Below are 57,671 nucleotides of genomic sequence, written 5' to 3' on the forward strand. Positions count from 1 at the left end.
TATTGCGTCAGTTGCAAGAATCAATGGAGGAGTTAAAAAGTCAGCTTAAAAAAGATTAAAAACAACATTAAATTCAGCAGAGGTTGATTTTAAAGGGGTGGAGTATTTCTAATTTTACCTGTAAACTTTATTTTTTAGTTAAAATTTAACACCCTTAGCACTAACAACATCGTAAGTATTCTTATATTTTTACTACCAAAAGAAAAAAATAAACTATGAAAATTATTAAAATAACAGCATCCTTGTTTTTTGCACTTTTAACAACCAGTTGCAATTCTAAAAACAAACAAACGGCAGAAAATACGTCAGAGAAGGCCACCACCCAGCAAGACTTGTCAAACTATGAAACTGCTTATTTCGCTAGCGGCTGTTTTTGGTGTGTAGAAGCTGTTTTTGAAAGTGTAAAAGGCGTTCAAGAAGTAATTTCAGGTTATGCCGGTGGTAAGGAAAAAAACCCAACCTACGAGCAAGTGAGTTACGGCAGAACCACACATGCCGAGGCTGTAAAAGTATATTACGATCCTAAGGTAATTTCTTTTGAAACTTTAGTAAAGGTATATTTTGGCTCGCATGACCCCACTACTGTAAACGGTCAAGGCCCCGATATGGGCAAACAGTATCGTTCAATTGCCTTTTATAAAAACGATACAGAAAAGAAAATTATTGAAAACTATATGGCTAAGCTAAAAGCAGATAAGGTTTATAGTAAGCCCTTAGCGACCGAAGTGACTCAGTATAGTATTTTTTATGACGCGGAAGGGTACCACCAAGATTATGAAAAAAACAATCCGAATAACGGGTACATTAGAAATGTTTCTGTCCCTAGACTAAAGCGTTTTCAAAGTAAATATCCTGAATTATTAAAGGAGGGTTCTCATTAATTTATCGAAAACCACCGCACTATATTTAGCATTAATATTCCTTTTTTTAGCCATTTAAAATTCTTTAAATAAAATAGCGCTAAAATTTATAATTTGCGCCATTAGTAAGGGATTAGGAACGAAGCTTTGAATTTTTACCGGGGAATAAGAAACATCAATCTTAGGTTTATCCGCTTCCATAGCTTTGGCAGATAACATGGCGTAGGGAACTGCATCAGTGCTATTTTTGGGATCAAGGTTCGTTTTATTTCCTTATATCCTTTTCTATTATGGCTCCATGCAACACATTTAATGTGTTACAAAACTTTAAAAATTTGTGGATAGTCTTTTTAATAAGGTAAGGCTAAAAAGGGGTGTTGGAAAATAGTTTAAATTCGCAACTTAAATTGTTTAAATTGAAACAAATTACCCTAAAAAATAAGCATACTGAATTAACCGTATTAGATTACGGGGCTATAATTCAAAAGTTAGTCGTCCACGACAAAAATGGTCATCCAACAAATGTAGTTCTTGGGTATGAAAATCCCGAACAATACCTTCAGAACCCGAATTATTTAGGGGCATGTATTGGGCGTTATGCCGGCAGAATAAGCAAGGGTGAATTCTCACTTGAAGGCAAAAATTACAAGTTATTTAGTAAAAATGGAATTCACCTTCACGGAGGAAAAACTGGTTTTGACCAAAAGCAATTTACCATTGAAGAAGTACATCAAGAGGAAGAACCTTTTGTAAAACTATCGTATTTGAGTACGGATATGGAAGAAGGCTATCCAGGTAATTTAAAACTCTATGTTACCTATAAACTTATAGCCAATGAAGTACATATGATTCATGAAGCCTATACAGATAAAACCACAGTTGTTAATGTAACCAATCACTCCTATTTTAAATTAGATGCTGTAGATAATGTAAACCATTACGAGCTCTATATTAATAGCATTGGATTCATTGACATGGATGCTAAATTACTACCCACAGGTAATTTATTAGCTGTTCAAAATACCAAATTCGATTTTTTGAAAGCCAAAAAAATAAACGGTGTGGCCCTAGATTCTCCTTTTGCCATAAACCCCATAAAGCCAGTAATCGCAAGTGCTTTTTCTGAAATTTCTGGAATTTTTATGGAAGTAGAAACCAATCAAAAATGTGTGGTTGTTTATACGCCATCCAGCACTGCTGCTATTTGTTTTGAAACTCAAAATTATCCTGATGCGCCCAATCATTCAAATTTTCCATCTAGTGTTTTAAAACCCAATGAAACGTATAAAAACGAATCTATTTTTAGATTTTCTGTACGTGCATCGTAGCGTGTCGAATTATCTATATTAGCTCTATTTTTATAGGCTTGCTAAAAGGATCTACTACTAACGTTTTTAAATAAAAAGCCGTCTAAAACAATTGTTGTTGACGGCTATTATAAATGAATTTAAATTCAATATTGTTACTCTTCTAATAACAAATTGAGCTTTACCGTAATGTTATCTCTGGTCGCTTTACTGTAAGGGCAAATTTCATGGGCTGCATTCACTAATTTCTCACCCATATCTTTATCTACAGTTGGTAAATAAGAGTCTAGGGTAGCTTTAATGATAAAGCCACCATCTTCATCTTTTTGAAAGGCAACCACCGCAGTTACACTGAAATCGCCTAAATCCTCTACCTTATGATCCTTGGCTACGGCTTGAACGGCACCAGCAAAACAGGTGGCATAAGCAGCGGCAAAAAGTTGTTCTGGATTGGTATATTTTTCTTCTGTAGTATCCTTACCATTAGGCATTTTAACATCAAAATCTATTAATCCGCCTTCACTAGTTACGTGACCGCTTCTGCCGCCTTTATTTGTTGCGCTTGATTTAAATATTGTCTTCATTTGTTGTACATTTAAAATTACGTCATAATATAGGCATAGATATTTAGCTTAGAAAAAATGAATTATTAAATTTGTGTGAATATTTATAAATCTTATAGAAATTAGAATAAAATAGTGATCATCACTATGCAGCTAATGACAAGGACACCGTTGAAATAAGCTGTGGCATGTACTTATTAAAATACCTGTTTTAATTAACACGAATCTTTTGAAAAAAAAACATCCTATATCGGCATTAGAGGAGAAAGATGGAGTAAAGGCTCCTGAAATTTTTAGTGCCAATTCTATCTCAAAAATTAAAAGTTCTAGAAAGGCACAACCCAGTGCAGCCGAATTAATTGAAGGAATCACAAAAGGAAATAAAACGGCTTTAAGCAGAGCAATTACTTTAATAGAAAGTAAAAATCAAACACACCACCAAAAGGCAAATACCATCATTGACGCCTGTTTACAAATCAAAAAAAACACCTTGCGTATTGGTATTACTGGTGTTCCAGGCGTAGGTAAAAGTACATTTATTGAAGTTTTTGGGATGTATTTAAGCTCATTGGGAAAAAAAGTAGCTGTTTTAGCGGTCGATCCTACGAGTACTTTAAGTAAAGGAAGTATTCTAGGAGATAAAACTAGAATGGAGGCTTTAGTCAAGAATGAAACTGCTTTTATAAGGCCCTCTCCTTCTGGTGAGTCTTTAGGCGGTGTGGCTCGTAAAACGAGAGAAAGTATCGTGTTATGTGAAGCTGCAGGATTTGATATCATCTTAATTGAAACCGTCGGCGTTGGGCAAAGTGAAACCGCAGTTCATAGCATGGTTGACTTTTTTTTATTGCTCAAATTAGCTGGTGCAGGTGATGAATTGCAGGGAATCAAAAGGGGAATTATGGAAATGGCAGACCTCATTGCCATAAACAAGGCTGATGGAGAGAATAAACAAGCTGCAAATATAGCCAAGGTAGAATTTAATAGGGCTTTACACTTATATCCCCCGAAAGACAATGGATGGACACCCCAAGTACTACAATGTTCTGCCTTAGAAAATACTGGGATTGAGGAAATTTGGCAAACAATTCAAGGCTACTTAAATGAAACTAAAGCCTTTTTCAACGAAAAACGCAAGCAACAAAATAAATACTGGCTGCTACAAACGATTGATGACCAGCTAAAAACAAATTTTTACCGCAACGAAAAAGTAACTTCGGAACTTAGTCTATTAACAGAAAAAGTAATGAATAATAAAATTTCTCCTTTTATTGCAGCGGAGCAATTATTGCGTATGCATCAAAAATGAACAAATTTTTAATAGCGAATTACTTGGATTTACCCAGGTATAATTTTCCTCAATTTGATTCGGAAACATCAAATCGAAAATCTTTCAAATTGTATTTAACTAAGTGCTAAAATATCCCAATACAATTTTTTAAATCGATCCTAAGCTGCTACTTATGAGTTTTATGGGGTACTTTCGAAGGCTTCTGGAACGAATTAAATACATAGCTAAAACCATAACATTCAGTTGTCAGCTTCCAGCACTTCGAAGTAAAAATAAAGTATGCCTTTGAAAAATAAGTAAAAGAATAGGGTTTCACTAAAATACCATAAATTTGCAATTGTAAAATTATTTATATGGAAGTTTTAACCGACCAAATGCTCTCGATTGTTGTTCCCTTATACAATGAAGAAGACAATGTGGTATTGCTCACACAAAAGATACATGAAAGCCTAGTCGGGTATAGTTATCAAATTATTTATATCGATGATTTTTCAACAGATGGCACTCGAAAAATGATAAAGAAAATGAACGATACGAAGGTTCATTTAATCGCTTTAAAGAAAAATTATGGACAGAGTTTAGCCCTTGCTGCAGGAATAGATTATGCTGAAGGAGAATATATTATCACCATGGATGGAGATTTACAGAACGATCCCAGTGATATTCCACAAATGTTAGCCTACGCCGTGAGAGGTGAATATGATTTAATTACAGGCATCCGTCAAAAAAGGAAAGACTCTTTAGTAAAGAAAATACCGTCTAAAATTGCTAACTTTTTGGTTAGGCGTGTCACTAAACTAGATATTAAGGATAATGGTTGTGCCTTAAAAGTATTTACAAAAGACATTGCTAAAGATCTTAATTTATATGGGGAAATGCACCGTTTTATTACGTTGTTGGCCTTTTTAGAGGGGGCGCAGATTAAACAAGTTCCTGTTAAACATCATGCACGTCATGCCGGCGTCTCAAAATACGGATTAGAACGTGTTTTTAAGGTAGTGGCTGATATGATGTTGTTATTATTTATTCGCAAATATATTCAACGCCCCATTCACCTATTCGGAATTTTTGGCGTACTCCTAATTATGTTAGGGATAGTCATAAATATGTATTTATTAGTAGTGAAATTAATGGGAGAGGATATTGGAAATAGACCATTATTAATATTTGGATTGATGTTTATTTTGGCAGGAATTCAGTTATTTACTATCGGAATTGTAATGGAGTTATTAATTAGAACCTATTATGAATCACAACAAAAAAGACCTTACAGAATAAAAAATATAAGTATCGGTGACCAAACCAAATAAAAAGCTAATTACGGCCCTAAAATTTATCATTAGTGGGCTTTTAATCTATTTTATTTTCACGAAAATTTCTTTAGAGGAGGTGTTACAAACCTTAAAAAAAACTCAGCCTTTATTCCTTTTTTTAGCGCTCGTTTTTTTTATAGCATCAAAAGTTGTAGCGTCCTTTAGAGTTAATTTGTATTTTGGTCAATTGCATATTTTTTTAACACAGTGGAGTAATCTAAAGCTCTATGTGTTGGGTATGTTTTACAACCTTTTTTTACCTGGAGGAATTGGTGGTGATGCTTACAAGGGCTATGTGATAAAAAAGGAATTTGATGTCCCTACAAAAAAAATAGTTTCTGCTTTGGTTTTAGACCGTTTAAGCGGACTATTACTTCTTTTCATTTATGCCTGTATTCTCGTTAGTTTTTTGAACTTGAAAATTGTATTTCCTATTGCATACCTTGCCGCTACCTTAATCATCCTAAGCATTATTTTATTTTGGGCAATACACCAAAAATTCTTTAGGTATGTGGTACCCATTTTTTGGAAAACCTTTGGGTATTCTGCTCTGGTTCAGTTATTCCAATTAGCTAGCGCCTATTTTATTTTAAAGGCCCTTCAAATTGAATTTGATACCAGCGCATATTTGTTTATTTTTTTAGTTTCCTCTATTGTTTCGGTAATTCCCTTAACAATTGGTGGTATTGGCAGTAGAGAACTTACTTTTTTTTATGGTGCCACATTGTTGCATTTAGACGAAAACACTTCGATAGGGGTAAGTATGGTTTTCTTTTTAATTACGGCTCTAGTTTCTTTTGTAGGGGTGTTCTATCACTTTAAAAAGCCTAAATTAGAGTTAAAACAATGAAGAACTGCATCTTCTGGCTTTTTTGAAGGAAAAGAAAGTACAAGTTTAGAGATTCGTTAAAAAGGGTAATGTTCGTTGGTTCTAAAGAAAAGGTCTCCTAAGCTTATCAATCTCATTTAAAAATATGTACCAAATGCTTATTCCTTAGTGTTTTTTTTCTGGTAGCGGGGTTTAAAAATTTGGCTTGTAAACGAGTTATTCTAAAATCGATAACCGTGTATTGTTTATTCCAATCGAAGCCATGATCTTTTAGGATTTGTAATTCTTCATCCGAAGCGTAGACCCAAAGCGCATCGATGTCTACCAAATCTTCTACAGCAATACGATTAACTGGTTGTTGATTATAAAAATCTAAAGCCCAGGTGTGTTCTTCTGATAATTTGTAGATTAAATCTTTAGGGATATTTTGGTCTTTGACTACTTGAGCCATTGAAGATCCAGCTTGGTAGCTTAGCAAATTCGGATAAAAATGAAAATTCAATACAAAATTTAGCAAAATTGATGTTATTGCGGCAGTAGTAATAATACGTACGCTATAAGGCCCAGGTTTTAAGATGTAGTAAATGATAATTGCTCCTGCGATAGCAAATAAAAAGTAGGATAGCATCGATTGTATTTCAAAAACATAAAAGCAGAGTAGGAGAGCGGCTATAAACACAAATCCTAATATAAAATACTGAATACTTAATAAAACTTTAATAGCCTTCTTTTTTACAAAAATATTTAAGCTATACAAATACGATGCCGTCAAAATAGAAAATAACGGCATTACAATATTCAAATAATGCGGTAATTTAAACTGTGCAAAACTGATAAGAATAAAAATTAATGTAATACCTCCAAGGGTTAAAAATTCGTACTTCGGATTGTATTTGAATCTTAAATTAAAAAACGTTTTAAAACGTGCATAATACGCAGCTATTCCAATCAAAGTCCAGGGTATAAAAGTCCATAAAAAAGTATGAAAAAAGAATACATAATCACTACTATTCTTTCCAACACCCTCGCCACTCATACGCTCAAAACTTTGTTCCCAAAGAATAAACAAAATACCACTCCGGTCTTGACGACCGCGAATAATTTTTTCTGGATGCAAATCAAACTGAAGGTAATATGCGTATAGTATTGGTGTAATGGTTACAGCAAAAACAAGTATAGCCACGAATACACGCCAGTTTAAAAAGCGCATCCATTTGCGCGTATACGCTAAATGACATAAGATGGGCAAGCCAATAACCACAAGGGCTATTTGACCTTTTGTAGAAAAAGCAATTCCTGCACCAAAAGCGCCTAAAATGATATGTTTTAAAGAGTTTTTATTACTATAGGCTGCCAAATGCCATAGCGAAAAAATAGTAAAACCTGTTAAAACTGCGTCGGTTCTTACATCAATTACTGATAAGACTATAGTTTGTGAAGTCAAAAAGATTAAAGCAGCAATTTTTCCAACGTAATTGTTATACAATAACTTTCCTAACCCGAAACAGCTATAGGCACCTATAACGGTGGCTAAAATTGCTGGTATTCTGTATGCCCAATCGTATAAACCAAATATTTTAAAAGATAAAGCTGAAAGCCAATAATGCATGTGGGGCTTATCTAAATATTCCTCTGGCCCTTTGAACAAGTTTATAAAATCATTTTCCTGTACCATTCGCATGGCCATCACAGCAAATTGGGCAGAATCGTTTTCAAATAAGGTAGAAAATAGTCCTGCACAATAAATAATAAGAACTAAAAAAAGTAAAAACCAATATCTGGCATTTGATATCATAGCCTAAATTTAAGCGTTGCAAATATAAATAACTTTGCAAATAACCAACTAAAAATCAAGCCAATAAATGCCCCTGTTATGCTATCTAAGGGAAAATGTACACCAATATAAATTCGACTATAGGCGACCAAACAAGCCCATGTTAGCAACAAAAAACCAATATACTTATATTTTTCTTTCAGCAAATAGGTGAATAAAAAAGCTACAGCAAAAGCATTTGAGGCATGTGCCGAAAAATATCCAAATTTTCCACCACAAGAACTTTTAACCAAACGCATTAGTCCGTTTACTTCTTCATCATAACAAGGCCGTAAACGCTGTACACCATATTTAAAGAAGTTAGCTAACTGGTCAGTTACCGTAATTAATAAGGCTATTGTAAGTAGTAAAAGAAGTAATTTTTTTAGTCCGTATTCTTTATAAAAAACTATGGCCAAAAGCAAATAAATAGGAACGGCACTAAATTTATGAGTAATAAATAACCAAAAACCATCCCATGATGAAGTTCCTAAATTATTCAGGAAAAGAAAAAGTTCTTTATCATATTGGATTAATTCTTCGAGCATAGTTTATTCTTCGTATCGAGATACTTCTCGGTCGTAAAAAACAGTAGCTTGTTCAATAAGATTTTCTGCTTCTGCTTCGAGTTCTTTTTCGTCTTCCTGAGAAAAATCTTCTAACCATTCTACATCATCATTCTCTAAATTAATAATAAAACGAGGATATTCTGTATGTACCACAAATATGGCTGTAGGATAATCAGTGTTATCGCCTAATAAAAATTTTGGAAAGTCCATAAACTACTATTTTTAATGATAAAAATACAATTAATTGTACTGTTAAACTGCTTTATGCTTTAGCATTCGCAATTAATTTAAGGGTTAAAGTATTGAATCTAATATACAAAAGAATGGCGGATGTGGTTAAACCCGCTAACAACCCAATCCAAATACCCGTACTTTTTAAATCGGTATACAAACACAAGTAAAAACTGGTCGGGAAGCCTACCAACCAATACGCTATAAAAGTAATGACCGTGGGTATTTTCACATCTTGAAGTCCACGAAGGGCTCCTAGAATAACTACTTGTAAGCCATCAGATATTTGAAAAACAGCAGAAACAATAAGTAATTGCGCTGCTATTAAAATTACCTCGGTATTATCAACTTGGTTTGCCACATCGTTCACATCTAAATAAATAGATGGCAACCAATGATTAAAAATTAAAAAGATGGCGGCAAAAACAATTTCTAATAAAAAAGTAAGCAAGAAAATTGAATAGGCAATACGTCGTAATTCTTTAAAATTGAGTAAGCCTTTTTGATTTCCTACTCGAATCATGGCGGCGACACCTAAGCCCATACCCACCATAAAGGTCATACTCGACAAGTTCAACGCAATTTGGTTTGCTGCCTGATGGTTTTTTCCTAAAACACCACTTAGCCACACGGCTGAAGTAAAAATAGCAACTTCAAAAAACATTTGTAATGCAGAAGGAAATCCCAAATTGAAGATTTTACTCATCACTTTTTTCTCTAAGACTCTAAAATTAAAACCTGTGACGTAGGGATGAAATTTCTTTTTATTACGCAACAATACCCATAAATAAATAACCATGACCACTCTTGAAACTAAAGTGCCAATAGCTGCACCAACGATACCCATTTCAGGAAAACCCCAATTCCCAAAAATTAATACATAGTTTAAGAAAATATTGACCACATTTGCGATAACTGTGGCATACATGGGGTATTTTGTTTGTGATAAACCTTCAGAAAATTGTTTAAATGCTTGAAATATAATTAAAGGAACTAAAGAAAATGCTACCAAATCTAAGTAGGGCATAGCTAACTCAACCACTTCAATCGGCTGTTTCATTAAGTACATTAAAGGCTTAGCTACTAAAATGAGACCGAATAAACTTAGTCCTAAAAAAGTGCATAGGACTAAACCGTGTTTAAAAGCGCTTTTACCTGTCGACACTTGACCTGCAGCATCAGCTTCGGCTACCAAAGGCGTAATAGCGGTAGAAAAACCAATACCTAAAGACATGGCTATAAACACAAAACTATTTCCTAAAGATACTGCTGCCAGTTCAGCGGTACCCAACTGACCCACCATAATATTATCAGCAAATTGAACAAAAGTATGACCCAACATTCCTAATATTACCGGGAATGATAGGCTGAGATTGTATTTAAATTCTTTTGTGTATTGTGAAAACAAAGTGGAAAATTTTGTGCAAATATAAGTTGTTCTTATGGGTAAAAAACAAGTTTTAAAAGATAGTTTTAGGCAAAGAATTATCTGCGTTTCGCTTCATTCCAAAAAACATCCATTTCAGCTAAGGTCATGTCTTTTAGTTCTTTTCCTAAGCCTTTTGCTTTTTGTTCTAAGTATTGAAATCGTCCAATAAATTTTTTATTGGTGCGCTCTAAGGCATTTTCTGGATTTATTTTTAAAAATCGCGCATAATTTACAAGAGAGAAGAGCACATCACCAAATTCAGCTTCCATAGCATCATGATCATCCTTAGCAATTTCTGTTTTAAACTCTTGTAATTCTTCCTGTACTTTCTCCCAAACCTGCTCCGGTTCTTCCCAATCAAAACCTACAGCGGTAACTTTTTCTTGTATTCTGCTAGCTTTTACGAGTGCCGGTAATCCTTTAGGAACGCCTTCTAAGACACTTTTTTTGCCTTCCTTAAGTTTCAATTGTTCCCAATTTCGCTTTACTTCGTCTTCGTCTTTTACCTTTACATCGCTATAAATGTGCGGATGTCTATGAATTAATTTTTCGCAAATTTCATTCGCCACATCAGCAATATCAAAATCATTGGTTTCACTGCCAATTTTGGCATAAAAAACGAGGTGTAATAGTAGGTCTCCCAATTCTTTTTTTACTTCCTCTAAATTATGATCTAAAATAGCATCACCTAACTCGTAGGTTTCCTCAATGGTTAAAGAACGAAGGGTTTGCATCGTTTGTTTTTTATCCCAAGGGCATTGTGTTCGTAGCTCATCCATAATAGTGAGTAAACGGTCGAATGCTTTTAATTGGTCAGCTCTTGAATTCATTATTGTTGGGTTTCTGGATTTTGGATTGAAAAATCTTAGGCCTCAAATTGTTTAAGCCACCAATATCAAAATTTTTATACTACTTATGTGTTGGTTTATAAACTCAAAACTCTAGTCTTTGCTTCTTCAAATTCTTTCATCATAGTTTTCACAATCTCACCCGCAGGTTTTATGTCGTGAATAAGCGCGGCAACCTGACCTATTTCAAGCTCACCTTCCTCTAGATCGCCTTCAAACATACCTTTTTTTGCTCTTGCTCTACCCAAGAGTGCTTTTAAAGCTTCGGCGTTTGTACCTTCCATGTATAGCTTTTGAATATCGCTATAAAACTTATTCTTTAATAGTCTTACTGGTGCTAATTCTTTAAGCGTTAAATGCGTATCGCCTTCTCCAGCTTCAACCACTTTTTGCTTAAAGGATGGGTGAGACGATGCTTCGTGGCTCGCCACAAATCTGCTCCCCACTTGAACGGCATCAGCTCCTAAAACCATAGCCGCTAACATAGCACTACCACTTGAAATTCCTCCTGCTGCGATAATCGGAATGCTAATTTTTTCTTTTACTAAGGGAATTAAAGTCAAGGTAGTAGTTTCATCACGACCATTGTGTCCGCCAGCTTCAAAACCTTCGGCGACTATGGCATCAACTCCGGCTTCTTGTGCTTTTAGTGCAAATTTTACACTACTTACCACATGGACCACTTGTATTCCTTTTTCCTTTAAAAAGGTAGTCCATGTTTTTGGATTTCCGGCAGAGGTGAATACTATTTTCACCCCTTCCGCCACAACTATATCCATAAGTTGTTCCAAATCGGGGTACAACATGGGTATATTTACTGCAAAAGGTTTTTGTGTTGCTTTTTTGCATTTTTGAATGTGTTCTTGCAGTACGTTTGGATACATGGATCCTGCGCCTATAATACCCAACCCACCTGCATTGGAAACTGCAGCGGCCAATCGCCAACCGCTAGCCCAAATCATACCTCCTTGGATAATTGGATAATCAATCTTAAAAAGTTCTGTTATCTTATTCTTCATTCTTATGAAATTACACCAGATCCTATTAATTCATCATTGCAATACCAAGCAACAAATTGGCCTTCGGTGATCGCCGATTGTTTTTGTTCAAAATCAACATAAAGTCCACCGTTGATTTTATATAAAGTCGCCTTTTGAAGTTCCTGACGGTAGCGGATCCGGGCTTGTACTTCCATTCGTTCATCTTCTTTTAATGCTAAATCTGTACGCACCCAATGCAATTCTTCATCGCTTACAAAAAGGGTATGTCGGTACAATCCAGGGTGGTTTTTACCTTGTCCCGTATAAATTATATTTTCATCAACATCGGTTTCTATAACAAACAAGGGCTCTTTAGTACCTCCCACCGCTAAACCCTTACGCTGTCCCTTGGTAAAATAATGTGCACCTTGATGTTCTCCGACAACTTTTCCATCATGAAGATGGTACTTTGGTTTTTGAGAACGGTAAGCTAATTCTTCATTTTTAGTTAAAAAATCGATCTTTTCGGTGTTGTAAATAGGAGTGTGCGATGGTATTTCTATAATGGTTCCTTTTTTAGGTTTTAATTTTTGTTGTAGAAACTCTGGCAAGCGCACTTTTCCTATAAAGCAAAGCCCCTGAGAGTCTTTTTTTTCAGCTGTAATTAAGTCGTTTGCTGCGGCTATTTTCCGTACCTCAGGTTTTAATAATTCGCCAATTGGAAAAAGAGTTTTAGAAAGTTGCTCTTGGGATAACTGACATAAAAAGTACGACTGATCTTTATTTGGGTCTTTCCCAGAAAGCAATTGATAGGTTTTAGATCCGTCATTATTCGTAATAGTGCCTTTTCTACAATAATGACCTGTAGCCACATAATCAGCCCCTAATTGCAGGGCTATTTTCATAAAAACATCAAACTTAATTTCACGATTGCAAAGCACATCAGGATTAGGTGTGCGTCCTTTTTCATATTCGTTAAACATATAATCAACAATGCGTTCTTTATAATCAACACTCAAGTCCACGGTTTGAAAAGGAATGCCTAGTTTTTCAGCTACAATCATCGCATCATTACTGTCCTCTAACCATGGACATTCATTAGAAATCGTCACCGTATCGTCATGCCAATTTTTCATAAAAAGACCAATTACATCATAACCTTGTTCTTTTAAAAGATAGGCTGCAACACTTGAATCTACACCTCCTGAAAGGCCAATTACTACTTTTTTCATGGGTCTATAAAATAAGGGAACAAAAATACAAAAAATGCTTTTAAGAGGTATAGTCGATTACTAAAATGTAATTTGACAGTTGCAACTATTAATTTTTTGTTAAATGAGCTAAAAAAAAGCAACCAAAAGTAAATAACACATCTACTTATTAGTTAACAACTAATACTAAAAAATACATTTTGATGAAACACTTCATAAACTTAAAATCGTTTATTTTACTTTTTCTTGGCGCCATCTCTTTGGTGTCTTGTGATTTAAGTAATGATGAAAATAATACTATAAATACATCTATTGTAGATGTTATAAAGGCCAATCCAAATTTAAGTAGTTTAGTGGCCGCATTAGAAGAAAACCCAGAAAGTAATTTACTTAATTCGCTATCAAGTTTCGGAAGCTATACGGTATTAGCTCCAAACAATGCCGCATTCGATGAATTCTTAAATGGTGCAGCACTGTCGGATATTCCAGCTGCGGATTTAGAGGCCTTACTTTTAAATCATATAATTCTCACGCAAGCAAATGCCGCTACCTTTGTGAGTGCCAATGAAAATGGCGTATTTTATGCAAAAACAGCAGGTTCAATTTTGATAGGCGACGAAAGGTCATATCTCAATATTTTCTTCGATGTTGTGGATGATGTACTTAGCTTTAATGGAGAAGCAAATGTTATTCAGGCAAATCTTGTGGCCGACAATGGGTATGTTCATATTGTAGATAAGGTTATTAAAATACCTTCGATTGTTGATTTTGTTGTGGCGGATTCAAGATTTTCATCTTTACTCGGTGCCTTAACTGCTCCTGGTCAGCCAGATTTTCCGACCATATTGAGTACGCCTAATGGTACAGCGCCTGCACCTTTTACGGTTTTTGCGCCTGTTAATGAGGCTTTCACTGCGCTTGAAACGGTACCGACTGGAGAAGAGTTAACTAAAGTATTACAACATCACGTCATTGCAGAAGAAAATATTTTTATCAATCAAATTAGCACAGGATTAGAATCTCCTGCCACTTTAGAAGGGGATATTCTAACCTTTAGGATTCAGAATGGTTTTGGTTTTATTGAAGACGGAAGTGGAAATACGGATGCAAAATTCATTTCAGAAAACTTGGATATACAAGCAAAAAATGGAATTATACATGCTATTGACAAAGTGCTTATTCCAAATTTGGATAATTAAATAATATTAAAAGTTTTGTTTAAGCTGCCAAAAGGCAGCTTTTTTTGTAATCAGCGGCTACTTAGTATTGTATTTCGTTAAACTTATATTAAAAAAGGTTAAACAAAAGCAACCTTTTAAGTTTTTATGCATCTTTGTAATGTTGACTGTTTTTAATTAAACATTAAACAAAAGCAAAATAATAATTTAAAATCCCTAACAATGAAAAATTTAATTTGGTTAAAAAAAACAGTATTAATTTTGGTTTTAGCGTCTTTCACGGTAGCCTGTAGTGATGACGACGAAGTATCAGCTCAAGGAACTACCATCACTGATTTAGCAATTGCTAGTCCAGCTTTATCAAATTTAGTAGCAGCACTTACGGCTGCTGATGGTGATTTACCAGCGGTACTAAAAGGTGCAGGACCATACACTGTATTAGCGCCAACCAATGCAGCTTTTGAAACTTTTTTAGATGGTAGAGCTTTAGAAGATATTCCTTCTGAAGTTTTAACCCAAGTGTTATTAAACCATGTATTAAACGGAAAGGTAGAAGCGGCAGATTTAACAGGCTTAAATGCTGATGGTATTTTTTATGCTTCTACATTAGCAACAGGAGCCAAAGCAAATACTCAAATGAGTATCTATTTCGAAACTGAAGGTGGTGTTGAATTTAATGGATATTCAAATGTAGTTGATCCTAATATACAAGCTAGTAACGGTGTTATACATGTTGTGGATGCCGTAATCGATTTACCAACGGTTGTAGACTTTGCTTTAGCCGATGATCGTTTTTCTACTTTAGTCAGCGCATTAACTGCTGACGATTCTTTTGGATATGTAGCTGCTTTACAAACTGCCAATGGAACTAACCCAGCTCCTTTTACCGTTTTTGCGCCAACTAATGATGCTTTTGCAGCACTTTTAGTTGATTTAGAAGTAACTGGCCTTATCTCCATTCCAATTCCTACCTTACAAACTGTTTTAGAATTGCACGTAGTTCCTGGAACAAACGTACTTTCCTCTGAATTAGCTGGTTTAGACGGACAAGCAGTACCAAGCCTTGGTGGTAGTAATATTACGATTCAAGCGTCTCCTGCAGGGATTATTGGTCCTGGGAACGATACTACCTTAAATCCTATTGTAATTGCAGATGTTCAAGCATCAAACGGTGTTATTCATGCATTAAGTAGAGTGATAAGATAATACTTATGTTTCGTATAGAAAGCCCTTCTGAGTTGAATTTTAGAAGGGCTTTTTTTATGCATAAAAACAAAAATTAGCTTAAAATTTTCTCATTTTGTTAAATTATTATTAAAAAAGATTAAACAAACGCAACCTTTAAGTGATTAGCGTATCTTAAAAGTGATTAACATTTAAATGAAAAAGTTAAACAGTTTAAACCTAAAAACACGCAGTATTATGAAAAAACTATTAAAATTTAAAAGTCTATTACTAAGTATTGTTTTGCTCACATTCGTCTATTCATGTGATGACGATGATAATCAGCAACCTGAAATGAAGTCTAACATCGTGCAAACTGCTCAAGCAACTGACGCCCTTAGTAGTTTAGTTGCCGCTTTACAAAAAGCCGATGAGGGAACTAATAATAATTTAGTGAGCACCTTAAGTAGTGATTCTCAATTTACTGTTTTTGCTCCAACCAATGATGCCTTTACCGCCTTATTTGCAGAATTAGACGGATTTGATTCTTTAGATGATTTTGATTTGATGGAAGAAAAGAATCTTTTAGCAGAAATTCTTAAATACCATGTAGTTGCGGGTGCAGGTGTTAAAGCTGCAGACTTAGTTGATGGGCAATCTATTAAAACCGTTCAAGAAGAAAATGTAGTTATTCGTTTAGATGGCGATAAAGTTTTTGTACAGGATGCGACCAGTGCTGATGCTGAAGTCGTGATTGCTGATGTAGAAGCTAGTAACGGTGTTGTTCATGTGGTAAATAAAGTATTGGTACCCCAGGCTGTTTTAGATGCTTTGGAAAGTATTGCTATTGCCCAAAGAAATCTTGTTGATGTTGTAGTAAATACTGAGGTTTTATCTTTTTTAGAAGCTGCGGTTATTAAAACCGACTTAGTAGCTACATTAAGTAGTGCTGGTCCATTTACGGTATTTGCACCAACCGATGATGCTATTGCTGCTTTATTTGAGACTTTAGGTGATGACTATACTAGCTTAGATGATTTCGATACAGCAGACGAAATTGCATTACTAAAAAATATTATTTTATACCACGTAATCCCCAACGCTCAAATTGCTGCAGGTGATTTAGCTGCTGGTTCTGTGGGTACTGCTTTTGCAGAAAATAACATAGAAGTACTAGCTTCTGGAGGTTCTTTTGTAATTGGTGATGCGTCTACAGTGGATGCCAATATTACAGGAACTGATATTTTTGCAAGTAATGGTGTTGCACATACGATCGATAAAGTGTTATTACCACAAGTGGCTATTGACGTAGTGAATAGAATTACAAACGGTACCTTAGTAGATATCGTTGTTGCTACACCAGCCCTTTCGCTATTGGAGCAAGCGGTGCTTAAAGCTGATTTAGTGGGTACCTTAAACGGGGCTGGACCATTTACTGTTTTTGCACCAACGGATGATGCATTTGTTGCTTTATTAGCTGTGTTAGGAGACGATTTTACTAGTCTTGATGATTTTAATACGCCTGCAGAAATAGCTTTGTTGAGAAACATTTTATTGTACCACGTGATCCCATCTGAAGTAAAAGCCGGCGATTTAGCTGCCGGAATGGTAGGGACTGCTTTTGCTGGAAATAGCGTAGAGGTTATTGCTTCAGGAAATACTTTCGTGATTGGTGATGCTTCCTCATCAAATGCAAACATCACAGGTACGGATATTTTAGCGAGCAATGGTGTGGCACATACCATTGATAAAGTTTTATTACCACAAGCTGCACTAGATTTTGTAACAAGGTTGACCAATGGAACTTTAGTGGATATCGTTGTGGCTACCACACCACTTTCTATATTAGAAGCCGCTGTTATTAAAACTGGTTTGGTTGAGACCCTAAATGGAGCTGGGCCATTCACTGTATTTGCTCCTACAAATGATGCTTTTGTTGCTTTATTAAATGCTTTAGGTGATGACTATAACAGCCTTGATGATTTTAATACTACTGCTGAAATCGATTTATTGAGAAACATCTTATTATACCATGTGATTCCAAACGCCGAGGTAGCTGCTGGAGATTTAGAAGCGGGTATGGTAGGTACTGCTTTTGCAGGTAATAGTTTAGAGGTGATTGCTTCTGGAGGTTCTTTTGTAATTGGTGATGCTTCTGCTACAAACGCTACAATAACAGGTACAGATATTTTTGCAACTAACGGTGTTGCACACACTATCAATAAGGTCTTATTACCAGCAGCTGCAGTTGAATTTGCTACAAGAATTAGCAACGGAAGCTTAGTTGATATTGTGGTAGGAACTCCTTCTCTTTCAATTTTAGAGGAAGCTGTAATTTTAACTGGCTTAGTAGATACTTTAAATGGAGCTGGTCCTTTCACCGTATTTGCACCAACAAATGATGCCTTTGAAGCATTATATAGAATATTAGGACAAGATTTCGTAAATAGAGGTATGGCTGCCTTTGATACTCCCGAAAGAATAAATGCTCTTAGAAATCTTTTACTATACCATGTGGTACCAGGACAAGTACTTGCTAATCAGTTAAGTGCTGGTAGTGTTCCAACCGCATTTACAGGGAATTCTTTTACAGTGGTTGCGTCAGGAAACAGTTTCGTAATTAGAGATACCACTTCAGCTAGTGCTGATGCTGGTATTGTTGCTACTAATATATTAGCAACTAACGGAGTTGCTCATGTAATCAATCAAGTATTGGTACCCTTATCTTCTTTCGGTCCATTACATTAATAACCTAGATTGTTCATAAATGTAAAAGCTGTTGTAAATTTTGCAACAGCTTTTTCTTTTCATAAACCTTAAGAATTAAATGGGCTCATCACACAACAATTCGGATGAATAAACAAGAAACCTCTTGGTACCTTAGTGTTAGGTACAAATTTTCTATCGTATTTTATTTTTATCAACGCAATGAATATACTCTTCAAAATAAGTTGTTCCGTGCCGAGCTAAAAACAGGTTTAGGAAAGCATAAAATTGTCTAACAACATAATTTGACACTTTAATGTACAAAACAGACCCATTGACAACTATAATTTTAAAATACTCCTGCTAAAGCGCATCTTTGACATCCCAAATCTTACCAAACAACCTCAAAAAAAAGCTCCTAAGTAGTATTATCTACAAAGGAGCTTTTTTCATTAATGTACAATTCAGTTTTTCTTATTTTTTACCTATTTTTTTTTGCTGTTCTGCTTGTTCCATCATCTCACGCATTTTCTTCTGAAACTTATTTTCTTTCTTAGGCTTCAGTTTATTTTCTTGAATCTGTGCGTGTATTTTTTCATCATCCAAAATAAAATGCTTAATCGCTAACATGATAAAAATCGTAATTAAGTTCGATACGAAGTAATACAAACTCAATCCACTGGCAAAACTATTAAAGAAAACCAACATGAACAACGGAGATAAATACATAATAAACTTCATATTAGGCATTCCTGGTTGTTGTGTCATATTCTGACCGGTAGTCATCATCATGTAAAAGAAAATTGCAATCGAAGCCAAAATTGGGAACAAACTTACGTGATCTCCGTAAATAGGAATACTAAAGGGTAATTGTGCAATAATATCATAAGATGCTAAATCATCGGCCCATAAAAATGGTTTTTGTCGCAGAGCAAAGGATGTTGGAAAGAACATAAATAAGGCATAGAAAATAGGCATCTGGATTAAAGCTGGGATACAACCACTAAGCGGACTTACGCCTGCCTTGTTATTCAGCTTCATTGTTTCTTGCTGTCTTTTCATGGCGTTGTCTTTATACTTTTCGTTAATCTCTGCAATCTCTGGTTTTAAAACCTTCATTTTAGCTTGAGATAAGTACGATTTATAGGTCACGGGCGACATCGCTAAGCGCACTAAAATAGTCATAATTATAATGGCAATTCCGGCAGGAGCAAAACCACTTAAAAAAGTAAATAAAGGTGTAAATACATACCTGTTAATTAAACCGAAAATACCCCAGCCAAAGGGAATGGAATCTTCAAGTCCCAATTCTTTATATTGTGCTAAAACTTTTACATCGGTAGGGCCGTAGTACCAATTCATGGTGTAGGCCAATTCGCCATCTTCGAGCTTTAAAGGAGCTTGGGTTTCATATTCTTTCATAAACCCTTGGGTATGGCTTTCTTCAGTGACCAAATTTGTGGACTTTAATTTAGCGGATTCAAAATGTGTATTCGTAGCTAATATAGAGCTAAAGAAGTGTTGCCTATACGATAACCACTTTATGTCCGTTTCTGTTTCTTCGTCTAAATCACTACTTTCAGATAACTTACTTATATTACCATCTTCATGATTATACGTTAATCGAGTGTATCGATTGGCATATTGAATACTTTTTGAATGACGGATAGCCTTTAATTTCCAATCTAAATTAATGGGTTGCGCATTATTAATTACCCTACTCAAACCTTGAGATCGAATCGAGAAATCGACCAAGTATTCGTTAGGCTTCATCTCGTAGGTATATTCTAAAAATTGATTTGCAGCAACTTTAGCTTTCATTGAAAGTGTAGTTACGCCATTAGCCTCTGTTAAACTAGGTTCAAAAAATAAATCTTTTGTGTTTAAAACCCTATTATCGGTAGTTGTAAAGTTAAGGGCGAACGATGCATTACCATCTTTAATTAAATAGACAGGAATAGAATCGTATGTTTTGAACTCTTTAAGTTTTACCTCAGTAATTTCACCTCCTTTATTACTGATTTTCATGTACACCAAGTCATTTTCCAAAACAGATCTTCCTTCGATGGCTTTGGTATAGCTAAAAGCTCCAATAGAACTTTTATAATTTGCGATTGCCGTTGAATCATTTAAGTTCAGGCTGGCTGGTGCAGGGATTTCTTGTACAACTGGCTCTTGCTTTTCAGAAGCTACATCTACTTGTTCTTGTTGAACTTTTTTGGCATCAATTTCTTCTTGAGAAGGTTGATTTTGCCAAAACATAAAAAGCAATATTCCAAAAATCAAAACAAAACCTATGATTGTATTGACGTCTATTTTTTTTTCTTCCATCTAAAAACTATTCTATTTTATTCTGATTTTTTTATTCAATTAACAAATATAGCTCCAATTATAACACTTGTGCCATACTGACATATACGCTTAAGGCATTATTCTGTAAAGAAATTAAATTTTGTGTAACAAAGCTGCTTTTACAAAACCAACAAATAAAGGATGAGGGGTTAAAACTGTACTTTTATACTCGGGGTGGTATTGCACGCCTATAAACCAGGGGTGTTTAGGAATTTCGATAATTTCTACCAAACCAGTCTCCTTATTAACACCAGAGGCAATCATACCTGCTTTTTCTATTTGTGCTTTATAATCGTTGTTAAATTCATAGCGATGGCGATGACGTTCTGAAATTTCGGTAGCACCATGATATACCTCTTTAACTAAAGATCCCTCTTTCAGCTCACAGTCCCAACTTCCTAAACGCATCGTACCTCCTTTATTGGTAATGTTTTTTTGCGCTTCCATTAAGTTAATAACAGGATGTTCTGTGCTAGCCAACATTTCCGTAGAAGTAGCATCCTTGTAACCGAGAACATTTCTAGAAAATTCAATAACTGCCATTTGCATTCCAAGACAAATCCCTAAAAAAGGAATATTGTTTTCTCTTGCAAATTGTACTGCCTTAATTTTGCCTTCTATGCCTCTTTCTCCAAAACCTGGAGCCACTAAAATACCATTTAAGCCTTTTAATTTTTGCTCATAATTTTTGACAGTAATATGTTCCGAATGTATAGAACGAACATTAACTTTTACTTCGTTAACGGCACCTGCATGTATAAATGATTCTAAAATGGACTTATAAGAATCCTGTAATTCTACGTATTTACCTACCAAACCAATAGTTACTTCATGTTTCGGGTTTTTATGCTTGTTTAAAAACTGATTCCATAAATCTAAATTTGGTCTTACGGTATCAGGCAAGGCCAATTTTTGAAGGGTAACAGTATCTAAGCCTTCTTCTTGCATTAAAATGGGCACATCGTAAATCGTTGATGCATCAATCGATTGTATCACAGCTTCTCGCTTAACATTACAAAAAAGGGCTAATTTTTGTTTAATTTCATCAGAAATTTCATGCTCAGTTCTGCATACTAAAATATCAGCATTTATCCCGCTTTCCATGAGTGTTTTTACAGAATGCTGTGTTGGTTTTGTTTTTAACTCTCCGGCTGCAGATAAATAGGGTATTAAAGTTAAATGAATAACAATACCATTGTGATCTCCTAATTCCCATAATAACTGGCGAACCGCTTCTATATAGGGTAATGATTCTATATCGCCAACAGTGCCACCTATTTCTGTAATGACAATATCATAATCACCACTTTTTCCAAGAATCTGTATGCGCTCTTTAATTTCATTGGTGATATGTGGAACCACCTGCACTGTTTTTCCTAAAAACTCTCCACGACGTTCTTTATCTATAACACTTTGGTAAATTCTACCCGTCGTAACATTATTAGCCTGTGACGTTTTTACATTTAAAAACCTTTCGTAGTGTCCTAAATCTAAATCAGTTTCTGCTCCATCGTCAGTAACATAACATTCTCCATGTTCATATGGATTTAAAGTCCCTGGATCTATATTGATATAGGGGTCTAATTTTTGAATGGTAGTTTTATAGCCTCTGGCCTGCAAAAGTTTTGCTAAAGAGGCGGCGATGATGCCTTTGCCAAGCGAGGATGAAACCCCACCTGTTACGAAAATATATTTTGTCTGTGACATGAAGCGCTAGGTTGATTACTTAACGCAGGCAAAAGTACAAATTGCACAAGATATACCGCCTATTGTTTAGGAAAATCTTTTTGAACCTTTTTTATTAAAGCTTCTAGGCCATTTATTTTAATTTCTGTCATGGCCCTAAGCAAGTTACCGAGTTTACCTTCAGGAAATCCTTGCTGTTGAAACCAAATTAAATAGGGTTCAGGTAAATCTACTAAATAACGCCCTTTGTATTTTCCAAATGGCATTTTGTAATGCGCTAGCTCAATTAATTCTTGGGTATTGTTTTTTATAACATGGTCTTTCACATCCAAATATATAAAAGTTGCGTATATATTTTAATCATAAAATAGAATAGTTTAAAAAACATTTCCAAATGAAAAAAATTATAAGAATTAGTTTTTGTATTCTTATTTTGAGCGCATGTTCTAATGATCGCGAAGATCTTTTAGACGCAATTACAACTGACAGTAACCCGCCCATTGACCAATCAAATCTTGATAGCGATGGTGATGGTGTTAGCGATACCGCAGAAAATGAAGATGGTACGGACCCCAATAATACTTGCTCTTTTATAGTAACTAAACAAACCATAAAAACTTCGGATGCATGGAATGAAGGTGACTGTGATGCTGACGGCCTTAAAAATGCTTTGGAAATTACAGACAAAACAAACCCTTTAAAAGCAGATTCTGATGAAGATGGAGTGCCAGATGGCGTTGAGAAAACAGACGGTACTGATCCCTTAAAAGCCGATACAGATCAGGATGGGGTCAATGATGGAACCGAGAAAGTTGATGGTACAGACCCCTTAGTGGCAGATACTGACGGGGACGGAGTTCAAGACGGAATCGAAAAAAATGATCAGACCAATCCCTTAACTATTGATACTGATGGCGATGGTGTGAACGATGGTGTCGAAAAGGCCGATGCGACAGATCCCTTAAAAGCGGATACTGACGGAGATAATTTATCTGACGGAATAGAAAAAGAGTTGGGTACTGATCCCTTAAAAGTGGATACCGACGGTGATGGCGTTTCTGACGATATAGAAAGTTTAAATAATACCAATCCATTAGATTATTGTCTTTTTCTTTTAACGAGTCAAAATCAAACCCCCAGTAATGCATGGAATATTGAGGATTGCGATTTAGATGGTACTTCAAATGCCCAAGAAATAGAAAACGGAACAAATCCTTTAGTTTTTGATGAAACCACACCTGTAACTTCCCCAATTTCAGGGACTTGGAACTTAACGAATGCCGTTATTAATGATGGGACAGGTACAACAGTATTTTTGAATGCCACCTATTCATTAACCTACACGGCTACTTCAACGAATGAAAATGTAGTCGTTGAATTTACAGAAAACCCCAATAAAGTAACGAGTACAGGTACTTATGGTATGCTCTTAAAGTTCACGTTTTTAGGCACAGCCTATGAAGATAGATTTAGCTCAGAAAGTCCTTTTGCTAATGGCGATTGGGACATCCAAGGAACTGCGTTAACGGTAAGCGCAAATGCCACCGTGAATGGCTCTTATGAGATCATCACACTCACAGAAAACACCTTACAGATCAGTACGGCGATTGATAGGGATGTACCTGCAGGCGGTGTCATCATAAAAGCGAAAGGAACGCTAATTATGACCTTTTCTAAATAATTTTTTAAAAAATGTTCTAGGAAGTAGTCTTTTGTAGCCTACAGCACCTTTTTTTTAAAAATAAAGTATATTTTTAAGAAAAATATGGGTATGAAAAGAAGAGACTTTATTGGAACATCTGCTGTAGGTTCATTAAGCATCATTTCCTGCACGGCAGCAACGGCTTCGATACCAAGTAAAGAAAAAGATTTTGTTTTAAAACATAATATTAATCACAGTGTTTGTCATTGGTGCTTTAGTAAAATTCCCTTAGAAGAATTTTTAATAACCCTAAATAAGCTTGGAGTAAAAGCAGTTGATTTAATGGGACCTAAAGAATGGCCGCTTTTAAAAAAATACAATATTGATTCTGCCATGTGCAACGGCGCAGAAATTAGCCTTACTGAAGGTTGGAATGACCCGCAATACCACGAGGTACTTGTCAAGAATTATTCTGAAATGATTCCTAAAGTTGCCCAAGCTGGGTATAAAAACTTAATTTGTTTTAGTGGAAATCGCAGAGGAATGGATGATCAAGTAGGCTTGCAACATTGTATTGACGGACTTTCTAAAATTATGCCATTGGCTGAGAAACACGGCATAGTTATCCAAATGGAATTATTTAACGCCATTAATCATCCTGATTATATGTGTGATACCTCCGCTTGGGGAATTGCATTATGTAAAGGTTTAGGATCTGAAAGTTTTAAATTGCTTTTTGATATTTACCACATGCAAATTCAAGAAGGCGATATTATTAGAAGTATTCAAGATAATCATCAGTATTTTGGACATTATCATACCGCTGGAGTTCCAGGTCGCCACGAAATTGATGAAAATCAGGAGCTATATTATCCTGCTATTATGCGCGCTATTTTGGCTACAGGCTATAAAGGCTACGTAGCTCAAGAATTTATTCCTGAACGCGAAGATAAAATTGAATCTTTAAAACAAGGCTTTTTAATTTGTGATGTTTAATACGCTTTGGGCAATGCACTTCATATATTCTATGCGAGAAATTATTTTTAATCTGAACTAAAATTAGAGATTCTATTTGCTGTTTTAATTAAATCAACCTAGGTATACATGCAGGGGACATAGTATTTTTAAACGGATGAAGCAGACCTAGGTTTAAGTATATCAATCATTTTCGCTCCCTTTTTAATTATAAGCCCGCACTTCTCCCATATCCAATGGTACAGGACCTATGGTGTGAGAAGACGGTAAGTACAGCCCATTTTCCATCACTTTCCATTCGTCCCAAGTGGCTTCTAGACCACCAATCGGAATAATTTTTACCCACATTTGAAAACTAACTGGGAAGCCATTGTTCTGTAATTTCCATAAATAAGAGTCTCCAGGCGTTGTTCCTCCTGAGGAATAGGTGACTAACAAAGCTTCGGAGCCATCTTCTAAAAGTACTACATTTCGTTTGGTTCCTTTATCAAAAACTTTAAAAGGAGCCACTAACCAGAAAGAATCATTATTAAAAAAATTAACCGCCTTAACTATGATTTCTGATTTAGAAGCATTCAAAAGTTCAGTCGAATTTTGAAAAACGTGACTCTTAGTAGGGTCGGCAAGATTTAATTGAACCTTGTAATCACCCCATTTCACTTCAACTTCTCCCTTTGCTTTATGCCATTTGTACTGATGCGCTCCGCCAGCAAAAGTCCATTCGATATGCTTAGTTTGTACATACGCTTCATGATGTATAGCTGTTAACATTTTTTGTGCTAAAATATCAGCCTTTTCAGGTTTTGAACCCTCCGGCAAAGGTTCGTTATAGATCAGATACAAGGCCACGAATGCCAGGAAGAGCAAGGTGAATAACGCAAGAATAATTTTCAGTACTTTCTTAAAAATTCTTTTCATATATTTTCGTTGAGCACCCTGCGCTTTCGGCTGTGCCCATTTTTATTTGTAATATCAATACCCTACAGCCGCATCGTCACCACGCCTATCTGCACCACCTTCTAATTGGCCATTTGGCAAAACCAAAATAGCATCGACTTTCCCAATTATAGTATTGTCTTCTTCATTAATTTGATATCCTTTAGCTTTTAAACTAGTAATTAGTTCAGGAGATAAGCCATTGGGTTCAAAAATAAGAACATCTGGTAACCATTGGTGGTGAAATCTAGGAGCATTTACCGCATCTTGCATGCTTAAACCAAATTCATACGTATTCAATATCGTTTCTGCTACAGCAGTAATGATCGTTGAACCTCCTGGGGTGCCCACAACCATCCATAATTTTCCGTCTTTTTCAACAATAGTAGGTGTCATGCTACTCAACATTCTTTTCTCTGGTTGAATACTATTTGCTTCTGCGCCAATTAAGCCAAACATATTAGGCACTCCTGCTTTAGCACTGAAATCGTCCATTTCATTATTTAAAAAGAAACCTAATTCATCAGAATACAATTTAGACCCAAAATTACCATTTAAAGTAGTTGTTACAGAAACAGCATTACCCTCGGCATCAATAATAGAGTAGTGGGTAGTTTCCATACTTTCCAAAATCTCTACCTTACCATGGGAAACAGCATCAGAGCTTGTAGCCTGTTCAAAAGAGAAATCGGACATACGTTCTGTTAAATAGGTATCATTCAAAATTTGCTCTGAAGGTATTTCAACAAAATCGGGATCTCCTAAATAGTAATTTCGATCGGCATAAGCACGTCTAAAGGATTCCGTTAATACCTGAATTGTTTTTTCTGAATTATGTCCAAGGGTAGCTAGATCATAAGGCTCAATCATTTTAAAAATCTGATTCATAGTCACACCACCGCTACTTGGAGGCGCCATAGATATTATATTTAAATCTTTATAGTTAAACAGTACAGGTTCACGCCATACAGCTTGGTATTTTGCTAAATCTTCCTCAGTTACAAATCCTCCATTTTTTTGAATAAAGGCCGCCAATTTTTGAGCAATTTCTCCTTTATAGAAGCCATCGTGCCCTTGCTCCTGAATTATTTTTAATGTTTTTGCCAATGCTGGGTATTTTATGACATCGCCTGCATTGTACACCGTAGCGAATTTAGTGCTATCACCATTCACTTTCATAAATATTTCGCGATATCCTTTGAGTATTTCAGCTTGTTTTTCAGTGACTGTAACTCCGTTCTCAGCCAGTGCAATAACAGGTTCAAAAATAGCCTTTAGGGGCAATTTTCCTAATTTTTTATGCACTGCTATAATCCCAGCAATAGCACCAGGAACACCCACCGAAGTAGCTCCAAGCGTACTCATATTAGGAATAACATTTCCTTCAGCATCTAAATACATGTCACGATAGGCAGACAATGGTGCTTTTTCTCTAAAATCTAAAGAACCAACTTCTCCATTATTTTTTCGATATACCATAAAACCACCACCGCCAATATTCCCTGCTCTAGGGTAAGCAACAGCCAAGGCTAACTGCGTTCCAATCATGGCATCAAAAGCATTGCCGCCTTTCGCCATAATATCAGCACCTATTTTAGACGCTTCTTCTCGTGCAGAAACCACCATGGCCTTATCTGTAACTAAACCAGTTGGTGTTGGTGTTGGAGCTTGATTTTTACACTGGATAAAGCTCAAAAGTACGACAAGGAAATAAATGTATTTTTTCATTGGTAATTGGGTTCGTTTAAAGTGAATGATATGTTTGTTTTGAAAAATCGATTAACTCTCTAAAAAAAGAGGTGAATTCTTTTTCGAACTCTTGATAATGTTCGTTTAAATCTAAGATAGCAAAATTCATTTTAGATTTATTTTTTGTTCGTCTATTCATTCCATTTAAAACGCGTTCAATACCTTCTAAATTGGCATAATTTACAATCCAATTCTCTTGGATCATATAGGGCATCATGTGTTTTGTTGCCTCAGGAAGAATAGCATAATTAGCTTTTAATAACGCATAAAAATTAGCTACAAAATCAGCTAAAGGAACCTCTGAATACTGGTTCCAATTCTTAGCTAAAAAATGATCGTAAAAAATATCAACAATAATTCCGCTATAATGACTGTAATTTTGATGTAATTTTTTGGTGCTTAGGCGTACTGTTGGGTGCGCATCTGTAAACGTATCTATATGACGGTGTAATTTTATTCCTTTTTGTACTCTTTCCGGCAAATGTGTATACTTATTTCCTGGAATACTATCGGCAAAAAAATTACCAAGGGAAACTTCATCATCATTAAAGGATAAAAAAATATGCGCCAAAAAATTCATACAATCACAAAAAACACTAATAGGTTCGAATTTACGAATAAGAGGAATACCATTTAATACGAACCGATTATATTTGCAAAAACTTTTATACAATTATGACACTGATCAAATCAATTTCAGGAATACGGGGTACTATTGGAGGAAAACCAGGCGATAATTTAACACCAATTGATGCCGTGAAATTTGCGGCTGCTTATGGTATATGGCTTAAAGGGTATACAAAAAGTAACAAAAAACTAAAAGTAGTAATTGGAAGAGATGCGCGTTTGTCCGGAGAAATGATTCAGAATTTAGTGGTTTCTACTTTAGTAGGTTTAGGGATTGACGTTATTGATCTAGACCTATCCACTACACCAACCGTTGAAATTGCGGTGCCTTTAGAAAAGGCAGATGGTGGCATTATATTAACTGCTAGTCATAATCCTAAACAGTGGAATGCCTTAAAACTTTTAAATGAAAAAGGGGAGTTTTTAAATGCTGAAGAAGGCGCTTTAATTCTTGAAATAGCTGAAAAAGAAGATTTTGACTTTTCAGAAGTAGACGATTTAGGAGAAATTACCAAAAACGATTCTTATATCGATATTCATATTGACGAAGTGCTCGACTTGCCTTTAGTTGATGCCGATACCATCCGAGCGGCAAAGTTTAAAGTGGTGGTAGATGGTGTTAATTCTACCGGAGGAATCGCAATTCCTAAATTATTAAAAGAATTAGGGGTTGAAGTGGTGGAATTGTATTGTGACCCAACTGGTCATTTTCCTCATAACCCAGAACCTTTAAAAGAACATTTAGGTGATATTTGTGCCTTGGTTTTAAAAGAAAAAGCAGATTTTGGAATTGTAGTAGATCCTGATGTAGATCGTTTGGCTTTTATAAGTAACGATGGTGAAATGTTTGGCGAAGAGTATACCTTGGTGGCTTGTGCGGATTATGTTTTAGGAAAAACGAAAGGAAATACCGTATCGAACTTATCATCTTCAAGAGCACTTCGAGATATTACGGAGAAACACGGCGGAACCTACGAAGCTGCGGCCGTTGGTGAAGTAAATGTCGTTACGAAAATGAAGGCAATAAATGCAATTATTGGGGGTGAAGGCAACGGAGGCATTATTTATCCAGAAAGTCATTTTGGTCGTGATTCTTTGGTTGGCACGGCTTTATTTTTAATGTTGATGGCTGAAAAAGGGGGGACTGTAGCAGAATTAAGAGCTAGTTATCCGTCTTATTTTATGAGTAAAAAGAAAATAGAATTAACGCCAGGTTTAAACGTAGATGCTATTTTAGAAACTATGGCAAAGAACTATAAAGATGAAGAAATTTCGACCATCGATGGGGTCAAGATCGATTTTGCTGAAAATTGGGTACACCTGCGTAAATCAAATACAGAACCAATTATCAGAATTTATACCGAAGCGAAATCACAACTTGAGGCCGATAGTTTAGCCGATAAGATTATTAGAGAAATTAAACAAATTGCAGGTTTGAAATAGAACCTCAAAAAGTCTAAAGTGCTTTTGGATGGGGTTTAGAATAAAAGGTAATTTTTGAAATAAAATTACCTTTTATTTATTGGGTGTCAGCTTTATTTCTGTGCTTCCACCGTCTATGAGTCCATAAATAATAAGGTGGATTTTCACGAATTTGTTGTTCTGTTAATCGCAAAAATGTATCTGTTATTTCGTGTTCAGCCGTACTTTTTCCAGCTGTGGTAATCGGGATAAACGCTGCTTCGTAATAACCTCTTTTTACTTTAGAAACTTTAAGAAATACCACTGCTAAATCCATTTTTCGAGCCATAGTTTCAGGACCACTAAAAACGGGTACTTTAATTCCCATAAACTCTGTCCAATATGGCGCTCTATGGGCTTGTGGTGACTGGTCACTAACCATACCATATATTGATGGTACTTTGTCTTTATGATTCTTAACTACAGTTCTTACTGTTTCTTCTTGGGTGATAAGCGTGGTATTAAAGCGTGCCCTTGTACTTTTTACCCAATGATCAAAGTACTTATTTTTAATCTTTTGATAAATGGCATAACCCTCTGATTTTACATAATTGTTAATGCTCACATTCCACTCCCAATTCGCATAATGAGAACAAACTATTAAAATACTTTTTGTTTTCTCAAGCTCGTGAAGTACTTCTAAATTTGTAATATGGTAGCGATTTTTAATATCCTCTTTGGATATATTCATGGTCTTAATCATTTCCAGAAACGTATCACATAAATGACCGTAAAAGATGCGTTGTATTTCTTTTAATTCTTTTGAAGATTTTTCGGGAAACACTAGGGATAAATTAGCATACACTATTTTTTTTCGATAGCCTAATACCGTATAAACGATAAAAAAAATAAAGTCTGATAGTGCATAAACTAGCTTAAAAGGAAGTATAGAAATTATCCAAATTAAGGGATACGCTAAAACAAATACAAGTAACTGCATGCCATATATTATTACGCAAATATAGCTATATTTGGGAGCAAATAGAAGCCTTAGTTTTATGTTTGATGAAATGCATTTTGCCACTTTGGGGATTATTGCCCTAAACATTTTAGTATCCCTTAAGGGTTTTAATGATATAACTTTTTTTGATCGTTATAAATTTCAAGTAAATGCCATAGCTGCAGGTCAAAAAGAACGAATGTTTACTTCTGGGTTTCTACATGTAGATTTCTCCCATTTATTTTTTAACATGTTTACGCTGTTCTTTTTTGCTCCGGTCGTCATTGAATGGCTAAATTCAATACAATTTTTACTTATTTATGTGGTTAGTTTGGCAGCTGGCAGCCTTCTGAGCATGGTTTTTCATAAAAACGAGCCCTATTATAGCGCTGTAGGTGCTAGTGGCGCTGTTACCGGTATTTTATATGCCGCCATTTTACTGGAGCCACAAATGCGTTTAGGGTTTATGTTTATTCCAATTCCTGTGCCGGCTTATGTTTTTGGTATTGGTTATTTGCTGTATTCTATATATGGTATGAAAAGTAGATTAGGTAATATTGGGCATACTGCTCACTTTGGTGGGGCTATTGGCGGATATGTTACAACCCTTATTTTCTTTCCGAGTCTACTGCAAACCGATCTTTTGATGGTCGCTTTGTTGGCCCTCCCTATCGTTGTGCTGTTCGTACTCCAAAAAGCCGGAAAATTAAATTAAAAAGTGCTCTTTAAATAGGCAGAAGTTTCAAGGCGTATGCTGACAATTTTTTTAAGACATCTCTTGAGGATTAACTTTTTAAAGCGGTCTAATGCTACTATTTATAGTTTTTTTAATCTAAAAATGCCATGGTTTATGAATACTCGTATGCTAAACCTTAGGCTAGAAGGCCTTGTGGCTCCCAAAGATTCTCGTTAGCCGCAGATGATGGCACAGAACATTTATAAAAATAAAAAAGCCTAGTTTGTGAAACAAACCAGGCTTTTTTACTACCAGAGTACACTAGGTGCCATTTTACATGGTGCTTCCCAGTAATTCAGCAATTTTATTTTCAAGTGCTTCTCCTCTTAAATCTTTAGCTATTATCACGCCGTTTTCATCTAAGATAAACATTGCAGGAATGGCATTTACATTGTATAATTTTGCAATTTCATCAAAATACTGAACATTAGAAACTTGGTTCCATTCTAAACCGTCAGCGGTAATTGCATCTGTCCATTCTTCTCTTGTTTTATCTAATGAAACTCCAAGAATTTTTAATCCACTTTCTTTATATTTATCATAAATGCGAACTAAATTAGGATTTTCTGCTCTACAAGGTTTGCACCATCCAGCCCAAAAATCAATAATTGTATACTTTCCTAAAGCATCTTTTAATGCCAATTGTTCCCCAGTGGGTGTAGGCGCTGAAAATTCTGGAGCCTTTGAGCCAATAGCCGTTGCTTTATTCTTGTCCATAAAAGCTTTAATTCTTTTTGCTGCAGCTGTATTTTTTACCTCTGGTGTAAATGCTTCATATATTTCATTGATTTCATTTTCAGGAAGCTCTTGTGTTTGTTGAAAACGCTCTAACAACATTGCAGAAATTAAAGCATTAGGATTTTCTTTGGCAAAATCTAGTTCAAATTTTTTGGCCTCTTCCCTAAATTCTAATAACTCCTCTTGAATTGCATCTTGGCCAGCTAAATCACCACTAGCACGAGCTTTTTCAAAATCTTGACCCATTGAAGTATATCGTTTTGAAAAGATTTTACTTTGATTTAAGAATTTAGCAAACATATCATTCTGGTCAGTACCTTCAATTTTAGCAAATAAAATACTGTCTTTTTGAAAGCTAATATCGATAGTTCCTTTTTCTATGATTACAGGGATATTACCATTTACATTGTCAATGAATATATACTGTAAGTCTAAAGAGTCTGCTTTTCCTGTAAAGCTAAATTTTCCATTTTCAACCGTTGTGGTATCCACATCAACAGGCTGATTTACTTCGTTTATTCTTTTTAAATATACTTTTGTTCCATTATCTAAATCACCTTGAACGGTTGCATTTATAGAAAATCCGTCTGGATTACTAGTACAAGAGAATAATAAACCAATGGCAAAAATTCCAAATATTACTTTTTTCATTATTTTAATTTTAGTGCGGCAAATGTACTTATATAATAGCAAAAAAAACAAGCCTTTACGAGCTAATTTAATTCAGAAATTTATCTTTTATGTTTTAAAATTGGTAGCGTATGCCTAAACCAATATCAAAATCAAAATTATCCGAAAACTCACTATAACCTAATAATCCTATTTCTGGTCGGATGTCTAAGGAAAGTACCAATGGAAAATCAAAGTTGTATTCAATGCCAATATTGGCAGCACCAAAAACAAATAATCCTCCGTCAATTTTTTGAAGACCATTGGGGCTATTTTCATTAGGTCGTGGTTCAAAATCAACATTTCCTAAACCACCACCAAATCCGTAATACCAATTAAAATCACCCTCTAAAGGCATCACCCATTGGTACACTCCCGATAATTTAAAAGCGTCATAAGCTCTACTATCACGCCATCCTAAATTTACTTCTAATCGATTTACTCGCGAAAACGATTTTTGATACGATATTTCAGCTCCCAATCCATCGCTATCTCCTAGCCTTAACCCTATAGTATGATCAGAAATATCCTGAGCATTCAAGAAAAGCGGCATACACAGCATTAAAAAAAGTGTGTTTTTTAACAATTTCATCTTTATTTATTTTAAAATTCACTTCAAAAATAGCATTTTGCTTGTGTTCTCTAGTTAATAAAAACTTAATTTAGCAGTCAAAATTGTTATAGTTTGAAAACGGTATCCTTAGAAAAATTAAAAGAAAGTTTGACTGGTGAGTTAAAGCTAGATACGCTGTCCAAGGCACTCTATGCCACTGATGCATCCGTATATAGAAAAACACCCCTCGCGGTTGCGTTTCCAAAAGATACAGCAGATATAAAAAAAATAATCTTGTTTGCCAAAGAACATAAAATAGGGATAATTCCAAGAACCGCAGGAACTTCTTTAGCAGGGCAATGTGTAGGCGAAGGTATTGTTGTCGATGTGTCTAAACATTTTACAAATATTATTTCTTTTGATGAAAGCAAAATGCAAATTACGCTGCAACCCGGTGTCATCCGTGATGAATTAAATCAGTATTTAGCAGCTTATGGCTTATTTTTTGGCCCGAACACATCAACAGCCAATCGTTGTATGATGGGTGGAATGGTGGGTAATAATTCTTCGGGAACTACTTCTATTCAATATGGTGTTACCCGTGATAAAGTAGTACATCTAAAAACCATTTTGGCAAATGGAGACGAAGCTGAATTTAAATCGCTCACCAGTCAAGAGTTTACATCCAAACTAACGGAGCACACTTTTGAAGCCTCTTTATATAAAAATATTCACAACGAATTATCGAATAAAGCAATTCAGGAAAACATTATATCCGAATTTCCTAAACCCGAAATACACCGAAGAAATACGGGCTATGCCATCGATGAACTTTTAAAAAGTGATCTTTTCGGAGGAAATTCAAATACTATTAATTTATGCGAATTACTAAGTGGAAGCGAAGGAACTTTAGCTTTTACCACAGAAATCACTTTACAATTAGATAAAATACCACCTACATTGTCCGCGATGGTCGTAACACACTATCACAGCTTGGAAGATTGTTTGGCAGATGTTGTTCCTGTCATGGGGCACAATTTACATACCTGCGAAATGATGGATAAGGTAATCCTTGATTGCACTAAAAATAATAGATCTCAATTGCCCAATCGTTATTTTATTGCAGGCGATCCGGCTGCAGTTTTAATGCTTGAGGTAAAGGCTGATACTCCTGAATCTTTAGCAAAACAACTAGAAAACCTTTTAAAAACTATTGAAAAATCAGGCTTAAGCTATTCGAATCCTATTTTACGGGATAGGGATATTAACAAAGCGGCAGAATTAAGAAAAGCCGGATTAGGACTTTTAGGAAATATTGTTGGCGATAAAAAAGCAGTAGCTTGTATTGAGGATACCGCTGTCGCTTTAGAAGATTTAAAAGATTTTATTGGAGAATTTTCTCAAATCATGAAGCGCTACGAGCAGAATGCGGTGTATTATGCTCATGCTGGCGCTGGAGAAATTCACTTACGACCTATATTGAATCTTAAAAAAAATGAGGATGTAAAATTGTTCAGAGCCATAACCACTGACGTGGCGAAACTGACCAAAAAATACAAAGGATCATTTAGCGGGGAACACGGTGATGGCATCGTAAGGGCCGAATTTATTCCATTAATGATTGGGGCGGAAAATTACGACTTATTAAAAAGAATTAAGTCTTACTTCGATCCCCAAAATATATTTAATCCTGGTAAAATAGTTGACGCCTATCCCATGGATGAATCCCTACGTTATGAAATTGATCGAAAAGAGCCAGAAATAAATACCTTGTTCGATTTTTCGGACAGTGAAGGGATTCTGAAAGCGGCTGAAAAGTGCAATGGAAGTGGCGATTGTAGAAAAACACACCATAGTGCTGGCGGTATGTGCCCCAGTTATCACGCCACCAAAAACGAAAAAGATACCACTAGAGGGAGGGCTAATGCCTTACGCGAATTCTTAACGAGGTCTGAATCACCCAACAAATTTGACAATAAGGAACTAAAAGAAGTATTCGATTTGTGCCTAAGCTGCAAAGCATGCGCCAGCGAATGCCCAAGTAATGTTGATGTAGCGACGCTTAAAGCGGAATTTTTATACCAATATCAAGAAGCAAATGGCTACTCGTTGCGAAATAAATTGTTTGCGTATAACACCAAATTAAATAAATTAGGTAGTGCTGTCTCAGGACTAACCAATGCGGTATATGGTAGCAGTTTTTTTGCGGGATTCCTTAAGAATGCTTCTGGAGTAGCCAAAGAAAGAAGTTTACCGAAAGTATATCGTTTTAATTTTGATAAGCATCTTCAAGAATTTAAAAATAAGCAGGTGGCTTCTAAATTGAAAGTAGCTTTATATATTGATGAATTCACCCATTACTTAGATGTTGATTTAGGGAAAGATGCCATTGAAGTTTTAACTAAATTAGGCTATGATGTAGAATTATTTTATGCTGAAAGTGGTCGTACCTATATTTCAAAAGGCTTTTTAAAACAAGCCAAGAAAATTGCGCTAAAAAATATGACTTCATTGAAAGCTTTTGCCGATAAAGGAATTCCCGTAGTAGGACTAGAGCCATCAGCAGTTTTAACCTTTAGAGACGAATACAAACGTTTTTCTGTAGATTCTGAAACTTCTAATGCCATTGGACTGAACAGCTTTATTATCGAAGAATTTTTAGCAGCCGAACTACAAAAAGGAGCCATAAGTTGCGAATTATTTACCACAGAAGTCCGTAAAATAAAAATTCACGGACATTGCCATCAAAAAGCACTTTCGAATCAAAAAGTAACTTTTGATGTTTTAAACCTTCCAAAAAATTATGAAGTCACCATTATTAGCTCTGGTTGTTGCGGAATGGCAGGTTCATTTGGATATGAGCAAGAGCATTATGAATTGAGTATGCAGATAGGAGAATTAAAGTTATTCCCAGCAGTTCGCAAATCATCCGAAGACACCATAATCGCAGCGAATGGGACCAGTTGCCGTCATCAAATTTACGACGGAACTAAGCGCATCGCAAAACATCCAATTACTATTCTAAAAGAAGCTTTAGTTTAAAAATTGATCTAAATTTTGTTACCATGATCAGTTTTTGGATTACTAACAGGATACAATTACCTTTGAAAATTAAAATTTAAACACAAATGGCAGGAAACACCTACGGTACACTATTTAAACTCTCTACATTTGGAGAATCACACGGAATCGCCATTGGAGGTGTTATCGACGGTTGTCCAGCAGGAATAACTTTAGATTTTGAGACCATTCAAAATGAACTAGATCGCAGAAAACCAGGACAATCAGCCATTGTTACCCAACGTAAAGAATCGGATAGGGTAGAATTTTATTCCGGGATTTTTGAGGGTAAAACCACAGGAACTTCCATCGGTTTTGCGATTCATAATACCAATCAAAAATCGAAAGATTACACACATATCAAGGATTCTTACCGACCGTCGCATGCCGATTACGTATATGATCAAAAATACGGGTTTAGAGATTACCGAGGGGGAGGACGCAGTTCTGCCCGAGAAACAGCCAGTAGAGTAGTAGCCGGTGCTATTGCAAAGCAAGTTTTGAGTAGTTTTAAAATTAATGCCTACGTTTCGCAAGTTGGCGATTTAAAACTTGATAAAAATTATAAAGACATTGATTTCTCTTTAATCGAAAGCAATCCTGTTCGTTGTCCTGATTTAAAAATGGCAGCTAAAATGGAAACCTACATTAAAGAAATAAAAAAACAAGGCGATACAATTGGTGGTGTGATTAGCTGTGTTATTCAGAATGTACCCGTAGGTTTAGGCGAACCTGTTTTTGACAAATTACATGCCGAATTAGGAAAAGCCATGCTTTCCATCAATGCCGTAAAAGGATTTGAATATGGTAGTGGTTTTGAGGGTGTTACCATGAAGGGCAGCGCGCACAACGATCAGTACAATAAAGACGGAACAACCAAAACTAATTATAGTGGAGGTATTCAAGGTGGAATCTCTAATGGTATGGATATTTATTTTAAGGTAGCCTTTAAACCGGTTGCTACAATAATTCAGGCCTATACCACGATCGATAAAGATGGAAACGAGGTAAAAACGCAAGGAAAAGGGCGACATGATCCCTGCGTAGTGCCAAGAGCCGTGCCCATTGTGGAAGCTATGGCAGCCATGGTTTTGTTAGATTTTACATTACGCAATAATGCGGTAACATTATAAAGTAGTGTATTCGTAGCTTTAAACATCATCTCCTTCACCCAATCCCTTCCCGAATTGGAAACCTTTAGTGTATTGTATTTGGAGATGCCCTAGCTACTTTTTTTTAATAGTTCTGCTGGGGCCAATGTGCTGAAAATTTCGTTTTTTGCTACTTTTCGTCAAAAGATCGTCAGTACCCCCAGTTCTAAATGCTTTGTTCAGAGAATTGTCGATTTCAAAAAAAAAGTTATTTGTTTTTATTTTCAAAATAGTATCTTTCAGCATCACAAAATTTTTGTTGCTTGTAAATGCAACAAAAAATCATAAATAATTGGCTTAAACCATTAGATTCACATGAAAAAATTAGCATTACATTGGCAGATACTACTAGGAATGTTACTAGGTATTGTATTTGCTTTAGTACTAGTACAAGTAAGTTCGCTTTCCCCAGAAGAACTCAAACAAATAGAACGTGCACAAACAGAAATTGTACAACTAAACGCTGACAAAAAAGAACTAAAGGCCCAATTATCTCAAATTCAAGCAGATTATGCCGCAACGACCATAACAACCTTTGAGTTTCTGCAACAAAAATCTATAATAGAAACAGAATTAGATAAACTAGATACCGTACTAGGAAGACTCAAAGAAATAACGACGCAACAAACTTGGGCACAGAGCTTTATAAGTGATTGGATAAAACCATTTGGAAATATATTTATCAACTCCCTGAAGTTAATTGCTATTCCATTAATTCTAGCAGCGCTAATAAAAGGAGTCTCAGATTTAAAAGATATCTCTAGCCTGTCTAAAATGGGATTTAAAACCATTGCTATTTATGTTTTAACTACAATCATTGCGGTTTCTATTGGTTTGGGTGTCGTAAGTTTGGTAAAGCCTGGCGGAAGTATCACCGAAGATACTCGGAATGAACTTATAGAAGCTTATGCAGGCGACGCTGAAATGAAACAAAAAGATGCGGCGGCTCAAAAAGAAGCAGGTCCATTACAAGCCTTAGAAGATTTAGTGCCAAGTAATATATTCGAAGCTGCTTCTAGTAATAGTAATATGCTACAAGTGATCTTCTTTGCTATATTTTTCGGTGTGGCATTAATATTAATTCCTGAAGATCTCGCAGAGACGGTAAAGAAATTTTTTGATGGTTTCAATGAAGTGATTCTAAAAATGGTCGATTTAATTATGCTCACGGCACCGTACGGAGTATTTGCCTTAATGGCGGCTTTAGTCATCGAGGCTCCGAGTGCCGATTTATTTAAAGCCCTAGGCATGTATGCATTTTGTGTGGTTTTAGGATTGGCCTTAATGATTGTGGTGTATATGACATTCGTAAAAGTATACGCGAAGAAATCCCCCATATTTTTCCTAAAAGGAATGATTCCTGCACAGCTTCTGGCTTTTTCTACCAGCTCTAGTGCAGCTACATTACCCGTAACCATGGAAAGGGTTACCGAACATATAGGTGTTGAAGAAGAAGTTGCCAGTTTTGTTTTACCAATAGGTGCCACTATTAATATGGACGGTACAAGCCTTTATCAAGCAGTAGCAGCAGTGTTTATCGCTCAGGCCTTTGGTATGGATTTATCTTTTGGTACCCAACTGGGAATTATCGCTACGGCAACACTAGCCTCCATTGGTTCTGCAGCGGTTCCAGGAGCAGGTATGGTTATGCTTGTTGGCGTATTGGGATATGCTGGTATCCCTGAAGCTGGTTTGGCCTTGATTTTTGCAGTTGATAGACCACTAGATATGTGTAGAACGGTTGTCAATGTTACTGGAGATGCTACAGTTGCAACCGTAATTGCTAAATCTGAGGGTAAACTACATGAACCTAGAGTAAAAAACTGGGATGATAACTTAATAAAGAAAGAAGCTTAAAATCATTTAAACCATAATATTAGTTACACGGCTATGAAGCCATTGGAAATTAAAATAGACCCTAAATTTGAAGAAGTCTTAGCGAATTATCCACCCTTTGTTCGCAGTAACATGAACTATTTACGCGAATTAGTAGAAGCTACAGCCCAAGAAACTGAGGGAGTTATGACCTTAGAAGAAACCCTTAAATGGGGAGAACCTAGCTTCATCACCAAACATGGCAGTACGTTGAGAATGGATTGGAAAGCCAAAGCTCCGGAGCAATATGCACTCTATTTTAAATGTACTAGCAGGCTGGTTGCAAGCTTTAAGCAGGTCTTTGAACAGAAATTTCAATATGAAGGTCATAGGGCACTAATTTTTCAATTAGATGAGAAAATCCCAAAGACCGAATTGAAACAATGCATTAAAGCAGCCTTGATGTATCATAAGGTAAAACATTTAGAAGATTTGGGAATGTCTTAGTTTTGTATATACTTTTTAGGAAGTCTTTTTATTTTTATTAACATTGAAAAGCGCCATGGTCTTCTTTGGGATTTATTTTTAACTTAAAATGTAAAAAGAAACGGATTTGTGTTAGCCATTTAATCTTCCAATATTACCAAAAAAAATTAAGGACCATTTTGTTTGCTAGGATACTTAAGGGATAAAAAAAATAGACCATTTCCTTTGATCAAAGTTGAAATAAATTTGTTGATATGGATATTAATCGTAATATTGCAATGAATTAATATAACAAATAAAACAGGACTAGAAATATGCTTAGTTTTTATAGTATTGAATCGTAAATAATTGAAGTAAAGAATGATTTTTTAGTTAAGTATCAAAAAAATATCGTTTTATCAATAGCTTAAGATTTCAGTTTCATGTCTTTATGAACTATTTTGATGAGATAAGGTTTTTTAAAAAATAATAATTTGATAAATTAAATTCGTAAAATGACCATAAATAGTGCAGTGTTATTTCCAGAAATCGAAAATTTAATTAAAACTTTAAACCCTCAATACATACCAGAAGAACGGAAAGTCATTTTAAATCCCTTGATAGCCGTCCTACAAGAAAAAGTTTCGAACGGACAAGAGATTAAAATTAATTTTATTTGTACGCATAATTCGAGACGAAGTCATTTGTCGCAAATATGGGCGCAAACCATGGCGAGCTATTTTAATATCAAGGGTGTATTTTCTTATTCAGGGGGCACAGAAGCCACAGCACTTTTTCCTATGGTTATTGAAACATTGAAAAATTCAGGCTTTCAAATTCATGTGCTTTCTGAAAGTAAAAACCCCATTTACAGCATTAAATATGCAAAAAATGAACATCCAATTATTGGTTTTTCTAAAAAGTTAGATGATGATTTTAACCCAAAGACTAATTTTGTGGCCATTATGACTTGTGATTCAGCGAATGAAGCCTGTCCCATGGTTTTAGGTGCTGAAAAACGCATACCCATTACTTTTGAAGATCCAAAAGTATTTGACAACACACCGCAACAAGCTCAAAAGTATGCGGAAAGAAGTCTTCAAATTGCCACTGAACTGTGTTATGTATTCTCTCAAATTAAATCTTAAAAATGACATCAAAAAAATTAAGTTTCCTAGATAAAAATTTAACACTTTGGATTTTTGCCGCCATGGCTATCGGGGTAGGTTTGGGGTACTTAATGCCTACATTTCCTGATTTCATAAATTCTTTCAATAGTGGTTCAACCAACATACCTATTGCTATTGGTTTAATTTTAATGATGTATCCACCATTGGCAAAAGTGAATTTTAAACTTTTACCGAAGGTCTTTAGAAACACAAAGATTCTTACGATCTCGTTAGTACTTAACTGGATTGTTGGTCCTATTTTAATGTTTATCTTGGCCATAACCTTTTTACGGGACTACCCAGAGTATATGGTCGGGCTTATTTTAATTGGTTTAGCGCGCTGTATTGCTATGGTGTTGGTATGGAACGACCTTGCCGAAGGCAATAGCGAATATGGAGCAGGTTTAGTAGCCTTAAATAGTATTTTTCAAGTTTTTGCTTACAGCTTTTATGCATGGATATTTATAACGGTGCTACCTCCTTATTTTGGTTTTGAAGGTGCCATCGTTGATATTTCAATCGGAACGATTGCAGAAAGTGTTGCCATTTATTTAGGAATTCCTTTTGTGATGGGAATTTTAAGCCGACTCATTTTAGTTCAAATAAAAGGAGAAGAATGGTACCAGAAAAAATTCATTCCGACTATTTCGCCCATAACCTTGATCGCTCTTTTGTTTACGATTGTAGTCATGTTTTCATTGAAAGGGGAATTAATTGTAAAAATCCCAATGGATGTACTCATTATTGCTGTGCCCCTCCTGATTTATTTTACTTTAATGTTTATCATTGGCTTTTTTGTCACTAAAGCAATGGGCGCAGAATATGACAAGACTGCGGCAGTTGCATTTACGGCAGCAGGTAATAATTTTGAATTGGCAATAGCGGTAGCCATTGCGGTCTTTGGACTTAATTCTGGTCAGGCGTTTGCAGGAGTAATTGGCCCATTAGTGGAAGTTCCTGCATTGATTTTATTAGTTCGAGTTTCATTTTGGCTAAAGAAAAAATATTATTCGTAACAAGTAAACAACAGCTGATAAAAGTCATTAATTGTTTAGAAGGGCAGCTGTACATTTGTGAATAGGACTACAAAATATAAACGAGTTTAGAACGAATAGCATACAAGGAAGGCTTAGAAGCTTTGGCCAGATTTGCTAAAGCTTTAGAACACCCCACACATATGGTTATTTTAATTATTTTTAAGATCAAAGTTGCGGTTTTATAGGTAATTGGGCGAGGTTTTTTTTTGGCGAAATCTACAGTTTCCCAACATCTAGTAGCACTAAAAATGCTGGCCTTACAGCGTTCTTTAAAAGAGGACGTACGGGCACTTTTAAACTAAATGAAACAAACACTATGAATTATCAAATCAAAGCTTCATCCACTTCAAATCAGGATGCTATTATTCACATAAAGCAATCGGATATCGATTTTGGAACCACCACAAAAACGGCCGAAATTTTACCAAATCCTGCCGAATTGTTTTTGGGTTCATTTGCGGCCTGTATGTTAAAAAATGTAGAGCGTTTTTCCGGTATGATGAAATTTACCTATACCAAAGCTGCGCTTGAGGTCCAGGCTACTCGTCTTGAAAATCCGCCGAGAATGAACAACATCATGTACAATTTGATCATATACAGTAATGAAAAGGAGATCAATACTACACTTCTTAAAAAGAACATTGAAAAGTTTGGCACCATTTACAATACTGTAAAATTATCTTGTAGTATTTCAGGAACAATTAGCACAATTGAGCAGGTTTAATTGGGCCTAGATCAATATTATTGTTTATTTTTAGACTAGCTTATTCTAAATTTTAAAACCATGAAAATTAGCACACTTTTTTTAGTATTTCTCTTTGGATGTTTAAGCATCACTGCTCAATCTATTATCGGAGCTTGGGAACACGACTATGCGAGTGAAAACGGAGACGCCTTGAAAACTACTATTATTTTTTCGGATGGACACCAAGTTTCAACAACCTATGACGCTAAAACAGGTGAATTTATAAATACAACAGGCGGCAGCTATGCGTTATCTGGTGATACCCTTAATGAACTAATAGAATTTGATACAGAAAACGCTGAACGAGTTGGTACAGAAGTCGCACATAAAGTAGCTCTAAATGATAAAATGATGACATTTACAGGTACTGGTGAGCAGTTTACAAGAATAGACGATGGTAGCCCGGGAAAATTACAAGGAGCATGGCTGATGTCAGGGAGGGTTGTTGATGGAAAAAAGCAACAGAGAGCGACCGATGGGCCAAGAAAAACGATGAAAATACTATCTGGCACCCGCTTTCAATGGATTGCTTATAATACTGAAACCAAACAGTTTATGGGAACAGGTGGTGGAACCTATACCACTATAGATGGTGTTTATGTTGAAAACATTGGGTTCTTTTCAAGAGATAACAGTAGAGTAGGAGCTTCCTTAGATTTTAAATTTGAATTAAAAGATGGAGACTGGCACCATTCTGGTTTATCGAGCAAGGGGGATCCTATTAATGAAATATGGAGTTTGAGAGCAGACTAAATAAATATGTTCAAAAATGGAAATAGCCTTATTACAGAAGAACCATGTTACCCCGGAATTTCAAAATCAAATACGGGCCTTATTCCAGCAACTAGCCCCTACTAAAAAACAACTACAGCTACTCGACATTTTTAATGATAAAAACAACATCACTCTGGTTTACGGTATCAAGGATGGTGAGATTTTAGGCATGGCCTCCATGTGTGTTTATACTGTTATTTCAGGAAAAAAAGCTTGGATCGAAGACGTAGTTGTTCATGAAAATGAACGCGGTAAAGGATTGGGAAGAAAACTGATGCAAAAACTATTAGAAGTCGCTAAGAAAAAAGGGGTTACAGAACTACTACTTTTTAGCGCGGAACATCGCGTAGCTGCTAAACAATTATACGAAGATTTAGGTTTTAAAATGAGCGCCAGTAAGCTTTATAAGCTACAAGTTTAAAGGTGAATTTTGAAGCCAATAGCTGCACGTCTACTAATTTTTAAATGGCTTAAAAAATGATCTTAAAAAAATAGGCCTCTTTTGTAATTTCAAACGATTCTTCGAATACATTAGCACCAACTTATTTTTATATTATGGCTAAAGTTGCGTTGCACTGGAAAATTCTAATAGGCATGCTATTGGGATTGATTTTTGGATACCTCATGCTTCAAATTAATGGAGGTGGAGAATTCATAAAAAATTGGATAAATCCCTTAGGTATTATCTTTATCAATCTCCTAAAATTGATTGCGATTCCTTTAATTTTAGCTTCCTTAATCAAAGGGATTTCCGATTTAAAAGATATTTCGAAATTCAGAAATATTGGGGTACGCACAATGCTTATTTTTATCGTAACGACTATTATAGCCATCACCATTGGCTTGGTAAGTGTCAATATTTTTAACCCAGGCCTTGGTATATCCCCTGAAACAATTGAAAAATTAACAAGTACCTATGCTAACGATAGTGGGGTAACCGCAAAAATAGCAGAAGCTTCCGCCCAACAAAATACAGCGCCTTTACAGTTTCTTGTAGATATGGTGCCAGATAATATTTTTACGGCTTTGAGTAACAATAAATTAATGCTTCAAGTAATTTTCTTTACAGTGTTTTTGGGTATTTCATTACTATTAATAGGTGAAGAAAAAGCAAGGCCTTTAAAAAACATCTTTGATTCTCTAAATGATGCCATTTTAAAAATGGTAGATTTAATCATGAAAAGTGCCCCCATTGCCGTTTTTGCTTTATTAGCAAATGTGGTTGTAAGTTCTGGTGATCCTGACTTATTATATGCACTTTTAAAATATGCTGGCGTTGTCGTATTCGGCCTATTTTTAATGATGATTTTTTATTGTTTGGTGCTTTATTTTAGCACAAGAATTAATCCGTTTTGGTTTCTAAAAAAAATGATTCCCGCACACGTTTTAGCATTTTCTACGAGCAGTAGTGCCGCTACTTTACCGGTGACCATGAAAATTGTAGAAGAAGACTTAGGAGTTGACCAAGAAGTTTCTAGTTTTGTACTGCCTGTTGGGGCCACAGTAAATATGGATGGCACTAGCTTGTATCAAGGCGTTGCCGCTGTTTTTATTGCACAGGCCTTAGGGTTTCCCTTAGAGTTTTCCGATCAAATAATGATTGTTTTAACAGCCTTATTGGCATCTATTGGCTCTGCGGCGGTTCCAGGCGCAGGCATGGTAATGCTTGTTATTGTCTTAGAATCTATTGGATTCCCGGCAGATAAATTAGCTATTGGTTTAGCACTTATCTTTGCAGTCGATAGGCCTTTAGATATGTGCAGAACAATCATCAATGTAACTGGTGATGCTATGGTAAGTATCGTAGTAGCAAAATCGGTTCATAAAATAGATTTTAATAAAACAAAAAGAATATAAACCCTTATGGTGGCCTCGTGATAAATGCCCTGTACCAACAGTACTAGAAGTACCGCATATGAACAAGAAAGAGAGTATGGCAATACAAGAAGAATACGCCGATTTAATTGATATTGATAACAATTTAGACCGTCTTGTTAAAAAGATAGAATTATTAAGTTATTTAAACCCCTTAAATACGGAGAAGGAAAAACAGCGCTTTTATGCTTCAAAGTTTACTGAAAACCCGATACTAAAATACCCTAAAATAAAATTTCATCCCTACAAATTGCACCGGATGTTCTTTTCACAGCGATTAGAACGGATTACCGATCAGCAAGTTCAAAAATTATATCAGGATATCATTTATTATTATTCTAATATGGTACAATGCATTCAAACTATCGGCGAACCCAAGAAATTTTATTATAATTCGCTGCGCGTTTATGGTACTCCAACGGAGAAGGATGTACAAAATGCCGAGTTTATCTTACATCATTCCGATCAAGCCTCAAGTTCAGATATGGAGAAAGTGTATAGCCCATCGGATGCAAAAGACTATTTTGATGAATTTTCAAAAAACTATAATTTTCCTTTGAATATCAAGTTATCCACGGCCATTGCCGCTGATGCCATGGTTAGTAATACAACGCAAACCTTATTTCTTAAAAAAAACACCAAGTTCAGCAAAAACCAATTGCTCACCCTGGCTCATCATGAAATTGGGGTACATTTAGTAACGACCTATAATGGTCTCGAGCAACCTTTAAAAATATTTTCTAACGGATTTCCTCGTAACGTTGAAACTCAAGAGGGTTTAGCCGTTTTTAGTGAATATATGAGCGGTGCATTGACCCTGAATCGACTTAAAACACTTGCCTACCGTGTTTTAGCTTCTGATAGTTTAATTAAAGGCTATAGTTTTTCAGATACTTTTGATATGATTCACGGCAAGTATAAATTGAATCGTGATGATGCTTTTGCCATTACCATGCGCGTACACAGAGGTGGAGGCTTTACAAAAGACAGACTCTATTTAAGCGGTTTAAAGAAGATTTATAAGCGTTACCGCCGCGATGAAGCTATGGATAATTTGTTAACTGGAAAAGTTACGATGGATTATGAAGCCGATATTGAACATTTACAAAAATTAGGACTTGCCCACCCCATTACACATCGCAATATAGCATTTGCTAAAAATGAAAATGAGAATAAAACCTTAGATTTTATTCTCAATCATTTAAAATAATATTTTTTATCGAGACGCTAGTTTATGCGTGTTCTGGACAGTTTTCACAGCTACAGGCATCGCCTTCACAGGTGCAATTACCATCTTCGTGCATCGCACAGGCTACTTTTTCTCCATTTTCAGAGGAATGGTGTTTTCCTTGTTGCTCTTTATTACAGTCACATTCACCATCTTTATGCATTTTACAAGACATAGCGGTTTCGCCACCGACAGCCTTCAAATCCATTTTGCAAACAGGGCAGGTACCAGGTTCATCATAGGTTTTACCTAACTCACAGTCCATCGGGCATTGATACACCATAGCTGTTTCTTGATTTTCTTCTTTGGTGCTTTCTGTTTTAGCCTCTTTACAAGAAGTCATAAAAAGTATTGAAAAAACGAATAATGTAATTATTTTTTTCATGAGTGTATTGTTTTATTTTAAACAAATATAAATAGTTTTGTGATCTAATTTTTAAAAACGGTTAAAAATAATAGGGTTCCTTATAGGGTGATATTTCTACCCCTCGGATATTTTATTTGAAATGAAAAGGTTTCCGAAGTTTCTTCATTTTTATCCAAACTTAATTTCCATGTGAGTAAGCCCTTTTCTTGATCATAAAGGGCATTGTTTGTACTAATATCGCTTACTTTAATTTCTTTATTTTCAGAAATGGGAATTCTATCCATAACCACCAGGTCAATAGCCATTGGTTTGTTATTTTTAATGTCTATTTGATAGGTTCGATCTAAAATTCTAGTGTTTCCAGTAAAAGACTTACTTTTAAAATTCTTGTCTTGTTTTCTCATGACTGTAATAGCCTTATCAATACCTAAAGAAACAGTCATTTCTTTTTTAACCGTATACGGATCAATAGTGGTTTTACCCGCATAGGTGCCACTAAAGTAAATGTTTGCTTCGCCGGGCAATAAGTTTAGCTTTTCCCAATCTTTAAACGATGCCGTTAAAAATACATGTTCATTGATAATTGGTGCGGCAAAAAATTCGTAAGTGGCGTCTAAGGTGTAGGTGTTAATTTCTATAGCACTAATATCACCATTGGCACTAATAGAATAGGGCTTTTTAATCTCAAATTTAGTCTGTATTGCTTCTTCAACAGTGCTACTTTTTTTAGTGCTAATCACAATAATTCCGTTAGCCGCTCGGCTCCCATAAATAGCTTCGGATGATGAATAGTTTAAAACCTCGATATGCTGAATTTCATCAGCATCTAAATCGCCTTCCATAAAATCATCGACCGGAACACCATCTATAATATATAATGGTTGTACCTCTTCTTCCATATAAATCGATGATACACCTCTAATTTGAACGCCAGTTGCTCTTCCCTGCAACGAGCGAGAAATAGCATCATCTTGAGTCCCATAACCCATAACAACAACTTCATTTAATGCCTGCGCATCTTCTTCTAACCTTACATTTATCAGAGAAGCATAAATAGGAATTTCGTTTGTTTTGAATCCTACATACGAAAAAACCAACTCTTGTCCATTAGCAACGTTTAAGCTATACTTACCATCAAAATCCGAGCTAGTCCCTTGTGTAGTCCCTTTAACCAATACACTGCAACCAGGTAAGGGCTGACCTGATGCATCGGTTACCATACCCGTAACCGTTTTTATACTAGGGTTATAGGCAAATTTTCTTTTTTCTATTTCAGAGCGATAGTTTTTTGATTGTCCGAAATTTAAATAATGACTTGCTAAACTAGGTTTTACGGCGTTATAATTAGGATTTCCTGTGGCAAGGGTTAAGGCCACATTGTCCCAGTTCTCTCCCGTTTTTTGATACACATGGGCTTTATAAGTTAAAGCTATGGCATGGTTTATTTTATTAGATTTTATATCGTAATTAGGAATCCAGCCAGCATCTTGTACATTATAGGTGATGCCTAAATAAAGTGAAGTCGCTATAGGTGCATCAAACTTTATAGTGATTTCTCCCTTTGGTTCAGAAGGGATATTTTGCAGTGTTGAAAGCTGTTTCTGTAGGTTTACAGTATCTTCATTAAGAAGGTTTATTTTAAGGTTTAGGCTGAAAATTTCGTTTTTAATCTCCGTTATCCTATTTCGATAATACTGACTAATAGCTTTAATTTTATCTAAATCTAAAGCTTGTGTTTCAGAACTTACTAAGCGATTGGTATTCAACACCTTTTCTTCTTCATTTAAACCAAAGATGTCATTTTTTAATCGGCTAATATCTAAGCCTATTGCTTCAATTTGTTTTGTAAAAACCAGCGCTTCTGGACCTAAGCTAATGTTTTCTAAATAATTTAAGGAATACGAAATGGCTTGAATAGAAACGCCATTTAAGCCCGAAATTTGAATACTACTTTCATCAATTTTAGGCGATAAAGCAGTTAGGGTAATTACCGAAGTACCTTGTGCTAGTTTTAAATGGGCCACTCTTGAAATATCAGCACTGTTCGCATAAAGCGTAACCGATTTTATTTTAGAGGGTATTTTATTTGCTGCAAAAAATAAGTTAGGTGTAAAAACAAGTAAGAATAAGAGCTTTTTCATGATTGTTGGTTTTAAAGTTATGCTAAAGCTACTTAAGCTTTAAAAAACTTAAAACCAACAATTCGTAAACGAGCCTGTTGCCTTAGGGAAGTAGTTCGTTGAACTCGTGTTCTTTATTTTTATAAAAATTTTGATTTTAATTCTGGAGTAGGAATCATACAAGCGTCTTTTTTACCATACCATGAATAGCGATTTTTCGCAATGTAATCATAAATGCTATTTCGAATTTTCTCAGGTATCCACTCAAAAACAGCTAAAACTGACCAAAAACCTCCAAAAGATCTGCCTATTTTTAAGGCAGCAGTAGATTGTGTATAGTATGCCACGCCAGGTTCAATTAAAATAATGGAATCTAACTGCGCTGTATCAATATGGCGTTCTGCAATCATTTTTTGACCTATTTCACTTTGTAAGGCTGCAAAACGATAGCGATCAGTTGTATCGCGTTTAATAATAAATTGGACAGCGTTATTGCAAAGATTGCAAACCCCATCGAATAAAATAATTTTTTTAGTTGCTGTCATATTGGGTACCCTATTAAATGCTTATTAGGCCTATTTTTTCGCCTCTACCAATTCTAACTGATGGATGCTCACATTGGTCGTAAAAACACCATAATTCACTATGGCCTTGTTTTTTTCTAACTTATCAATACTACCTACCGCTTTACCATCAAGCATTCGAACTCGGTCACCGAGTTTAAAGGTAGGTTTAGGTTTGTTTTTTTCAACAAAGGCTTTTACCTTTTTTTCTTTTTTCTTTTCCTCTCGAATTACGTCTACCTTTTGAATAACTTCTTTTTCAACGGCAACTTTTTTCTGCTTTTCTATTTTTACCTGTTGCACCGATTTTTTTTGACGTTTGCTGTTTTCAGTCTCCACAATACGCAATAATTCAGAAACTAAAGGGCGTTTCTTTTTATCTTGAAAATACTTCAACGCCACATCATTCACCTTATTCCCCAAATAAATCATTCGTTGATTGGCATCATACAATTCCTGATAATTTTCTAATTTAACTTTTGTTCTTGCATTTAATTCTTCCAAACGCTGGGCTTCACTTCTTGCTTTTGACTCTTCCTCTTTTAATTTTGAGCCGGTTTTTTCCATAGAACTCCGCTCTTTTTGTAGTTTGGCAATAGTCGCATCAAAACGCACTTTACCCTTCTCAATTTTCTTTTTAGCACGGTTAATTAAACTAAACGGAATTCCGTTCTTTTGTGCTACTTCAAATGTAAAAGAACTTCCTGCTTGACCCAAAACCAATTGGTAGGTTGGTTCTAATGTTTTGTCATCAAATAACATATTAGCATTGGTGGCGTTAGGCAATTCATTGGCTAATAATTTTAAGTTAGAGTAGTGGGTAGTGATGATCCCATAAGAACCTCTTTCGTAAAAAACTTCTAAAAAAATCTCCGCCAATGCACCTCCTAATTCAGGGTCGCTACCCGTGCCAAATTCATCGATCAAAAAAAGTGTTTTATCATCGCATTTACGCAAAAAATAATTCATGTTCTTCAAGCGATAGCTATAGGTACTTAAATGATTTTCAATAGATTGATTATCACCAATATCGGTTAAGATTCTATCAAACAAGCATACTTTACTACGTTCGTGAACAGGAATTAACAAACCACTTTGAAGCATCAACTGCAAAATACCCAATGTTTTTAAGGTAATACTTTTACCACCTGCATTAGGTCCTGAGATGACAATTATTCTATTTTCTGGATGCAAGTACAAGGTCTGTGGAAACGTTTTTTCTTTTTTTCGCTTGTTCGTCAAATACAACAGCGGATGATAGGCATCACGAAGAAATAATTCGTTCTTATCGCTAATTTCTGGCATAATGGCCTCCATTTCACCAGCGTATTTTGCCTTTGCCGCGGTAATATCTAAGTGTGCTAAAAATTCTTGATATAATGCTAATTCTGGGGTAAAAGGTTTAATATGTAAGGTTAATTCCCTTAAAATACGTTGAATTTCTTCTCGCTCATCAAACTCTAAATTATTTAATTGCCGACTGTATTGTAAAGATGCCTCTGGCTCAATATAAACAATACTACCCGTTTTTGAAGTACCCATTACAGCTCCTTTCACCTTTTTGCGGTACATGGCTTTAACTGCTAGAACACGACGGTTATCCACCACAGATTCGCGAATTTCGTCTAGAAATTCTGAGGCTTGATACAGCGATAAAGCGCGACTAAAACTTTGATTTATTTTACCTTTAACAATATTTATTTCTTGTCTTATAATTCGTAAATCGTTAGAAGCTGTATCTTTTATTTCTCCGAATCGGTCAATTACGGCATCGATATGCATTGGGATAGCCAAATTTAATTCTACCGCTTCCGAAGCTTCAAAAAGTAAAGGATAATAATCTTTAAATTTTTTTAAAAACTTTTTTTGTGTATTGACTGTGGTACAAAGACTCCCAATTTTTTTGAATCCACTTAATTCTATCGTTGCATTATCTATTTTTAATAGTTTTAATTCTTGATGAATAGCATCAAAACCATGGTTGGGCACCCGGTTGTCATTCGTATAAGAAGCCACATATTCTGAAGTTTGTCCCAAATGAATCAAAATTTGCTCCTTTGATCTTAAAGGTCTTATTTCTAGGGCTTGTTCTTTCCCCAATTCTGTAGTACATCTGGCAGAAATTTGATTTAAAACCGTGTAAAATTCTAAATCTTTTAATGTTTTTTCGTTAATCTTATTCATTCCAATTTTTATAGCCGTACAAAGATAGCTATTCATACGGAGTTTTTAGCGAAAGCTAGTATCCCTTTAATACGTCCCGTTAATTTTAATTATGTAGGCCTTTAAGTATACTTTTAAAACAATAAAAAATCTTTTTTGGGGTTTATAAGTAGGCTATAAGCCATTGTAAACCATAATATTAATAACCAAAATGAAAATAAAAATACTATTTTATCTAGGAATCACTTCGCTTTTAGTCGCCTGCGGTTCCACCAGAAAAATGACCATGGGCATCACTGAACCTGCTATAGTAAGTATATCAGATGATGTTAGAAGTATTGGTATAATAAACAGAAGTGCCCCGTCTAAAGGCAATAGTGCCTTGGATAAAATAGATCAAATTTTATCTGCAGAAGGTCTTAATTTAGATAAAAAAGGAGCTGAAGCTGCTATTGCCTCGTTCGCTTCGGAAGTTGGAATGCTCAAAAATTTTGATGAAATTAAAATTATCGAAGCAAATGAAGACATAAAAAGCGGATTGGGTGTTTTACCAGCTATTTTATCGTGGGACATCATAGCACAAATTTGTGAAGAAAATAACGTAGATCTCATTTTCTCGTTAGCCTACTTTGATACCGATACAAAAGCAACACTCGCTGTAGCTACAATGCCCTTAAAAAATAACTTGGGAGTAAAAGTAAATGTACCCGCTCAAAAACTAAGCTTGAACACCCTGATAAACTGTGGTTGGCGAATCTATGATCCGCAAACGAAATTAGTTATTGATGAACGTTTTTACACTAAAAATATGGCCTTTATGGGTCAAGGTATCAATCCTGTAAAAGCATTGGAGACTATACAAAATAGAAATGAAACCATTGAACAGTACAGCAAAAATGTAGGTATAGCGTATGCCAAAAGATTGGTCCCCAATAAGGTGCGAATTTCTAGGGATTATTTCGTGAGCGGAACCAATAATTTTAAAGTAGCACAACGAAGAGCGCTTACTGGCGATTGGAGCGGAGCAGCCGAACTGTGGGAGCTAGAGTTAATGAGTAGCAATCGTAAAATTCTTGGACGAGCAAATTACAACATGGCTATAAGTAGCGAAATTGATGGAAATTTAGATTTGGCCATCGAATATGCCTCAAAAGCCTTTACTGATTATAAAAATAGATTGGCATTGTCGTATGTGAATAAGCTAAACTATAGGGTAGCTCAAAACAATTTGCTAGAACAACAAGCTTCTAAGTAAATTGAATAGCTTTCAAAATTGTTTATTTTTGAAGCTGAAAAGCCCTAAAATATGCAGCTAGCCATTAACGACAGTTGGAAACAGCAACTAAAGGAAGAGTTTACAAAACCATATTTCGAAGCCTTAGTAGCTTTTGTAAAAAAGGAATATGCAAGCTTTGTTTGTTATCCTAAAGCCACTGATATTTTTGCGGCTTTTAACTATTGTACTTTTGAGGCCACTAAAGTAGTCATCATTGGGCAAGACCCTTATCACGGGCCAAACCAAGCAAATGGACTCTGTTTTTCCGTAAAAGATGGCATACCTCATCCACCATCCTTGCAAAATATTTTTAAAGAAATAGCGACGGATATCGGTACGGCTTATCCTAAAAGTGGAAACTTAGAGGCTTGGGCAAAACAGGGCGTTTTATTATTAAATGCCACTTTAACCGTTCGTTCAAGTGAAGCTGGAAGTCATCAAAAAAAAGGCTGGGAAGTTTTTACCGATGCTGTTATAAAGCATTTGTCTAACGAAAAGCAAGACCTTATATTTTTACTTTGGGGTGGATTTGCGAAGAATAAAATAAAATTAATTGACACCAATAAACATAAGGTTTTTGTTTCTGGGCACCCTTCTCCTCTCAGCGCTAATAGAGGCTACTGGTTTGGAAATAAGCACTTTAGTAAAACAAACGAGCAATTAAGGGAGTTAGGCAGGTCTGAAATCATGTGGGCATCCTAACTAAAACCTCCTATATTATAAATTTTCCACGAAAAATGTAGGTAGTATACTTGCCGAATTAGCTATATTTCTTATTTTAGCCAAAGACACCAAACCAAAAAATACAAATTTACAGTCGAACTAACTAAGCCTGGTTGCCCATGAGTGTTAAATCTATATTATTAGTGGATGATGATGAATCAACCAACTTTATCAACAGTATTTTTATAAAAAAATTAGATATTGATGTCCATGTTTATAAAACCTTAAATGGGGCTGAAGCGCTAGAAGTGATTAATACTTCGAATACTAAAAATGGTTTTTTTCCTTGCTTAATTATACTAGACATCAACATGCCTGTCATGAGTGGATGGTCGTTTTTAGAACACTTTAAAAACCTGCCTCAACCCATCAAAGAGCAGTGTTTTGTGGTGATGACTACAGTAAGTGAAGATGAAAAAGACATCATAAAAGCTAGTAAAAATGAAGATGTGAAAAAATTCTATCAGAAACCAATGTCTGATGAAAAGTTTAGTCAATTAATTAGCGAATATTTTTTCTAAATAAGAACAGCATCTGGAGGTAGTTTTTTAGCTATTAATTTTAAATCTACTAAAGTATTTTGAACAGCCTCTAGGGTCTCTTTGGATAGTTTAGATTGACTCCATTGGGTGATAGACATCCATTGTTTGATATCTTCTAGTTTTTGTTCGTAAGTATTGGCTAAAGTTCTATCGATACTGGGAATATTTTTAAACTCTGCCGTATACCCGTTAATAACTTCTAAAATATGCCCTAAAACCCTAGCCTGTTCGCTACTAAATTTATTAGTAGCAGCAAGCACGAAACAAGGCCATGGCGTAGGGCAGTCTGCTAAACGTCTAAAAACGCCTTTATCTACCAAGGGTTTGGTAGTAAAACGCTCCCACATAAAAAAATCGGCTTTCCTTTGAGTTAATGCGCTTACCGCACCCTCTAAGTGATCAATTATTTCGAATTGTAATTTTTCTAAATCCCATTGTTCATTTTTGCCTAAAACATAGGCCATTAAATGACTCCCGCTTCCTAATCGGCTAATGGCAGCCTTGGCGTTTTTTAAGTCACTTACTGTTTTATAATCACTAGTTGCAGCCACATGTATTCCCCAAAGTAGGGGTGAGGCGATATATTCTTGAACTATTTTTGAGGGGTTTCCTTCAACAATACTTTTTACAATACCCTCCGTTAATATAATTGCTAAATCAGTTTCTTCGTTTGCCAGCATCTGGCTCATTTTACCAGTTCCTTCTGGAATATTTGTCCATTCCAAATTAATGCCCCGCGCTTCAAAAGCACCTTCTTCAATAGCCATCTGCCATGGAAAATTAAAATGCTCAGGTACCCCTACAATACGGACTGTTTTCATACTTTGGTAAGCGCTTTTAAAGTTTTTTGTATTAATTTATCTATTAATTCAGCGGGGTTTTCTGAAAATTCGCCAGTACTTCTATTGGCAATGATAGCGTTTAATGAAATTGCTCGATGTCCCAATAATTTTGAAAGGCCATAGATACCAGAAGTCTCCATTTCAAGATTGGTAATTTTTAAACCATTAAAACTAAAGGAAGCTAATTTATCATTGAGCCCATCATCTTCTGTTTTTAACCGTAGAACTCTTCCTTGGGGACCATAAAAGCCAACATTGGTCGCTGTAAAACCCTTGTAGAACTGTAAACCTTCAAATTTTGAGGCCAATTGTTGATCATAAGAAACAATGTATGGCGTTGATTTGTACTTCGACCAATTGGTGTGTGTTATAAATTCAGCTTCCATTTCGGAATGCATGACCTGTTTTGCATCGTAAAAACGCAACAAACTGTCAAGGCCAATAGCGTATTCACTGATAATTACAGAATTAATAGGAATCTCAGGCTGAATAGAACCAGAGGTACCAATTCTTATAATTTCTAGTTGCTTTTTTTCTTTGTGGATTGTTCTATTGTTGAAATTTATATTCACAAGAGCATCTAACTCGTTAAGTACTATATCAATATTATCAGTACCTATTCCGGTAGAAATAACAGATATTCGCTTTCCATGAAGCATCCCGGTATGGGTTATAAACTCCCGTTTCCCCTTTTTAACTTCAATGGTATCAAAATAATTTGAAACAAGGGCAACACGATCAGGATCACCAACAGTAATCACGGTATCTGCAAGATCTTGGGGTAGTAAATTAAGGTGGTAAATGCTTTGGTCTGCATTTAAAATAAGCTCTGAAGGCTTTAATTGCATGCTATAATTTTAAAATTCTTTGAGATTCTGTATTAAAAAGAAAATTATATTTAAGGGCACCCCCTAAATACACATCATTTTCTTGCATACACGAATAATAACTTGTTTCGCCTTTTAAGATCGCTTTGCCAGTTTGTGTTAAGCGTACGGGATTAAAGGAAGAAAATAAAGGTTTCAATCGGTTTATGGCATTATGAAATTGATTGTCACTAAACCCTAAAACTCCTTGGTTTTTTAACAATACACTTAAAAATTGACCTTTGGAGCCTGGTTTTTTATCCATAGCTAACTGCAAAATATTAGTTTCCATCTCATTTAATCCGTTTTTAATAGAAGGAAAACGGTGCAGGTGAGCTTGAATCGTACTCTCTAAATAGTTAAAATTAAAATTTTTAAAATCTGAAAGATTTTCTAATCGAATCGGGTTGTCACTGCAATACAATTGCCAAACATAATCAGCATATTCAATATCGTCTTGAGTCAAAAGCGTTTTAGTCTCGTAGAGTTTTAGTACATGTTCGTCACTTAATTCATTAAGTCCGTACAATACATCAGTATCATCTTCTTTTCCGCTGCATACCAAATATATTTGGGCGTATTTGCGGTGTATTTTTAACCAACTGATTACCGCTAGAAGGTTCACTTGGCAAAATAAATCATACTCAAACCACAAAACTATTTGATCTTGTTGTTTATGGTTGCATAAAGAGCGGTACTCTTTTAAGGTTTTTTCAATAAAACTGGCCTTTGAGACTTTATAATTTTTGTTCAGAAATTCGAATCGCGTTTTCCAGAAAGATTCACTTCCTACATTTGTTTCTGTTTTTCCTTCACACAACATTTCTCTCCAAGTGATAATATCACCTGTAAGCTTTAGTTTTTTTAATTTTGATGTAAACGCATCACCGTTTGTTATGTGAAGTAGGGAACTCATAGTGCGTGAAAATTAAAAAATTAGACTATTAAAAATACTATTAAATAAACAACTATAAAAGTTAATTAACAGATTTTAGCCACCAACTCGTTTTACTTTAAAACCTTTTTCTTTTAAAATTGTCATTATTTTGGCTCTGTAATCGCCTTGAATAATAATCGTATCATCTTTAAAACTACCTCCAACACTCAAGGTTGTTTTTATTTCTTTCGCTAATTTTTTAAAATCCTCAGTAGCTCCAGTATATCCCTCTAAAATGGTCGTTGGTTTTCCTTTTCGTTTTTCATACTTGCAAAGTATAGGGTCATCTTGCATCCAAATTTGATTAGTTTCACTACTTTCTGAACTTTCTTCGGTAGTTTCGGATTTGTGTTCTGGAAAAAGATTTTTTAACTGGTCTTGTAAGTCCATTATGCGTAATTATTGTTTTATACTAATAGGCAATAAGCAGTAGCCGTTAACAGAAATACAAATCACTGATTACTGAATACTGTTGACTGTTTACTTTTTAATAAGTCCAAGTTCTATCAAACGCTCGTTTAAAAACTCACCAGCCGTGATATCATCGTATAATTTAGGATTCTTATCATCTACACAATTCGCTAAACAATTTAAGGGCAT

53 protein-coding genes (2 of these 53 cut by a window edge) are annotated in these 57,671 nt (G+C 35.4%); 27 read left to right on the top strand and 26 right to left on the bottom strand.

What is annotated here, in order from left to right; translation table 11 throughout:
- From GQ45_RS02475 to GQ45_RS02485, 3 genes are all read left to right on the top strand, one after another.
- On the top strand, positions 1–59 hold the end of the coding sequence (locus GQ45_RS02475; protein ID WP_047414808.1) for a LexA family transcriptional regulator. It extends 697 nt beyond the left edge of the window; the window shows 59 of its 756 coding nt (coding positions 698–756); the start codon falls outside the window, past its left edge; it ends in the stop codon at positions 57–59.
- 156 nt (positions 60–215) lie between these two features.
- Entirely contained in the window at positions 216–881 is a 666-nt protein-coding gene (msrA, locus tag GQ45_RS02480; protein ID WP_047414810.1) for a peptide-methionine (S)-S-oxide reductase MsrA, read from the top strand.
- Between the two features lie 395 nt (positions 882–1,276).
- Positions 1,277–2,188 carry an aldose epimerase family protein gene (locus tag GQ45_RS02485; RefSeq protein WP_047419937.1) on the top strand — a complete coding sequence of 304 codons (912 nt, stop codon included), beginning with the start codon at positions 1,277–1,279 and terminating at the stop codon, positions 2,186–2,188.
- Between the two features lie 134 nt (positions 2,189–2,322).
- Here GQ45_RS02485 and GQ45_RS02490 read toward each other — a convergent pair whose 3' ends face one another.
- Positions 2,323–2,751: an Ohr family peroxiredoxin gene (locus GQ45_RS02490; RefSeq protein ID WP_047414812.1), complete on the bottom strand. Its 429-nt coding sequence runs from the start codon at positions 2,749–2,751 to the stop codon at positions 2,323–2,325.
- 208 nt (positions 2,752–2,959) lie between these two features.
- On the opposite strand from GQ45_RS02490, the gene meaB reads away from it, so the two are divergent.
- The 3 genes from meaB to GQ45_RS02505 all read left to right on the top strand — a co-directional run bounded on the left by meaB (position 2,960) and on the right by GQ45_RS02505 (position 6,181).
- Complete coding sequence (gene meaB, locus GQ45_RS02495; protein ID WP_047414814.1) at positions 2,960–4,036, top strand: methylmalonyl Co-A mutase-associated GTPase MeaB; 1,077 nt, start codon at positions 2,960–2,962, stop codon at positions 4,034–4,036.
- A 335-nt stretch (positions 4,037–4,371) separates the two neighbouring features.
- Positions 4,372–5,328, top strand: coding sequence for a glycosyltransferase family 2 protein (locus GQ45_RS02500; RefSeq protein WP_047414816.1), 957 nt, complete (start codon positions 4,372–4,374; stop codon positions 5,326–5,328).
- Entirely contained in the window at positions 5,312–6,181 is an 870-nt protein-coding gene (locus GQ45_RS02505; protein WP_047414818.1) for a lysylphosphatidylglycerol synthase transmembrane domain-containing protein, read from the top strand. Before GQ45_RS02500 ends, GQ45_RS02505 begins: the two co-directional genes overlap by 17 nt.
- 112 nt (positions 6,182–6,293) lie before the next feature.
- Here GQ45_RS02505 and GQ45_RS02510 read toward each other — a convergent pair whose 3' ends face one another.
- The 7 genes from GQ45_RS02510 to mnmA all read right to left on the bottom strand — a co-directional run bounded on the left by GQ45_RS02510 (position 6,294) and on the right by mnmA (position 13,262).
- Positions 6,294–7,955, bottom strand: coding sequence for a glycosyltransferase family 39 protein (locus GQ45_RS02510; protein WP_047414820.1), 1,662 nt, complete (start codon positions 7,953–7,955; stop codon positions 6,294–6,296).
- On the bottom strand, positions 7,952–8,521 hold the full coding sequence (locus GQ45_RS02515; protein ID WP_047414822.1) for a phosphatase PAP2 family protein: 570 nt from the start codon (positions 8,519–8,521) through the stop codon (positions 7,952–7,954). Before GQ45_RS02515 ends, GQ45_RS02510 begins: the two co-directional genes overlap by 4 nt.
- A gap of 3 nt (positions 8,522–8,524) precedes the next feature.
- Positions 8,525–8,752, bottom strand: coding sequence for a hypothetical protein (locus GQ45_RS02520; RefSeq protein ID WP_047414824.1), 228 nt, complete (start codon positions 8,750–8,752; stop codon positions 8,525–8,527).
- 52 nt (positions 8,753–8,804) lie between these two features.
- Positions 8,805–10,181 (bottom strand): MATE family efflux transporter, encoded by a 1,377-nt coding sequence (locus GQ45_RS02525; protein ID WP_047414826.1) that lies wholly within the window; start codon positions 10,179–10,181, stop codon positions 8,805–8,807.
- Between the two features lie 77 nt (positions 10,182–10,258).
- Entirely contained in the window at positions 10,259–11,032 is a 774-nt protein-coding gene (mazG, locus tag GQ45_RS02530; protein WP_047414828.1) for a nucleoside triphosphate pyrophosphohydrolase, read from the bottom strand.
- A 95-nt stretch (positions 11,033–11,127) separates the two neighbouring features.
- Entirely contained in the window at positions 11,128–12,069 is a 942-nt protein-coding gene (locus GQ45_RS02535) for a nitronate monooxygenase family protein (RefSeq protein WP_047414830.1), read from the bottom strand.
- 2 nt (positions 12,070–12,071) lie between these two features.
- Positions 12,072–13,262, bottom strand: coding sequence for a tRNA 2-thiouridine(34) synthase MnmA (gene mnmA, locus GQ45_RS02540; protein WP_047414832.1), 1,191 nt, complete (start codon positions 13,260–13,262; stop codon positions 12,072–12,074).
- Positions 13,263–13,444: 182 nt separating this feature from the next.
- Here mnmA and GQ45_RS02545 point away from each other — a divergent pair, with 182 nt between their 5' ends.
- The 3 genes from GQ45_RS02545 (at position 13,445) to GQ45_RS18330 (ending at position 18,331) form a co-directional block, all read left to right on the top strand.
- Complete coding sequence (locus GQ45_RS02545) at positions 13,445–14,440, top strand: fasciclin domain-containing protein (protein ID WP_052188099.1); 996 nt, start codon at positions 13,445–13,447, stop codon at positions 14,438–14,440.
- 201 nt (positions 14,441–14,641) lie between these two features.
- Complete coding sequence (locus tag GQ45_RS02550) at positions 14,642–15,625, top strand: fasciclin domain-containing protein (RefSeq protein ID WP_047414834.1); 984 nt, start codon at positions 14,642–14,644, stop codon at positions 15,623–15,625.
- A gap of 216 nt (positions 15,626–15,841) precedes the next feature.
- Positions 15,842–18,331, top strand: a complete 2,490-nt coding sequence (locus tag GQ45_RS18330; protein ID WP_197056898.1) for a fasciclin domain-containing protein — start codon at positions 15,842–15,844, stop codon at positions 18,329–18,331.
- Between the two features lie 432 nt (positions 18,332–18,763).
- On the opposite strand, the gene yidC is transcribed toward GQ45_RS18330, so the two are convergent.
- The 3 genes from yidC to GQ45_RS02570 form a co-directional block, all read right to left on the bottom strand.
- Positions 18,764–20,620: a membrane protein insertase YidC gene (gene yidC / locus GQ45_RS02560; RefSeq protein WP_047414836.1), complete on the bottom strand. Its 1,857-nt coding sequence runs from the start codon at positions 20,618–20,620 to the stop codon at positions 18,764–18,766.
- 114 nt (positions 20,621–20,734) lie between these two features.
- A complete protein-coding gene (locus GQ45_RS02565) occupies positions 20,735–22,348 on the bottom strand; it encodes a CTP synthase (protein WP_047414837.1) in 1,614 nt (537 codons plus the stop codon).
- 59 nt (positions 22,349–22,407) lie between these two features.
- Positions 22,408–22,653 (bottom strand): DUF3820 family protein, encoded by a 246-nt coding sequence (locus tag GQ45_RS02570; RefSeq protein ID WP_255352026.1) that lies wholly within the window; start codon positions 22,651–22,653, stop codon positions 22,408–22,410.
- 68 nt (positions 22,654–22,721) lie between these two features.
- Here GQ45_RS02570 and GQ45_RS17465 point away from each other — a divergent pair, with 68 nt between their 5' ends.
- Positions 22,722–24,008 (top strand): hypothetical protein, encoded by a 1,287-nt coding sequence (locus GQ45_RS17465; protein ID WP_052188100.1) that lies wholly within the window; start codon positions 22,722–22,724, stop codon positions 24,006–24,008.
- 90 nt (positions 24,009–24,098) lie between these two features.
- Positions 24,099–24,965 (top strand): hydroxypyruvate isomerase family protein, encoded by an 867-nt coding sequence (locus GQ45_RS02580; RefSeq protein ID WP_047419945.1) that lies wholly within the window; start codon positions 24,099–24,101, stop codon positions 24,963–24,965.
- Positions 24,966–25,148: 183 nt separating this feature from the next.
- On the opposite strand, the gene GQ45_RS02585 is transcribed toward GQ45_RS02580, so the two are convergent.
- Genes GQ45_RS02585 through GQ45_RS02595 form a run of 3 tightly spaced genes read right to left on the bottom strand, consistent with a single transcriptional unit; the run spans position 25,149 to position 28,209 of the window.
- Positions 25,149–25,862, bottom strand: coding sequence for a hypothetical protein (locus GQ45_RS02585; protein ID WP_047414839.1), 714 nt, complete (start codon positions 25,860–25,862; stop codon positions 25,149–25,151).
- Positions 25,863–25,916: 54 nt separating this feature from the next.
- A complete protein-coding gene (ggt, locus tag GQ45_RS02590; protein WP_047414841.1) occupies positions 25,917–27,608 on the bottom strand; it encodes a gamma-glutamyltransferase in 1,692 nt (563 codons plus the stop codon).
- A 16-nt stretch (positions 27,609–27,624) separates the two neighbouring features.
- Positions 27,625–28,209 (bottom strand): ACP phosphodiesterase, encoded by a 585-nt coding sequence (locus tag GQ45_RS02595; protein ID WP_047414842.1) that lies wholly within the window; start codon positions 28,207–28,209, stop codon positions 27,625–27,627.
- A 95-nt stretch (positions 28,210–28,304) separates the two neighbouring features.
- Here GQ45_RS02595 and glmM point away from each other — a divergent pair, with 95 nt between their 5' ends.
- Complete coding sequence (gene glmM, locus GQ45_RS02600) at positions 28,305–29,699, top strand: phosphoglucosamine mutase (RefSeq protein ID WP_047414845.1); 1,395 nt, start codon at positions 28,305–28,307, stop codon at positions 29,697–29,699.
- Between the two features lie 76 nt (positions 29,700–29,775).
- On the opposite strand, the gene GQ45_RS02605 is transcribed toward glmM, so the two are convergent.
- Positions 29,776–30,657 (bottom strand): lysophospholipid acyltransferase family protein, encoded by an 882-nt coding sequence (locus tag GQ45_RS02605; RefSeq protein WP_047414847.1) that lies wholly within the window; start codon positions 30,655–30,657, stop codon positions 29,776–29,778.
- Positions 30,658–30,715: 58 nt separating this feature from the next.
- Here GQ45_RS02605 and GQ45_RS02610 point away from each other — a divergent pair, with 58 nt between their 5' ends.
- Positions 30,716–31,372: a rhomboid family intramembrane serine protease gene (locus GQ45_RS02610; protein ID WP_047414849.1), complete on the top strand. Its 657-nt coding sequence runs from the start codon at positions 30,716–30,718 to the stop codon at positions 31,370–31,372.
- Between the two features lie 294 nt (positions 31,373–31,666).
- Here GQ45_RS02610 and GQ45_RS02615 read toward each other — a convergent pair whose 3' ends face one another.
- Together GQ45_RS02615 and GQ45_RS02620 are read right to left on the bottom strand one after the other, a co-directional pair.
- Positions 31,667–32,782 (bottom strand): TlpA disulfide reductase family protein, encoded by a 1,116-nt coding sequence (locus GQ45_RS02615; protein ID WP_047414851.1) that lies wholly within the window; start codon positions 32,780–32,782, stop codon positions 31,667–31,669.
- A gap of 94 nt (positions 32,783–32,876) precedes the next feature.
- Positions 32,877–33,392, bottom strand: coding sequence for a hypothetical protein (locus tag GQ45_RS02620; protein WP_047414853.1), 516 nt, complete (start codon positions 33,390–33,392; stop codon positions 32,877–32,879).
- 93 nt (positions 33,393–33,485) lie between these two features.
- Between GQ45_RS02620 and GQ45_RS02625 the strand changes: the two genes are divergently transcribed.
- From GQ45_RS02625 to GQ45_RS02675, 11 genes are all read left to right on the top strand, one after another.
- Positions 33,486–36,395: an FAD-binding and (Fe-S)-binding domain-containing protein gene (locus tag GQ45_RS02625; protein ID WP_047414854.1), complete on the top strand. Its 2,910-nt coding sequence runs from the start codon at positions 33,486–33,488 to the stop codon at positions 36,393–36,395.
- A gap of 86 nt (positions 36,396–36,481) precedes the next feature.
- A complete protein-coding gene (gene aroC, locus GQ45_RS02630) occupies positions 36,482–37,546 on the top strand; it encodes a chorismate synthase (protein ID WP_047414855.1) in 1,065 nt (354 codons plus the stop codon).
- A gap of 333 nt (positions 37,547–37,879) precedes the next feature.
- Positions 37,880–39,421: a dicarboxylate/amino acid:cation symporter gene (locus tag GQ45_RS02635; RefSeq protein WP_081980853.1), complete on the top strand. Its 1,542-nt coding sequence runs from the start codon at positions 37,880–37,882 to the stop codon at positions 39,419–39,421.
- A gap of 33 nt (positions 39,422–39,454) precedes the next feature.
- Complete coding sequence (locus GQ45_RS02640) at positions 39,455–39,886, top strand: DUF1801 domain-containing protein (protein WP_047414856.1); 432 nt, start codon at positions 39,455–39,457, stop codon at positions 39,884–39,886.
- Between the two features lie 473 nt (positions 39,887–40,359).
- Positions 40,360–40,992 carry a protein-tyrosine-phosphatase gene (locus tag GQ45_RS02645; protein WP_047414858.1) on the top strand — a complete coding sequence of 211 codons (633 nt, stop codon included), beginning with the start codon at positions 40,360–40,362 and terminating at the stop codon, positions 40,990–40,992.
- A 2-nt stretch (positions 40,993–40,994) separates the two neighbouring features.
- On the top strand, positions 40,995–42,029 hold the full coding sequence (gene arsB, locus GQ45_RS02650; RefSeq protein WP_047414860.1) for an ACR3 family arsenite efflux transporter: 1,035 nt from the start codon (positions 40,995–40,997) through the stop codon (positions 42,027–42,029).
- Between the two features lie 337 nt (positions 42,030–42,366).
- A complete protein-coding gene (locus GQ45_RS02655; protein WP_047414862.1) occupies positions 42,367–42,774 on the top strand; it encodes an OsmC family protein in 408 nt (135 codons plus the stop codon).
- A gap of 60 nt (positions 42,775–42,834) precedes the next feature.
- Entirely contained in the window at positions 42,835–43,548 is a 714-nt protein-coding gene (locus GQ45_RS02660; RefSeq protein ID WP_047414864.1) for a hypothetical protein, read from the top strand.
- Positions 43,549–43,564: 16 nt separating this feature from the next.
- Entirely contained in the window at positions 43,565–43,990 is a 426-nt protein-coding gene (locus GQ45_RS02665) for a GNAT family N-acetyltransferase (protein ID WP_047414866.1), read from the top strand.
- A gap of 134 nt (positions 43,991–44,124) precedes the next feature.
- A complete protein-coding gene (locus tag GQ45_RS02670) occupies positions 44,125–45,426 on the top strand; it encodes a dicarboxylate/amino acid:cation symporter (RefSeq protein WP_047414868.1) in 1,302 nt (433 codons plus the stop codon).
- A 58-nt stretch (positions 45,427–45,484) separates the two neighbouring features.
- A complete protein-coding gene (locus tag GQ45_RS02675) occupies positions 45,485–46,654 on the top strand; it encodes a flavohemoglobin expression-modulating QEGLA motif protein (RefSeq protein WP_047414870.1) in 1,170 nt (389 codons plus the stop codon).
- 22 nt (positions 46,655–46,676) lie between these two features.
- On the opposite strand, the gene GQ45_RS18105 is transcribed toward GQ45_RS02675, so the two are convergent.
- From GQ45_RS18105 to GQ45_RS02695, 4 genes are all read right to left on the bottom strand, one after another.
- Positions 46,677–47,057, bottom strand: coding sequence for a heavy metal-binding domain-containing protein (locus tag GQ45_RS18105; protein ID WP_052188101.1), 381 nt, complete (start codon positions 47,055–47,057; stop codon positions 46,677–46,679).
- A gap of 80 nt (positions 47,058–47,137) precedes the next feature.
- The gene (locus tag GQ45_RS02685) at positions 47,138–49,180 is read right to left on the bottom strand and encodes a DUF4139 domain-containing protein (RefSeq protein ID WP_047414872.1); all 2,043 of its coding nucleotides are present in this window, start codon (positions 49,178–49,180) and stop codon (positions 47,138–47,140) included.
- A 119-nt stretch (positions 49,181–49,299) separates the two neighbouring features.
- The gene (locus GQ45_RS02690; protein WP_047414874.1) at positions 49,300–49,704 is read right to left on the bottom strand and encodes a thiol-disulfide oxidoreductase DCC family protein; all 405 of its coding nucleotides are present in this window, start codon (positions 49,702–49,704) and stop codon (positions 49,300–49,302) included.
- A gap of 30 nt (positions 49,705–49,734) precedes the next feature.
- Positions 49,735–51,906 carry a DNA mismatch repair protein MutS gene (locus GQ45_RS02695; protein WP_047414876.1) on the bottom strand — a complete coding sequence of 724 codons (2,172 nt, stop codon included), beginning with the start codon at positions 51,904–51,906 and terminating at the stop codon, positions 49,735–49,737.
- A gap of 190 nt (positions 51,907–52,096) precedes the next feature.
- Between GQ45_RS02695 and GQ45_RS02700 the strand changes: the two genes are divergently transcribed.
- The 3 genes from GQ45_RS02700 (at position 52,097) to GQ45_RS02710 (ending at position 54,405) form a co-directional block, all read left to right on the top strand.
- The gene (locus GQ45_RS02700; RefSeq protein ID WP_052188102.1) at positions 52,097–53,140 is read left to right on the top strand and encodes a DUF6340 family protein; all 1,044 of its coding nucleotides are present in this window, start codon (positions 52,097–52,099) and stop codon (positions 53,138–53,140) included.
- A 51-nt stretch (positions 53,141–53,191) separates the two neighbouring features.
- Positions 53,192–53,863 (top strand): uracil-DNA glycosylase, encoded by a 672-nt coding sequence (locus GQ45_RS02705; RefSeq protein WP_047414878.1) that lies wholly within the window; start codon positions 53,192–53,194, stop codon positions 53,861–53,863.
- A 140-nt stretch (positions 53,864–54,003) separates the two neighbouring features.
- The gene (locus GQ45_RS02710) at positions 54,004–54,405 is read left to right on the top strand and encodes a response regulator (RefSeq protein WP_047414880.1); all 402 of its coding nucleotides are present in this window, start codon (positions 54,004–54,006) and stop codon (positions 54,403–54,405) included.
- Here the strand turns inward: GQ45_RS02710 and GQ45_RS02715 are convergent.
- The 5 genes from GQ45_RS02715 to GQ45_RS02735 form a co-directional block, all read right to left on the bottom strand.
- Positions 54,402–55,247 carry a substrate-binding domain-containing protein gene (locus tag GQ45_RS02715; protein ID WP_047414882.1) on the bottom strand — a complete coding sequence of 282 codons (846 nt, stop codon included), beginning with the start codon at positions 55,245–55,247 and terminating at the stop codon, positions 54,402–54,404. The two genes, GQ45_RS02710 and GQ45_RS02715, sit on opposite strands and share 4 nt — an antisense overlap.
- Positions 55,244–56,116 (bottom strand): nucleoside phosphorylase, encoded by an 873-nt coding sequence (locus tag GQ45_RS02720; protein ID WP_047414884.1) that lies wholly within the window; start codon positions 56,114–56,116, stop codon positions 55,244–55,246. Before GQ45_RS02720 ends, GQ45_RS02715 begins: the two co-directional genes overlap by 4 nt.
- Position 56,117: 1 nt before the next feature.
- Positions 56,118–57,050: a DUF1835 domain-containing protein gene (locus GQ45_RS02725; protein ID WP_047414886.1), complete on the bottom strand. Its 933-nt coding sequence runs from the start codon at positions 57,048–57,050 to the stop codon at positions 56,118–56,120.
- A gap of 75 nt (positions 57,051–57,125) precedes the next feature.
- Positions 57,126–57,461: a translation initiation factor gene (locus GQ45_RS02730; RefSeq protein WP_047414887.1), complete on the bottom strand. Its 336-nt coding sequence runs from the start codon at positions 57,459–57,461 to the stop codon at positions 57,126–57,128.
- A gap of 90 nt (positions 57,462–57,551) precedes the next feature.
- Positions 57,552–57,671, bottom strand: partial view of an isopenicillin N synthase family oxygenase gene (locus tag GQ45_RS02735; protein ID WP_047414889.1) — the 3' end only. The gene runs 831 nt beyond the window's last position; the window shows 120 of its 951 coding nt (coding positions 832–951); its start codon lies off the right edge, out of view — the gene reads right to left on this strand; the stop codon is at positions 57,552–57,554.

It is taken from the genome of Cellulophaga sp. Hel_I_12 (genome assembly GCF_000799565.1).
In the GTDB taxonomy this organism is placed as follows: Bacteria; Bacteroidota; Bacteroidia; order Flavobacteriales; family Flavobacteriaceae; genus Cellulophaga.

Bases quoted from the DNA above. Each gene is read 5' to 3' on its own strand.
- GQ45_RS02635 (WP_081980853.1), top strand. From the start codon at position 37,880: ATGAAAAAATTAGCATTACATTGGCAGATACTACTAGGAATGTTACTA.
- GQ45_RS02490 (WP_047414812.1), bottom strand. From the start codon at position 2,751: ATGAAGACAATATTTAAATCAAGCGCAACAAATAAAGGCGGCAGAAGC.
- GQ45_RS02580 (WP_047419945.1), top strand. From the start codon at position 24,099: ATGAAAAGAAGAGACTTTATTGGAACATCTGCTGTAGGTTCATTAAGC.
- arsB (WP_047414860.1), top strand. From the start codon at position 40,995: ATGACATCAAAAAAATTAAGTTTCCTAGATAAAAATTTAACACTTTGG.
- GQ45_RS18105 (WP_052188101.1), bottom strand. From the start codon at position 47,057: ATGAAAAAAATAATTACATTATTCGTTTTTTCAATACTTTTTATGACT.
- GQ45_RS02675 (WP_047414870.1), top strand. From the start codon at position 45,485: ATGAACAAGAAAGAGAGTATGGCAATACAAGAAGAATACGCCGATTTA.
- GQ45_RS02690 (WP_047414874.1), bottom strand. From the start codon at position 49,704: ATGACAGCAACTAAAAAAATTATTTTATTCGATGGGGTTTGCAATCTT.
- GQ45_RS02640 (WP_047414856.1), top strand. From the start codon at position 39,455: ATGAAGCCATTGGAAATTAAAATAGACCCTAAATTTGAAGAAGTCTTA.
- GQ45_RS02515 (WP_047414822.1), bottom strand. From the start codon at position 8,521: ATGCTCGAAGAATTAATCCAATATGATAAAGAACTTTTTCTTTTCCTG.
- GQ45_RS02510 (WP_047414820.1), bottom strand. From the start codon at position 7,955: ATGATATCAAATGCCAGATATTGGTTTTTACTTTTTTTAGTTCTTATT.
- GQ45_RS02535 (WP_047414830.1), bottom strand. From the start codon at position 12,069: ATGAAGAATAAGATAACAGAACTTTTTAAGATTGATTATCCAATTATC.
- GQ45_RS02520 (WP_047414824.1), bottom strand. From the start codon at position 8,752: ATGGACTTTCCAAAATTTTTATTAGGCGATAACACTGATTATCCTACA.
- GQ45_RS02705 (WP_047414878.1), top strand. From the start codon at position 53,192: ATGCAGCTAGCCATTAACGACAGTTGGAAACAGCAACTAAAGGAAGAG.
- GQ45_RS02615 (WP_047414851.1), bottom strand. From the start codon at position 32,782: ATGAAAAAAGTAATATTTGGAATTTTTGCCATTGGTTTATTATTCTCT.
- GQ45_RS02710 (WP_047414880.1), top strand. From the start codon at position 54,004: ATGAGTGTTAAATCTATATTATTAGTGGATGATGATGAATCAACCAAC.
- GQ45_RS02715 (WP_047414882.1), bottom strand. From the start codon at position 55,247: ATGAAAACAGTCCGTATTGTAGGGGTACCTGAGCATTTTAATTTTCCA.
- mazG (WP_047414828.1), bottom strand. From the start codon at position 11,032: ATGAATTCAAGAGCTGACCAATTAAAAGCATTCGACCGTTTACTCACT.
- aroC (WP_047414855.1), top strand. From the start codon at position 36,482: ATGGCAGGAAACACCTACGGTACACTATTTAAACTCTCTACATTTGGA.
- GQ45_RS17465 (WP_052188100.1), top strand. From the start codon at position 22,722: ATGAAAAAAATTATAAGAATTAGTTTTTGTATTCTTATTTTGAGCGCA.
- ggt (WP_047414841.1), bottom strand. From the start codon at position 27,608: ATGAAAAAATACATTTATTTCCTTGTCGTACTTTTGAGCTTTATCCAG.
- msrA (WP_047414810.1), top strand. From the start codon at position 216: ATGAAAATTATTAAAATAACAGCATCCTTGTTTTTTGCACTTTTAACA.
- GQ45_RS02725 (WP_047414886.1), bottom strand. From the start codon at position 57,050: ATGAGTTCCCTACTTCACATAACAAACGGTGATGCGTTTACATCAAAA.
- GQ45_RS02660 (WP_047414864.1), top strand. From the start codon at position 42,835: ATGAAAATTAGCACACTTTTTTTAGTATTTCTCTTTGGATGTTTAAGC.
- GQ45_RS02700 (WP_052188102.1), top strand. From the start codon at position 52,097: ATGAAAATAAAAATACTATTTTATCTAGGAATCACTTCGCTTTTAGTC.
- GQ45_RS02665 (WP_047414866.1), top strand. From the start codon at position 43,565: ATGGAAATAGCCTTATTACAGAAGAACCATGTTACCCCGGAATTTCAA.
- glmM (WP_047414845.1), top strand. From the start codon at position 28,305: ATGACACTGATCAAATCAATTTCAGGAATACGGGGTACTATTGGAGGA.
- mnmA (WP_047414832.1), bottom strand. From the start codon at position 13,262: ATGAAAAAAGTAGTAATTGGCCTTTCAGGAGGTGTAGATTCAAGTGTT.
- GQ45_RS02655 (WP_047414862.1), top strand. From the start codon at position 42,367: ATGAATTATCAAATCAAAGCTTCATCCACTTCAAATCAGGATGCTATT.
- GQ45_RS02695 (WP_047414876.1), bottom strand. From the start codon at position 51,906: ATGAATAAGATTAACGAAAAAACATTAAAAGATTTAGAATTTTACACG.
- GQ45_RS02730 (WP_047414887.1), bottom strand. From the start codon at position 57,461: ATGGACTTACAAGACCAGTTAAAAAATCTTTTTCCAGAACACAAATCC.
- GQ45_RS02605 (WP_047414847.1), bottom strand. From the start codon at position 30,657: ATGCAGTTACTTGTATTTGTTTTAGCGTATCCCTTAATTTGGATAATT.
- yidC (WP_047414836.1), bottom strand. From the start codon at position 20,620: ATGGAAGAAAAAAAAATAGACGTCAATACAATCATAGGTTTTGTTTTG.
- GQ45_RS02685 (WP_047414872.1), bottom strand. From the start codon at position 49,180: ATGAAAAAGCTCTTATTCTTACTTGTTTTTACACCTAACTTATTTTTT.
- GQ45_RS02620 (WP_047414853.1), bottom strand. From the start codon at position 33,392: ATGAAATTGTTAAAAAACACACTTTTTTTAATGCTGTGTATGCCGCTT.
- GQ45_RS02545 (WP_052188099.1), top strand. From the start codon at position 13,445: ATGAAACACTTCATAAACTTAAAATCGTTTATTTTACTTTTTCTTGGC.
- GQ45_RS02670 (WP_047414868.1), top strand. From the start codon at position 44,125: ATGGCTAAAGTTGCGTTGCACTGGAAAATTCTAATAGGCATGCTATTG.
- GQ45_RS02645 (WP_047414858.1), top strand. From the start codon at position 40,360: ATGACCATAAATAGTGCAGTGTTATTTCCAGAAATCGAAAATTTAATT.
- GQ45_RS02595 (WP_047414842.1), bottom strand. From the start codon at position 28,209: ATGAATTTTTTGGCGCATATTTTTTTATCCTTTAATGATGATGAAGTT.
- GQ45_RS02550 (WP_047414834.1), top strand. From the start codon at position 14,642: ATGAAAAATTTAATTTGGTTAAAAAAAACAGTATTAATTTTGGTTTTA.
- GQ45_RS02565 (WP_047414837.1), bottom strand. From the start codon at position 22,348: ATGTCACAGACAAAATATATTTTCGTAACAGGTGGGGTTTCATCCTCG.
- GQ45_RS02720 (WP_047414884.1), bottom strand. From the start codon at position 56,116: ATGCAATTAAAGCCTTCAGAGCTTATTTTAAATGCAGACCAAAGCATT.
- GQ45_RS18330 (WP_197056898.1), top strand. From the start codon at position 15,842: ATGAAAAAACTATTAAAATTTAAAAGTCTATTACTAAGTATTGTTTTG.
- GQ45_RS02585 (WP_047414839.1), bottom strand. From the start codon at position 25,862: ATGAAAAGAATTTTTAAGAAAGTACTGAAAATTATTCTTGCGTTATTC.
- GQ45_RS02500 (WP_047414816.1), top strand. From the start codon at position 4,372: ATGGAAGTTTTAACCGACCAAATGCTCTCGATTGTTGTTCCCTTATAC.
- GQ45_RS02610 (WP_047414849.1), top strand. From the start codon at position 30,716: ATGTTTGATGAAATGCATTTTGCCACTTTGGGGATTATTGCCCTAAAC.